Source organism: Hominilimicola fabiformis (genome assembly GCF_020687385.1).
Lineage (GTDB): Bacteria > Bacillota > Clostridia > UBA1381 > UBA1381 > Hominilimicola > Hominilimicola fabiformis.
In genome coordinates, this window is sequence record NZ_JAJEQM010000001.1 from 229,201 (window position 1) to 286,871 (window position 57,671).

Below are 57,671 nucleotides of genomic sequence, written 5' to 3' on the forward strand. Positions count from 1 at the left end.
TGCAATCTGTGATATAATATAGACAATATAATGATTTTGGAGGTAATGATTGTGAATAAGAAGATAATAGCATCTGTATTGGCTGTCGCATCTGTTTTGACTGTATCGGCAGGCGCTTTGGCTGATGATAACATTACGGTTACGGTAAACGGAAATAATGTTTCTTTTGTGGAAATAACACCTTTTATTGAAAATGACCATACACTTGTTCCTATGCGTGAAATATTCGAGGCACTTGGCGCAGACGTACAGTGGGACAACGAAACAAGAACTGTTATATCATATGATTCGGTAAGTGACGTAAGCATTACAATGCAGATTGATTCTGATGTAATGTATGTAAACGGCGACGCGGTTACACTTGAAACACCCGCAAAAATCGTGGGTTCATCAACGGTTGTGCCTGTAAGAGCAATCGCTGAGGGTATGCACAGCGTTGTCGGTTGGGACGAGGCAACAAAGACAGTTACTGTTGAAAAGGAAATCAAAACAGAGCCGTCTTCACAAATTCCAAACCCATGGACAGATTATAACAGTCTTGACGAGCTTAATGCGGCATTGAATAATGCAGAGAGCGTAAAATATCAAGTGGCAGATTTGAATGCAAGCAGTTTTGATGAGGGTAGCAAGTGCGAGGCACAAAGCTACAGATACCTTGCCGACAGTAATTTGGCGGAAATCAAATACACTTACAATACAAATGTATTAGACATTACAGTTCGTACACAACCGGGTGACGCAGACATTTCGGGTATATCGGGCGGTACTAAGGTTGAGGACTACAAAGTAGCCGATTCGGCAGTTGAAATTTACACATACAATAAAACAACATACGCAATATGGTCATGCGAGGACGCGGGTACAGTAATGAGTCATAGCGTTGCCGTAACGGAAAATGAAACTGTTACAGACGTGAATGCTCTTGTAAAAACACTTGTAGACGACGTTGAAACAAATCACCCAAGAGGTTAATTTGACTGAAATAAAATATAAAAAACCGCTTTAATGAGCGGTTTTTTTGGTGTGAAAATACAGTTGAGAAAAATGCAGTGATATGGTATAATTTAAGATATGAAAAATGAAAGAGGTATTAAAATGGTTATTTTATATGAAGTACACGATAATTTATACGTAAATATGACAAACAAATGTCCGTGCGCGTGCACATTCTGTCTAAGACAAACGAGGGACGAAATGAATCATTCGGGCAGTCTTTGGCTTGAAAGAGAACCGAGCGTTGAAGAAGTTAAAAACGAATTTTCAAAATTTGATATGAATAAGTATAAAGAGGTTGTTTTCTGCGGTTTCGGTGAGCCGACCGAAAGACTTGACGATGTGCTTGAAGTCTGTCGGTTTATAAAGGATAAGTATAACAAAACTATCCGTATAAACACAAACGGTCTTGCTGACCTTATTCACAAAAAGAACACTGCACCTATGTTTGACGGACTTATCGATATTGTTTCGATCAGCCTTAATACGCCGAACAAAGAACGTTATCTTGAACTTACACGCAGTAAATTCGGTATCGAATCGTTTGACGCAATGATTAAGTTTGCCGAAAATGTAAAGCATTATGTAAAGGAAGTTGTGCTTTCGACTGTTTCGACAACGCTTACAGAGGAAGAAGAAAAGGAATGTGCCGATATTTGTAAAAAAATCGGCGTGACATACAGAATAAGACCGTTCGAGGATTGATAATTATGAACACTGTTGCAACAGAAATGATAAAGTATTATGCAGGTGACAAGAAACGCATAAACCATTTTATAAAAGTACACGGCTATGCCAAAGCGATAGGCGAAGCGGAGGAGCTTGATGAAAGGACTATGCTTATTCTTGAAACTGCCGCATATGTGCATGATATAGGAATAAAGATAAGCGAAGAAAAATATAATTCTTCTGCGGGCAAATATCAGGAAATCGAAGGTCCGTCGATTTCGGAGGAAATGCTTACGAAATTGGGATATGACAAAGACGTTATCGAACGTGTGTCATACCTTGTCGGTCATCATCACACATATTCAAATATCGACGGTATCGACTATCAAATACTTGTTGAGGCGGACTTCCTTGTCAATATAGATGAGGACGAAATGACAAAAGAAACGGCTAAAAACGTTCGTGAGAAGATATTTAAGACAAAATCCGGTACACAAATGCTGGATAATTTATTTTTAACGGAGCTGATAAAATAATGTGGATAGGACTCGTATGCCTTTACGGAGTTTTAAAGGGTGTAAGAGATATAATAAAGAAAAAGGCAATGGAGAAAAACAGTGCTATGGAGGTGCTGTTTTTCTACACGTTTATAAGCTTTTTATTCGTGACGCCGAGCGTGAAAAACGCATTGTCGATAGATTTTCATTATATCGGATTTGTAATGATAAAATCAGCTATAATTTTTATAGCTTGGATATGCAGTTTTAAGGCGATAAAGAAACTGCCGATTGGATTTTACGGAATTATGGATATGTCGCGCGTAATATTTGCGACAGTGCTGGGAGTAACGGTGCTGGGAGAAGTTATGACGGGACATAAGATTGCCGGTATGGCACTTGTGCTTGTCGGATTGCTTTTCGTAAATGCCAAAGGCAAGGGATTGGGCGAAGAAAAAACAAAGCCGATATACATTGTACTTGTGCTTATATCGTGTCTTTGCAACGCTGTTTCGGAACTGCTTGATAAAATGCTTATGCAAAGTATGAACAGCGGTCAACTTCAATTTTGGTATATGTTCTTTATGGTAATATTGTATTTGGGCTATATGATTGTAACCAAAACAAAAATAGATTTTAGAACGATATACAAAAATTATTGGATACTTATTTTGAGCGTGTTGTTTGTAATCGGCGATAAGGCACTGTTTATCGCGTGCAGTAAGCAGGAAAGCACAGTTGTCGCAATGACTCTTATAAAACAATGTTCGGTTATGATTACGATTATAGGCGGACGAATTGTGTTCAAAGAAAAACGCACGCTTTATAAAATGGTGTGCGCGGCGGTTATAATCGCCGGAATAGTTTTTGCCGTTATGTAAAAAATTAAATTTGTTATTGTAAAAAAATGGTTGATATGATAGAATGATTTATATATAATCTATAATGGCATTAAGGGTATATGAAGGGAGTCGGATTATGCTGGATATATATAATGTATTAGATGCAATATCGGAAATTGTATATGTATCTGACGCAGAAACTCATGAGATTTTGTACATAAATGAGGCGGGAAAGAAAATTCTCGGCGATTGTTTGGGTGAAACGTGTTATAAACTTTTTCACGGCAAAAGTGAGGAATGTACGAATTGTCCTTGCTCGAACGGTGAGGGGCTTTCTGAGTATATTCGTGAAAATGTAATGCCGGAAAAAGCATATATTATTAAGCATAAGGATACTGTGTGGGACGGTAAAAAGGCATATTTGGATATTGCATTTGACATTACCAACACTGAAGAAATTCAGAAAAGACTTGAACAACGTCTTGATATGGAGCATATTTTGGTAAGCTGTATGGTTGAAATGCACAAGAATAAACCGTTTGAAGAAAGCTTTACAAATTTGCTTGGAATAATAGGCAAGTATTTTGAAGCGGATAAAATTTTTGTGTTCAGTTATGATGAAAATAAACTGAGCAATGTATTTGAATGGAATAACAATGGCGTCAATCCGAGAGCGGAAGAACTTAAAAGCTTGGATTCAAATATCGTTGATAAGTGGCTGCCGACCTATGACAGCAATGAAAATGTTATTTTAAATAATGTCGAAGATTTGAAAGAAATTTCTGTTGAGGCATATCATCAGGCGGTAAAAAGCGGTGTGCAAAGGCTTGTTGCGTCACCGATTGCCGATAACGGTAAGATAATCGGTTTTATCGGCGCAAGTAATTTGCCGGAAGAAAAATTTTCTCAAATTGTGACATTCTTTGACGCACTTGATTATTTTGTTGCGTCAATGATTATTCGCGAAAAGAGTGCGCGAAAACTCAGAGAGCTGAGCTACGTCGATTCGCTTACGGGCCTATATAACAGAAATAAGTTTACAGAAGATACCGAAAGAATTATGAGAGGTCGTAATTGCGGCTTGGGCGTACTTTATATGGACCTTAACGGTTTGAAAGAGATTAACGATAAAAGCGGTCATTGCGGCGGTGATTGTGCGCTGAAAGATATAGCGAGCGTGATTATTGAGTCGTTTGGCAAGGAGTGTTCATACAGAGTCGGCGGAGATGAATTTGTCGTGCTTTGCTATGATACGAATGATAAGGAGTTTACAGCTAAGGTTACTGCGTTCAGAAATTTGATTTCTGAAATTAAGTATAAAGTGTCGATTGGTTTTCATTATTCTAAAGATTCGTCGGATATTGATGAAGTAATAAAGATTGCCGATGAAAAAATGTATCAGGATAAGAAATATTATTACAGAAATAACGGTCAGTCGGCAAGATACAGATTTTATAATGATACGTTTGTGTCATTCTCAACACAGGAAAAGTTGAAAAAGCTTATACAAGAAGAAAGATTTGTTATATGGTTCCAACCGAGATTTTCCGCAATCAACGGAGAATTTTGCGGCAGTGAGGCGCTTATCAGATATTTTGATGAGGACGATACGATTGTTTCGCCTATGGATTTCATTCCTGCAATGGAATATAACGAAACGGTGCATATGATAGACCTTTATGTGTTCAGACACGTCTGTGAATATATTTCCGGCTGGATTGAGGCGGGTAAAAATATTAAGCCTGTGTCGGTTAATATATCGCATTGCACGATTGTCAGACCTAATTTTATGGAAAATCTTATGGATATTTGGTTTGATTATAATATCCCGAAAGATTCGATTGTGATTGAAGTGTCGGAAGATAAGGTTAAGGGCGGTCTTAGCGATGTGCTTGACAAAATTGTGGAACTTAAAAATAACGGTTTCCATATTGCGATTGATAATTACGGTGCGAAATATGCGGACTTGTTCTTGTTCTCGGAAGTTAAATTTGATACATTGAAACTTGACCGTGAACTTGTTCATAAGCTTGAAACAGATGAAAAGACTTGTATGATTTCAAAGTCGGTTATAGATATTTGTAAAAATTATAATATTTCCGTTGTCGCCGAGGGCGTCGAAAATGAAAAGGAATATGATATTTTGAAAGAAATGGGCTGCGATGAGGCACAGGGATATTTGTTCGATAAACCGATGTCGTGGAATAGATTTGAAGAAAAATATTTGTAATTTAAAAGGCGGTACATATGTACCGCCTTAAATATAATAAAGTTATTTTTTTAGTTAATATATCTTTGCATGGCTTTGTATGCATTCGATGTGGCAGAGTCGGCTTCGTTAAAATTGCTTGTGTATGAAGATAGACTGCCTGTTGGGCTTATAACTAAATTAGTTAGCTCCAAATAAGAATCATAAAAATCTTGTAATTTTTCATATGCCTCTTTATATTCCTCAGGTGGATTGACTAAATCTTTCATTATGTAATCTGTTGAATCTTGATTGTCTTTGATTGACTCAATATCTTTTTTAAAATCATCATCGCTCATTAATGCAGTCAAAGAAGTGTTAAAGTCTTCATTGAATGAATGATTTGTTTTAGTATATTTGTCCGTCTTGCTATCACTTTCTTTATAAATGGTATTATACCATACATCATGAATTAAGTTGCCTGAATCTTCTGCTTTTATTGCACCCATAATCATTGAGGAAGTGGCAGCTGATAAGTTTTCTTTATAGATTGTTTTTGTGTGCTGCCTTATAAAAAATATTCCTGCTATGGCAACAATTATTAATATAACAAGTAAAACAATAGACACAATTAATGTAGTTTTTTTCTGCTTGCTTATTTTTGGAATCTTGATACTTGCTACCTCTACTTTTTGTAATTGTTCTAAATTTTCATGTTCTTTGTTAATAGGACAACCACAGACAGAACATACTGTGTCATTTTCGGATAATTTGTTTCCACATTCAATACAAAAATTTTGTATTTTTTTTTCTTGTGCTTGATTTTCGTAACCGCATGCAGGACAACACAGAGCTTTATCACTCATTTGATTCCCACAATTAGGACATTTAATTAATGCCATATTTAATCCCCCTTTTTATGTATATGTATTATTATATCATATTTTAGGATATTTTGAAAGTGACAAAATATATAAAACATAGGATGTAATTATGTTATGTTTTAACACATAAAAGGACTTGTCCATTCGTGAACAAGTCCTTAATCGTTAAATATTTTAACCGAAGTATCTCTTTAACATACCTTCAAAGCCTTTTCCGTGTCTTGCCTCGTCTTTTGCCATTTCGTGAACTGTGCGACGCTTAACAGCGCCGCAAAAGGGGATATTTTCTATAATCATGGAAACATATTCCGTACAAGTCTTGTACTTCTTTTAAATAACTTTTTAACATCTTTCGTACCATTTTAGTACAAGTTTAAGAGGTGTTAAACATGACAAAAAGAAACAATGCAGGAGTTTATCAAAAATCAAATGGCTTTTGGGAATATCGTTTTACCATAGTTGTGGACGGTCAACAAATATCCAGAAAGAAAAGTACGGACGAATTTGGAAACAAACTCAAAACCAAAAGTGAAGCTATCAGGGCAAGAGAAGCCGCAATTTTCAAGGCTCGGACAGATAGAGAACGTCAAAGGGAAATTAAACGGAAAAAGGTAAAAGAAGTTTTTCAGGAGTATTGCGAAAAAGGCAGAAACGGCAAAGCCTACAATACAATTTTAAAACAAGACAGCCTTTGGAAAAATCATATTAAAGAGCGGTTTGGAGATAGATTTATTGATGAAATCAGTGTTGCGGAAATTGATGATTATTTATCGGAATTATATTATATAGACGGTCTTTCATTCAGTTATGTAGAAAGTTTTTTAAAAATGTTTTACTTGATTTTTGGTCAGGCATATTCAAGAAATTATCTTGATGTTGATACTTACAATAAACTTTGTCTTAATAAGGGTACAAAAATATCAATGCCGAAACTAAAAACAGAAGATGATACGGATATTGTTGCTTTCAGTCGTGAAGAATTGGCACTACTGGACGAATATTTTAAAGGTACAAACGCGGAAACGGCGTATTTACTCGGTAGATATTGCGGCTTGCGTATCAATGAAACTTTTGGTTTAAAATGGAATAATGTAAATATTGAAAACGGCACTATCACAATAGACCGACAAATGCAGTATCAAGAGGGACTTATAAAACTTGTTGCGCCAAAAACGAAAAATGCCAACAGAACGATTTACATGAACGAAAAATTAAAAAGATACTTTATAGAATTATCGGCGAGGCGGCGGCAAGATGAAATCCAGTTTGCCGCTTTACGCGAACAAAACCAACGATTTATTGAAGATGTGGACGGTCAAAAAATATATTCAACGGAATTAGTGAATTGTTTGCCAAATGGCAAAATTCAAACAAATAATTCTTTTAAATATCCGACAAGGGAAATAAAAAGTCGCTTGAATATACAGTTTAAATATCATTATCTGCGTCATACCTATGGCACGCTAATGGCTGAAATGAACACGCCTGCGCACTTATTATGCAATCAAATGGGGCATGGTAATATTAATGTTACACAACGGTATTATCTGGCTGTTTCTAAAACAGGAATTGATATTTTAAAGAGAAATCTAAATCAAATATAATAGCGCGGCGGCGGTGTAATTCCGCCGCTTTTTGATTATTTTTCATAATATTTAAGGGCGAATAATATTCCTAATGCTTTTTGTTGTTTCTCATTATCTAATTCTTTGAATATATCTAATAATTCAATTTCATTAGAGGTCAATCCATCCTTTAAAAATTTTTCAACAGGTGTTCGTATATCGGTATTTCCTATAATATAATCAACAGAAACACCAAAAATATTTGACATCTGAATTAAGGTATCAATACCGGGCTGATGTCTGCCTGTTTCGTATGCGCTTACCATATATTGAGATATGTTTAATTTCATTGCAAGCCCTATTTGGTTTAAATGCTTTTCTTTTCGTAATTCAGCAATTCTATTCATAACTACCCTCCATAATTATTGTTTATACAAATAATTATATTGGGAATGCTTGACTTTGCGATAGGTTTATACTATAATAATATTGGAATTAGCAATATTGCGAGGAGTGAAATTTAAATTATGACAAAAGTATCTCAAATGCAGGGAATATCAGCACATTTAGAATTTTTACCAACGGATAATAAGCGCAGATACCCTTCAAAATGTATTTATGTAGAGGGGAAACGTGGAAGTTACATATGTAAATGTTCCAAAAGCTGTAATTATAAAACAGAATGTAGTACCCAAAAATGTGAACATTATAACGAAAAAAATTAAATTACATAGAAAGGAACCCACCAAAATGAAAAAGAAATTTTTAAGTATTATTTTTATTTTAACGGCATTATTTATTATGCCACTTATCGCAAATGCAGAATCAGAAGAATATGACTATCGAGGAATGCTGTTATATACAATAAATGACAGTAAAACAGCGATTACAATTACAAACAGCGATTTTTATTCAACTGCAATAGCAATACCCGAAAAAATAAATGGTATTCCTGTAACAACTATTGCGCAAGGAGCATTCAGCGGACGCACGAATTTGAAGCAAGTTTCAATACCTGATAGTGTAACATCTATTGATTCAAGTGCGTTTGAGTATTGTAAAAATATTTCAAGGATTGTATTGCCTAAAAATTTACAAACCATAGGATGCTTTGCATTTGAAGGCTGTACTAATTTGGAATATATAAATATACCGAATAATGTAACATTAATAGACGCATACGCTTTTTCATATTGTTCCAATCTATCATATATTACTATTCCTGATAGCGTAATGACTGTTGGTTTTGGAGCATTTGACTATTGTACTAATTTAAAAAATGTAAGCATAGGAAAAGGAGTTAAAAAATTTGGTGTTTCTCCTTTTGATGATACTAATGTTATTCCTGACGGTGTATTCTTTAACTGTAACAATTTATCGTATATAAGCGTTGACGCAGAAAATAAAGTTTATTGCTCCCTTGAAGGTAATTTGTTTAACAAAAATAAGACAGAATTATTACAGTATGCAAGAGGAAGATTAAATACAGAATATTCAATTCCTGCAAGTGTAATAAAAATTCATAGCAGTGCATTCAATAATTCGACAAATTTAAGGAATATTACTATTCCTAATGGCGTAAAAGCTATTGGCAGTTTTTCAGGGTGTGTAAATTTGGAAAGCATTGATATTCCAGACAGCGTTACAAGCGTAAATTCAAATTTGGCACAGTCATTTTATAATTGCAAAAATTTAACAGATATAAAAATAGGTAATGGTATTAAAGAGATTTCTTATCAGATGTTTAAAAGCTGTAGCAACTTGAAAAATATCACAATAGGTAATGGTGTTAAAAAAATAGGATATGAGGCTTTTTCAGGTTGCTCAAATCTTGATAAGGTAACTGTTGCTGATATAAATTCATACTTAAATATAGATTTTGAAACTCAGAATTCAAACGGAATATATGATTACACATCATGCCCTATGTATTATGCGTCTAAATTATATGAAAATAATAAAAGAGTAATATCAATAGATATTTCAAACAAAATAACTGAAATACCTCCTTATGCGTTTAACGGATGCGATAGTATAAAAACAATATACATACCTGATTCCGTAAAAAAATCAATTGCAATGCGTTTGAAAATTGTACAAACTTGTCAGCAGTCAATATTCCGAGTAATACAGAAAGTATTGATACATCTGCTTTTAAGAATTGTCTAAATATAAAAGATATAAATATTCCAGATAGTACTGTACAAATAGGAAATCAAGCATTTTACAACTGTAGTAATTTAGAAAATTTAACAGTTGGCAACAATATTCAGGATTTTGGAACAGATGTATTCACAGGCTGTCAAAACTTGGCGCTAATAAACTATAATTCTTCAAAAATACCTGACAGTTTATTTAGTAATTGCGGAAATTTACAAACTTTAATATTAGGAAATAAAGTTGAAAATATTTTAGAAAATGCTTTTTCTGATTGCTATAAACTTAACAAGGTATTTATTTCCAAAAGCATAGTAGAAATAGAAAACGGAGCATTTAAAAATTGTTCGTCAATAGCAACAACTGAATATGAAGGAAGTGAAACAGATTTAGAAGAAGTTTATATCGGAACAGACAATGAAAATTTAATAAACGCTATTAATTATAATTCGCCATTATTTGCGCCTGAAGATATAACGATTACAAACCCGACAATAACAAAGAAAGAAACAGAAAACCAATGGAATTTTACAATAGATGTTGAACAACCATATATAGGCTGTAATGTTTATGTAGCCATATATGATAATAGTGGTATTTTACTGAATGCAAATAAAGTGCCATTAGAATTATATAATAATACAGTGATTTCAGTAGACAAAAACAGCAATGCACAATATGCAAAGATATTTGTATGGATAAACGATATGCAACCGATTACTAATTCGGAAGAAATATCGCTTATCAATTAACTAAATCAATATATAAAATTTAGGAGGTAATTTTAAATGAAAAAGAGATTTTTAAGCATAGTATTAATTTTATCAATTATTTTATCATTTAATACTATAATTTCATTCGCAGGTACATTAGAGGAAGATGATGTTATAAATGAAAATAATATTGAATTATATTTGAGGGGTGATGATACAGGAGAAAAAGTTAGCCGTCTTATAGTAAGAGTAAAAAACAAAACAGGAAAAGAAATAATAGTAGGTAATATGGTATGTGAAAATCATTCTTGGTATGCTTCGGACGGTTCAAAACAATATACTGTAGCCGCTAATGAAGAAAAAAATCTTGTTTTTTATAGCTCTGATGAGGGATTTTTATCAACAAGAAAATATAGTGTTTTAAATGGTGCAACAGCCGGCATAAATATACAATATGTTGAGCCAGTAGAAGGACATCCAGTAACGCTTATACATAGATGTTTATTTGACTATCATGGCATAAAAAGTTTTTATGATAGCAATAACAATGTAAAAGAAAAAGACATCAAAGTAAAACTTGACGGTAACATATTATCTTTTGATGTGCCGCCGCAAATTATAAATGACAGAACAATGGTTCCTCTGCGTGCTATATTTGAAGCTCTCGGCGCAAGTGTAGAGTGGAATCAAGAAACAAAAACCGTTACATCAACAAAAGGTGATACAACCATTAAACTTACTATTGATAGTAATACAATGTATGTAAATGATAACGCTGTTACACTTGATTCTCCTGCTTGTGTTGTAAACGATAGAACGCTTGTACCTGTCAGAGCAATTTCAGAAGCGTATAAAACAAAAGTAGATTGGAATGGAGATACAAGGACTGTTACCATTTCTTCCGATAATATAGTGTCGACACCTGTTTCTGATATAGTTACATCTGAAAATGCTTTTAATAAAGTAAAAAATTATATACTAACAAATGGTACACAAAATGTAAAAACTGAGGACGAAGAATATTATGTTTTTATAGATAACGGCGATCTTTTGCTAAAACAGAATTTAATAATAAAATTAAGCTATAATGTAGATACTAATACAATAAATATGTATTTAGGACAGTCCTCTAATGATACTTATGATGAGGGCATAGCTACTATAAACATTGATATAAAGGAAAATACCGAACCGACACTCAAATTTTATGCTGGTGAAATGGTTAAAAATAGTTTAAGTGAATTTGAAATTTATGGATATTTTGATAAGAATACTAATAAGTTTGTAGAAACTGAAACGAAGAATTTAGGTAAGACTGCAAAATTAGGTAATACAGAACATAATCTTTTTAATTCTTACTTAAAATTATTCGGCATGGGATATTTACTTTCCAACACTGGAGCTACTTTAAATGATTTAGGTATTTATATAGACTTATCTGATACAAATGTAAATACGAATACGAATACGACATCTCAATCTACAAGTACAAGCAACAAAACATGGAATGGAATAAAAGGATATGAATATTTAAAAAATAAAATAATTGCCAATGGTACTTATATAGCAGAACGTGATACTTATGCGGTTTTAGAGCAAATAAGCAACAATTCTGATATATTTATAGCTTATATGCCTACACAATCAAACAAAATTAGTATGATGTATACTGTTGATTTTGGAACTTATACAACACATGCAAGTTTAATGCTTGATGAAGATGGACAGCCAACAGGCATAATTACGTTATCGACAAAAACAGGGGAACAATCATTAATAGGCAAGTTTTCTAACACCGACCATAAGTTTTATAAAACAGGAGGAAACGTACCGTCAAATTCAGAACAAAATGCAATTTCTCTTTTAAATTCAGGACTATCCTATATTGATGAGTATTTAAAAATTAATAACTTTGATGTAAAACTTAGTGATTTTGGTGTTGCATATTAATAAATTTCACGAGGCGGCAATATGCCGCCTTTTGTGTTCCAGAAGAAAAAGATATTTGTGGCGGCATAATATCTGCATAGGGGGGCGGCGATAATTCGGGAAAACGAAAACAAATGCGCCTTACAGCTGCCTTGCGCGGTTTATTCCCTCACTAAATCAATAAAAATTTTCGGCAAACTTTTTGGACAAAGTTTTTCAATGATTTTTTAAGGCTCGCGCCACAATCACGCCACAATTTGAGGTTAAAAAAGCAAAGAAAAAGAGCCTGTTCGTGATTGAACAAGCTCTTGTAAAATATCCAATTTTATTAGGTTTTACGCGGCTTTAGAGATTAACCGAAGTATCTCTTTAACATACCTTCAAAGCCTTTTCCATGTCTTGCCTCGTCTTTTGCCATTTCGTGAACTGTGTCGTGAATAGCGTCGTAGCCAAGTTCTTTTGCTCTCTTTGCAAGTTCAAGTTTACCTGCTGTTGCACCACATTCAGCTTCTGCTCTAAGTTCAAGATTTTTCTTTGTTGACGGAGTTACAACTTCGCCAAGAAGTTCGGCAAATTTTGCAGCGTGTTCAGCCTCTTCCAAAGCGGCTCTCATATAAAATTCGCCGATTTCAGGGTAACCCTCGCGGATTGCCTGTCTGCTCATTGCGATATACATACCAACTTCTGTACATTCACCTTCAAAATTAGCCTTTAGACCTTCGTAAACATCAGCTTCAACCTGATCTTTTGCACCTACTCCGATAACGTGTTCACATACAAAGTTTAGTGCAGTACCCTCTTCCATAACAGTGAACTTTGAACCCGGAACACCGCACTGTGGACATTTTTCAGGTGGTTCGTTACCCTCGTGAACATAACCGCATACCGGACATACATACTTTTTCATAATAAATTTCCTCCTTAGAATTAATTATTTTTTTACTACTACAATTTTCGCAGATACCGTAAAATATAAGCGAATAGTCTTCTATATCTGCATTTAATTTTTCCGCCGCTTGATTTTTTATCTCGTCCATACCGTCTAAATCAACATCGTATATTTTGTCACACTTATTACATACGAAATGAAAATGTCGGTGGACAAAACCGTCGAAATGTTCTTTGTTTGCGGAAGTGCTGATTTTTAAAATATCTCCGTTTTCCGCAAGCTGAGCAAGGTTTCTGTATACAGTTCCAAGACTGATGTTTGGAAATTCCTTACGCAGATTTTCGTACAGCCAATCAGCCGACGGGTGGGAGCGTGTACTTCTAAGCAGCGTTAGAAGTGCCTCACGCTGTTTTGAATACTTCATACATTTCACTCCTTCAAAATCAATAATGATAATCATTACTGATTTATGAGTTTATTATAACAGACGTTTTTCGGTTTGTCAATAGTTTTTTGAAATAAATTTAGATTAATTTTGTGTAAATTTGATTTTGGGTGTTGCCACCACTCCTCAGGGAGAGAAAAAAGGCTCCCATTGAGGGGAACTGTCGGCACAGCTGACCGAGGGGTGGTTTCGCACATTGCAAAATACTTTTTTATTCTAAAATTTACGATATTTTTTGATTAGTCTTGATTTTATCGGCGGTTTATAATATAATATAGAAGTAAAATTATGTTTACAGGAAAGGAACTGATAAATATGAAGAAAATGGAACAACTTTACGAAGGAAAAGCAAAGAAGGTTTTTAAAACTGATGACGAAAATCTTTACATCGTTGATTACAAAGATGACGCAACTGCATTTAACGGTCTTAAAAAAGGTCAAATTGCAGGTAAGGGTGTTGTGAACAACAAAATGTCAAACTTCCTTATGCAAATTATGGAAAAGAACGGTATCCCTACTCACTTTGTTGAAGAAATTTCAGACAGAGAAACTGTTGTTAAGAGAGTAGAAATCGTACCTTTGGAAGTAATCATCAGAAATATTGCGGCAGGTAGTTTTTCAAAGCGTTTCGGCGTTGAAGAAGGCAAGAAATTAAACTGCACAACTTTGGAATACTGTCTAAAGAACGACGACCTTGGCGATCCTATGATTAACGATTATCAGATTATCGCTATCGGTGCCGCTACTAAAGAGGATCTTGATACTATTGCTGACCTTACTTTTAAAGTAAATGATGTTCTAAAAGCATATTTTGAAAGTATTAATATAGAACTTGTTGATTTCAAGATTGAGTTCGGTAAAACTCCTGACGGTCAGATTATTCTTGCGGATGAAATCTCACCTGACACTTGCCGTCTATGGGACGCTACAACTCACGAAAAACTTGACAAAGACCGTTTCAGACGTGATATGGGCAATGTTGAAGAGGCATATGCAGAGGTATTTAAACGTCTTGGACTATAATTAAGTGTAGACCGAATTAAATTGCTCGGCTCACCGCTTTTTGCCTAGGACAGTGCATATGTACGGCACCGTCGACTGCAAAGTGGCAATCAAAGCGATTTTCTTCGGTCTTATAAAAAATTTAGAGGAGTAAATGAAATGGCAACAAATACTTACGAAAGTCCGTTAAACTCACGTTACGCGTCAAAGGAAATGCAGTACATTTTTTCTCCGGACAAGAAATTCTCAACTTGGAGAAAACTTTGGATTGCACTTGCAGAAAGTGAAAAAGAACTTGGACTTGATATAACAGACAAACAGATTGCTCAAATGAAAGAGCATATTTACGATATTAATTATGATGTTGCAAAGGCTCGTGAAAAGGAAGTTCGTCACGATGTAATGTCGCACGTTTACGCATACGGCGTACAGTGCCCGGACGCAAAGCCTATTATTCACTTGGGTGCAACAAGTTGTTATGTCGGTGACAACACTGATATTATCATAATGACAGAGGCTATGCAGCTTGTTAAGAAAAAGCTTGTATGTCTTATCGGAGAGCTTGCAAAGTTTGCAAAGGAATATAAGGATTTGCCGACATTGGCATTTACTCATTTTCAGCCGGCACAGCCTACAACAGTAGGTAAGCGTGCGTCATTGTGGCTTGAAGATTTGCTTATGGACCTTGAGGACGTTGATTATCAGCTTTCAAAGGCAAAGCTTTTGGGCTGTAAGGGTACAACGGGTACACAGGCAAGTTTCCTTGAACTTTTTGAGGGTGACCATGAAAAATGTAAAATGCTTGACAAGAAGATTGCCGAAAAAATGGGCTATGAAGAATCATTCCCTGTAAGCGGTCAGACATATCCGAGAAAACTTGACTCTCAAATGCTTAACACATTGAGCCTTATCGCACAGAGTGCGTACAAGTTCTCAAACGACATCAGACTTCTTCAACACTTAAAGCAGATTGAAGAACCGTTTGAAAAGTCGCAAATCGGTTCATCGGCAATGGCTTATAAGAGAAACCCTATGAGAAGTGAAAGAATTGGCTCTCTTGCAAGATATGTAATAGTAGACGCACTTAATCCGGCAATCACTGCATCAACACAATGGTTTGAAAGAACTCTTGATGACAGTGCAAATAAGCGAATTTCAGTTCCTGAGGCTTTTCTTGCAGTAGATGCTATTCTAAGCTTGTACATCAACGTTGTTGACGGACTTGTGGTATATGATAAAGTAATCAATCAGCAGTTTATGCGTGAAATTCCGTTTATGGCTACTGAAAATATTATGATGGACGCCGTTAAAAAAGGCGGTGACAGACAGGATTTACACGAAAAAATCAGAGTATATTCTATGGAGGCGGGAAAGACTGTTAAAATGGAGGGTAAGGAAAACAACCTTGCCGAACTTATCGCCGGTGATCCTGCATTCGGTTTGACTTTGGAAGAAATTAATGCCGTTATGAAACCTGAAAATTTTGTCGGACGTGCTCCGCAGCAGGTTGAAGATTTCTTAAAGGATTACGTTGAGCCTGTTCTTGAAAAGAACAAGGATTTACTTGGTATTGAAGTTGAAATTAACGTCTGATCTATTTAAAATATAAATTTAGAGGTATTTATATGAAGAAAATTATATCTTGCCTTGTTGCGGTTTGTATGGCTGCGATGTCGTTTGTGACCGTACACTGCGAGGATAATATTAAAGTGATACTTGACGGCAAAACGCTTGAATTTGACGTTCAGCCACAAATTATAGACGAACGCACACTTGTGCCTATGCGTGTGATATTCGAGGCATTGGGCGCGGATGTTGAGTGGGAAGAGGAAACTCAGACTATCAACGCAAGACGTTCGGATACTGATGTGTTTTATATCAGTATGCGTGTGGGTGACAAGATAATTCATAAGGAGACGGTTAAGGAGAACTTGCCGACATCAAACGATATTGAACTTGATGTACCGCCGATGATTATAGACGAACGTACGCTTGTTCCTGTTCGTGCGGTTTCGGAGTGCTTTGGCTGTAAGGTAGAGTGGGACGGCGAAAGTCAAACTGTTATTATTGAAAGCAATTCTGACAATAATACAGATACTGACGTGCCGACACCGTCACCGACAGAAACACCTGTCAATTCAGTTAATACAATCGAATATAACGCCGATAATGAGCAGTATGCAAGTTATATGAAAGAATTTAAAATTCTTGACGCGGTAAAAAATTCGGACGGCAACTATGATATAACATACACACTTCAAACATATCTTGAAGGTCGTGGTTTGGTTGTTGTTGAATTTAGGTGCCTTGATGAAAACGGCAGTGAAGTTGACAGATTCGGCGGAGCATTCCAAGGCACAGATTATACATGGAGCGCTCAAGAGGCGAAAACAACAATTTCCGGTAAAACAACACGCATTGAGCTTGTAATTGAAAAATAAGTTATGAAATTAAAAATCAGGCAAACGCTTGGTTAGCATAGGAGGACAAATACATGGTAAAAGCAATAGTTGGTGCAAACTGGGGCGATGAAGGTAAGGGCAAGATTACAGATATGCTTGCTGCTGACAGTGACATCGTAATCAGATTTCAGGGCGGTGCAAACGCAGGTCACACTATTATAAACGAATACGGAAAATTTGCATTGCATCTTCTTCCGTCAGGTTCATTCAATCAGAATGTAACAAATATGATCGGAAACGGTGTTGCACTTGATATTCCTGAACTTATAAAGGAAATTGACGAGGTCGTAAAACGTGGTGTTCCGAAGCCGAACATTGTTGTGTCAGAAAGAACACAGGTTCTTATGCCTTATCACAAGTTGTTTGACCAGTACGAAGAAGAAAGACTTTCAGACCGTCAGTTCGGTTCTACAAAGTCAGGTATAGCACCGTTCTTCTCAGATAAATTTTCAAAAATCGGTTTTCAGGTTTGGGAACTTTTTGAGCCTGAAAGACTAAAGGAAAAGATTAAGAACGTAATCGAAGTAAAAAATCTTATGCTTGAACATATCTATCATAAACCGCTATTGGACGCAGACGAGCTTTTCAATACACTTATGGAATATGCCGATATGATTAAGCCGTATGTGATTGATTCGGTTGCATTTATGCACAACGCAATCAAAGAGGGTAAGAAAATTCTTTTGGAAGGTCAGCTTGGCTCACTGAAAGACCCTGATTTCGGTATTTATCCGATGACAACTTCTTCATCTACTCTTGCCGGTTACGGTGCGGTTGGTGCAGGTATTCCTCCGTATGAAATTACAGACATAATTACAGTTGTAAAAGCATATTCATCAGCAGTTGGTGCAGGTGCATTTGTTTCGGAAATATTCGGCGAAGAGGCAGATGAACTTAGAAGACGCGGCGGTGACGGCGGTGAATTCGGTGCTACAACAGGCAGACCGAGACGTATGGGTTGGTTCGACTGTGTTGCGTCACGTTACGGCTGTCGTGTACAGGGTACAACTCAAGTTGCATTTACTGTACTTGACGTACTTGGTTATCTTGATGAAATTCCTGTATGTGTGGGATATGAAGTTGACGGTGAAGTTATCAGAGATTTCCCTACAACAAACAAGCTTGAAAGAGCAAAGCCTGTTTTGAAAGTTCTTCCTGGTTGGAAAACTGACATCAGAGGAATCAAGAAATATGAAGACTTACCGGAAAATTGCCGTAAGTACATCGAATTTGTTGAAAAAGAACTTGAAGTGCCTATTAAGATTGTTTCTAACGGTCCTTCAAGAGAAGATATTATATTGAAATAATTAAAATGAACCCAAGGGGGAATTTGTTATGGACGCATCTAAAATCAAATTGATTATATGGGACCTTGACGAAACCTTTTGGAACGGTACTATTTCAGAACAAAAGGTCGCACCTGTTAAGCAGGCTTGCGACCTTGTTTTGTTATCCTCAAAAAAGGGAATTGTCAATTCGATTTGTTCCAAAAATGATGAAAAGCCGTGTATCGATAAGCTGAAAGAATGGGGGTTGGATAAGTATTTTGTGTTCAATTCGATTAACTGGGAGCCGAAAGGTCAGAGGATTAAAGATACTGTCGAAAGTATGAATTTAAGACCTTGCAATGTACTTTTTATTGACGATAATAAGCTGAATTTGGAGGAGGCAAAGTTTTTCTGCCCCGATATTCTGACAATGCTGCCCGATAAAATCGGTGAACTTTATGCGGCGGTTTCAATGCTTGATAAGAATGACGAAAAATTATCACGTCTTGAAAGTTACAAGGTGCTTGAAAAGAAAAATAAGATTAAAAAGAGTATCGGTTCAAATGAAGAATTTTTGCGACAGAGCAATATCCACGTTGATTTTCATTCGGATTGTGCGGAACACATTGACAGATTGCATGAGCTTATATTCCGTGCAAATCAGCTTAATTTTACGAAAGTGCGTTCAACGAAAGACGAACTTAAAGCGTTGTTAGAAGATAAAAATGCGAAATGTGAATATATAACGGCGTATGACAAGTACGGTGAATACGGAATTGTCGGCTTTTATGCCGTAAAGGATAATACGCTTGTGCATTTTCTGTTTTCGTGCCGTACGCTCGGTATGGGGATTGAGCAATATACATATGAAAAAATCGGTTGTCCGAAACTTGATATTGTAGGTGACGTGTCGGTCAAAATCGGTAAAAACGAGCCGACTGTAACGTGGATAAATCAAGATAACGTAAAGACGGATAATGAATTTGAGGACATAAAAAATACCGGTTTTAAGGTGCTTATAAAAGGGCCTTGCGACTTAAATCAAATATTTTCGTTCATAAAAAATGAGGATATATTCGATTGTGAGTTCACGTATGTGAGCCGCGAAAAACAGTCGCTCGGTGTTGCGATTGAGGGTATGAACCATACTTCGCAAATTGTAAATGCCTATTCGATTACAGACGAAGAAACAGCCGAAATTTGTAAACTTCCGATATGCGACAGTCAAATGTATTCGGACAGCATTTATAAAAATAAGTACGGAATGATTTTTATAAGTATTTTGACTGACGCTAATCTCGGCGTGTATCGAAATAAAAACAACGGTGCTGTTTTTGCGTTTGGTGAGTATATTTATCCGCTTACCGACAAGGCTATGTGGAAAAAGTATATTAATAAAGAAGTTTATACCGCAAATTGTGATTTTAAAGAAAAGGATTTGCAGAAGATTGCGGAAGAATATGAATTTTTGGGCAGACTTACACCAAAGCAGACGGCGGAAAATCTGCGGTTTATCTATGAGCATATCAAAACCGATACGGAACTTGTTATTTTGCTTGGCTGCGAACGTGAGTACAAGGATAATAAGCTGGAGGCTTGGGTGAACAGGCACAATGACCACAAGGAATATAATTCGGCGGTACGGAAAGAATTTGACGGCTGCAAAAATGTGACGTTGTTTGACGTGAATGAATATATAACGTCGGACGATGATTTTAACGACAGTGTAAACCATTATAAAAAACGTGTGTATTACTTGATGGCACAAAAATTTACCGAAATGATAAATGCTCATGCAAACGCAGATGTAGCAAAGCAAACGTCAAAAGCAAAACTTGCGTATTTAACATTAAAACAAAAAATTAAAAAGATTGTTAAACCAAACGGTTAAATTTTATATTGACAAAACAGTTGCATTAGAATAAAATTAAACTATTGATTAAAATAATTTGGGAGATTATAAATGAGTATACGAAAGGTAACTATATGCTTGGCGGTGATTCTTTTCATATCTGCCACCGTACTTGCATTTACATCTAATAAACGTGCAGAAAAAAAGGCTGAAAAAGAATATACGCCTACCGTACAGACGGTCACAATGACGGCTGTCGGCGACTGTACGTTGGCAACTGACATAAACGCAGACCCAAACGGCAGCTTTAAATCGGTTGCCGAGTCTTTAAACGGCGATTATTCATATTTCTTTAAAAATGTTTCACCGATATTTTCGGAGGACGATTTAACTATCGTAAATTTTGAGGGTACTTTGTCAAATCAAGGAACAAGACAGGATAAGCAGTTTGCTTTCAGGGGTAAGCCTGAATATGTGCAGATACTTACATCGTCAAGCGTTGAGGCGGCAAACCTTGCAAATAACCACAGTGCCGATTACGGTGACGTAAGTCTTTCGGACACGATAAAATATTTGAATGAGGCCGGTATCTCCAATTTTATAGGTACGAATACCGCGATAAGAGATGTAAACGGAATATCGGTCGGACTTGTCGGAATTGACGCACTTGACGAAACAGAGGCGGCAAAACTTGAAAATGTTATCGGTTCGGTTAAAAGTCTTGGTGCACAGCTTGTTATAGTAAGTATTCACTGGGGCGAAGAAAAGGCTACCGCTCCGAACGATACACAAACAGAGCTTGCACACAAGGCGATTGACGCAGGTGCAGACCTTGTTTTGGGAACACACCCTCACGTTTTGCAGGGTATTGAAAAATACAACGGTAAATATATAGCGTACAGCTTAGGTAACTTCTGCTTCGGCGGTAACAATAATCCGGCGGACAAGGACACAGTTATATACAGACAGACATTTACGTTTGTTGACGGGGTTATGCAGGAGGACGATAATATGACGCTTATTCCCGCAACAATTTCGGGTCATGATGAGTATAACGACTATCAGCCGGCAATAGCTGAGGGTGACAGAAAGACTCAAATAGAGAATAAGTTGATTGAATATTCGACACCGCTCGGACTTTCTACGCTTAATTTCAGATAATTTGTTTTTACTATTGACAAATGGCAGTAAAGTTTAGTATAATATAACACAGATTAGATGAGATTAGAACAGACAGAGCATATTTTAATATGATTTTTATGCCTCTTGGACTTATCTGTCTGAGAGGTTTTTCTGTTTTTTCTTGCAAAAAAGAAAGGAAGATGTAAAATGAAAAATTTAAAGAAGATTATTGCAATGGGACTAACAGCCGCACTATGTGCCGTTTCTTTGGCAGGTTGCGGAGGCACACAAAACGGTGGAACTGACGGAGCAACAGACACAAATGCTAAAGATACATACAAAATCGGTGTACTTCAATACGCAGACCACCCGTCGCTTGATAACTGCCGTGAGGGCTTTAAGCAGGGACTTGATTCAGAGGGTATCAAGTATGATATTACAGAATCATCTGCAAAAGGCGACGACTCAACAAATACACAAATCGCACAGCAATTTGTTTCACAAGGTATGGACCTTGTATGCGGTATCGCAACACCGTCTGCACAGGCTTGCTACAATGCGGCTTATGAAGCAAAAATTCCTGTAATCTTTAACGCAGTTTCAGACCCTGTTGCCGCAAAGCTTGCAGAAAGCGATACACAGGCAATGGACGGAATTACAGGTGTAAGCGATATGTTGCCTGTTGACGAACAGTTAAAGCTTATCCGTGAAATGTTGCCTGACGCAAAGAAAATCGGTATACTTTACACAACAAGTGAAGCAAATTCTGTTTCTACAATAGAAACATACAAGCAAAAAGTAGGCGAATACGGTTTTGAACTTGTTGAAAAGGGTATTACAAATGCCGCTGAAATTCCGCAGGCAGTAGACCTTTTGGTAAGTGAAGTTGACTGTATCTCAAATATGACAGACAACACAGTTGTTGAAAACTTGCCTATACTTCTTGAAAAGGCAACTGCTAAAAACATTCCTGTATTCGGCAGTGAAGAAGAACAAGTAGGAAACGGCTGTATAGCGTCAGCCGGTATCGACTACATTGAACTTGGTAAAAAAGCAGGCGTTATGGCTGCAAGAGTGCTAAAGGGTGAGGACGTTAAGAATATCCCTTACGAAACTCTTACAGAAAGTAAAATTACTATCAACACTGACGCCGCAGAAAAAATCGGAGTAACAATACCGCAGTCAATCACAGACAGAGCTGAGGTCAAAAACGCTCCGTCTGAATCATGATTGAAGGACTGATAGTCGGAATACTTGAGCAGGGACTGATATATGGAATAATGGCTATGGGTGTGTATATTACCTATACCATTCTTGATTTCCCCGATTTGTCTGTAGACGGTACGTTCCCTCTCGGAATAGCTATATGCTTTGTGATGATTAATAACGGTCTTAATCCGTGGCTTGCATTGCTTGCGGCATTTGCCGCAGGGTGCATAGCCGGTATGTTTACGGGAATTTTCAACGTAAAACTCAGAATACGCAATCTTCTTTGCGGTATTCTTACTATGACGGCTCTTTATTCGATAAATTACGGAATAGTCGGAAAAGCGTCGGATTTCCTAAGTATGGATACAACGACTATTTTCTCACAGACAGCTTTTCTTTTCGGAAACGGTCACTTTGCATTGTACTCTAAATTTGTTGTTATTCTTGTGATTACGCTTATCGCAAAGTTTGCACTTGATTGGTATATGCGTACCAAGTCGGGATTTCTTTTAAGAAGTGTCGGAGATAATGAGGGGCTTGTAATCACGCTTGCACAAAATCCGGGAACGATTAAAATTATCGGTCTTGCGATTGCAAACGGACTTGTTTCGCTTGCAGGTGCGGTGTACTGCCAATACGGCAAAGCGTTTAACGTTGCGTCTGGTACGGGTACTGTTGTTATGGGTCTTGCCGCCGTTATTATCGGCTCGACTATATTTAAGAAAATTAAATTCCTTAGAATTACAACAGGCGTGCTTTTCGGTATGATTATTTATAAGGCTTGTATTTCAATCGCACTTGCCGCAGGCTTGCGTTCACAGGATACAAACCTTATGATTACGATTTTGTTTATCGCAACACTTTGCGTAGACGAATTTTTGCTTAAAAAAAAGAAAGTTGGGGTGAAGAAAAATGCTTGAACTTTCTCACATTTATAAAACTTTTAATCAAGGAACTATTGATGAAAAGGTACTTTTTTCGGACTTTAACATAACCGTAAACGACGGTGATTTTGTCGGCGTTATCGGTTCAAACGGTTCGGGAAAAACGACTATGTTAAATGTCATTTCGGGCGATATGCCGATTGACAGCGGAAGTGTTTTGCTTGACGGTAAGGAGCTTAATAAGCTGAAAAACTTTAAACGTGCACAGAGAATAGGCAGAGTTTTTCAAAATCCCGCAATGGGAACCTGTCCGTCAATGACTATATGGGAAAACATGTCTATCGCAGATAATAAGGGTAAGAATTTCGGACTTTCGTTTGGACTTAACCGTCAGAGAAAAGACTTTTACCGTTCACAGCTTGAACTTTTGGGTATGGGACTTGAAAACAGACTTTCAACTCTTGCAGGCTCACTTTCGGGCGGTCAAAGACAGGCACTTGCACTTATTATGGCGACTATGATCAGACCTGATTTGTTGCTTTTGGACGAACATACAGCCGCGCTTGACCCTAAATCTTCTGATACGGTTATGATGCTTACGGATAAGATTGTTCATGAAAAGAACATAACAACCATTATGGTAACGCATAATCTTCGTCACGCGGTTGAGCATGGCACAAGAACTGTTATGATGCATAACGGCGAGGCTATTATGGATGTTTCGGGTGCGGAAAAAGATAATAAGACAATAAATGACTATTTGACAGTGTTTAATGAAATAAGTATTGAATGCGGAAATTAGCATAAAAGCTGAATTTGGATATATTCAAATTCAGCTTTTTTAGTATAAAAAATCAGCAAATTTTTCATTCTCCTCTTGAATTTTTATTCATTAAAGTTTATAATGAAAAAAGAGGCTCAAGAGAGATATTAGAGCCATTTGGAGTAAGGGAGAAAAAACTATGTTAAAAAAATTAACCGCATTTTTGACGGCAGCTGTAATGGTTACATCAGTTGCGTCAATACCGGTGTTGACGTCATATGCCGACACAAATTCAACTACTGAAAAACGAGTAATGGAAAAACTTGATCGAGGCACTGTTGCCGTTAAAACAAATGACGGTGTGTATTTGTCGTGGCGACTTTTGGGTACGGAAAGTCTTACAAATCAAGCATTTGATATATACCGTGACAGTGAAAAAATATACACAACAGGCGAACACGATGCAACTTGCTATACCGATTCAAAAGGCACGGCGGATAACAAGTATACAGTTGTGCCGAAAGGTGAGGCAATAGACAAAACAGAGGCGGTTGATGTTTGGACAACAAACACAACATATAAAGGTCGTTCTGTGGCATATAAAGACATTGCGTTTAAAGTTCCTGACGGAGGAAAGACGCCGAAAGATGAAGAATATACATATACCGCAAACGATATGAGTGTGGGCGACCTTGACGGTGACGGAGAATATGAATACATCGTAAAATGGGACCCGTCTAATTCAAAGGATAATTCCGTTAAGGGTTATACGGGCAATGTGTACTTGGACGCATATGAGCTTGACGGCACTCTTCTTTGGAGAATAGATTTGGGAGTTAATATCCGCGCTGGTGCGCACTATACTCAATATATGGTCTATGATTTTGACGGTGACGGTAAGTCGGAAGTCATATTAAAAACAGCACCGGGCTCAAAAGACGGTGAGGGTAATTATGTCTCAAAAGCAGGAAAAAATATAACCAAGGGTGACGATAAAAAAGATTACAGAAATTCATCCGGTTTGCTTATGGGCAAGGATGGCGGACCGGAGTATTTAACTGTATTTAACGGTGAAACAGGCGCGGCAATGCAGACTGTTGATTTTGACCCGCCGAGAAGTATTTTGACATCTTCCGAATGGGGCGACAGCTATGCAAACAGAAGTGAAAGATACCTTGCCGCGGTGGCATATCTTGACGGTGTACATCCAAGCGTTGTTATGACGAGGGGATATTATACATATGTGTATGCGGCGGCATATACTTGGGACGGCACAGACCTTAAAGAACAATGGCTTTCAACTAATACACCGACAGAAGAAAATGGCGGTACAGGTTGTACCGTAAAATATGCAGACGGTACAAGTAAAAATAATACAAACAAAACGCTTTATGCACAAGGTGCACACAGTGTATCGGTAGCTGACGTGGATAATGACGGATATGACGAGATTATTTTCGGCAGTGCGGTTCTTGACCATGACGGAACTGTTTTGACGTATGACGGCCGAGGACACGGTGACGCAGAACACGTTTCGGACTTTGATAACGACGGAAAACAAGAAATATTTATGGCACACGAGGCAGGTAAGCACAATGATAAAATAATTCCATATGCGGTAGATATAAAGAGATATAATGGTGATATTATGCTACAAGCCGCACAGGGAGATATAGGCAGAGGTATTATGGATAATGTCGATGATGAATATGCACTGTCAAGCGGTAATCTTTCGTTGTTCTGGTCGGTAGCGGCTGACGGTATATATAATCAAGCCGGTGAAAAAGTAGGAAATATACCTAATACCAATGGAAGCAATATGGAGAATTTTGCAGTTTATTGGGACGGTGATTTGGGGCGAGAATTGCTTGACGGAAATAAACTTGTAAAATACAGTATAAAAAGCGGTACGGAAAGAATTTATTATGACAGTAAAAATTCAACATTGCCGGGTTCAATAAATAACAGTACAAAGTCAAATGCGTGTCTTACAGCCGACCTTTTCGGTGATTGGCGTGAAGAAATCGTGCTTAGATACGGTGACGGTGTGAGAATTTATTTTTCGACTATTCCGACTGATTACAGACTTACAACGCTTATGCACGACAGTCAATATCGTTGCGCAATAGCATGGCAGAATGTCGGATACAACCAGCCGCCTCATACAAGCTATTATATAGGTTCGGTGGCTTTGGCGAAAGATTCGGGTGGCAACACATTAAACTACCTTGCACCGAATACGTCATTTACTGAGGTGACTTATCCTGACACATCGTCAATTACACCGCGTCCGACAATTAAGACAACGCCTGAACCTGTTTCGGTTTCTGTCACTCCGGACGCAGACACGTATCTTGTTGACGGTACAACAGCACACGGATCTGATGAAGAATTAAAAATTAATCAGGCGACAGATTATTACTCGTCAACATCTCCGGGATTAAAGGATATTAAAGGTTTGGGGTTGATACGTTTTGACCTTTCCAAATATGCCGGTAAAAAATTAACTTCGGCAACATTGAAATTGTACGATAAATTTACTAATACAGATAAGAGAAATTCGGTTTTGCACCTCGATTATTGTTCAAAAAATGATTGGGATGAGGCGACCGTTACTATAAATGATATAAAGACAAGAGGCGAGGATACGCCGTTGTCGTCATTGGGTTTGCAAGTGTCACCTGCATACAATGTCGATTATAAGGAAATATCGTTCGATGTGACGGATGTGATAAAAGAGAAGTGTACAGATAATTTGATTACGTTTACATTGTGGACAGGTACAGGACGTGAACAGGTTATCGCGTCAAAGGAATACAGCGGTACAGACGCACAAGGACCGACACTTGTTTTGGAATTTGAGGGAGAAGAGCCGACACCAACGCCAACGGTAGTGCCAACGGCAACACCAACATTAAAGCCAACGGCAACACCAACATTAAAGCCGACAGCAATTCCGACAGCAATCCCAACGGTGATCCCAACAGCGACACCAAATTTGGCAAACAACAAAATCACAGCTATGATAAATAGCAACAACAAACTTGATGTCACACTTGATTTTGAAAATGTGGATATGAATGATGTTAATGTGTATGTTGCCTTTAAGAATAACGGTAAGCTTGTGGGAATGAAAATGCCACAGGCAAGCGAGTTAAAGGGAATAGATTTGATTGATAAAGAGTATACTGATATAGAGGTTTATGCTTGGGATAATAAGCAGAAACCGTATGCGAATATAGTACGTATCATTAATAATGTACAATAAACAAAAAACTGATGTGGAAACACATCAGTTTTTTTTGTTATCTTATAAAATTAGTTTTTCATAATATTTCATCTCTTATTAACCGATTATACCGCAAACGTCCTCTGCAATTTGCTCAGGAGTAAGACGGTTTGCTTTGACGATTTCTTCAGGGTTATATCTGTCAAGAAATTCTTTCTTTAAACCGTAATTCAATACCTTGATGTCAGAATTGCCGTAAAATCTTGCAATCTTTTCGCCGAAACCGCCGTCTAAAACACCGTCCTCGACTGTTATAACAATGTCATGGTTTTCTTTAAGCTGTTCCAAAAGCTTATCGTCAGTACCTGTAATGTAAATCGGGTTTATAAGTGTAGGTTTTACACCTGTTTTGTTTTCGATAATTTCAGCCGTTTTTGCACCTACCGAATAGAATGAGCCAAGTGCAACGATTGCAATTTTACTGCCGTTTTGAGTAACTTCATATTCATTTAGCTTGCTGAAGTCCTTTGTAACCTTTTTGCCGTCTGATACAACACTGATAGGTACACGGATTGCAACAGGGTGGTCGTTTTGCTCAATACTCCAATCAAGCATTGCAAGGTATTCTTCCTTTGTTGTCGGTGCAAGATAGACAAGATTAGGAATGTTAGACATCATCGGAATATCATATATGCCAAGGTGAGTAACGTCATTCATACCGTAAACAGATGCCCAATATACAAGGATTGTTGCAGCACTGTTGTTGATACATAAATCCTGTGAAAGCTGGTCGTAGGTACGTTGAATAAATGTGCTGTAAACACCGTAAATAGGTTTGCCACCGTTCTTTGCGATACCCGAGGCAAGTGCAACGGCTGTTTCTTCGGCGATACCGACGTCAACAAATTGTGAGCCAGCCTCTTTTCTCTTGTCCTCTGTGAAACCGAAAACAGTAGGTGTGGCAGATGTAATTCCGACAATAGTCTTGTCCTCTTTCATCTTCTTCAAAAGAATGTCGGCGGTCATTGATGAATAGTCTTCTCCGTCTTGCGGCATATCAGATTTACCTGTTTCAAGGTCAAAAGGACCGCAGTAATGCCAAGCCTCTTTATTCTTTTCAGCTATTTCATATCCTTTACCTTTTTGCGTACAAATGTGAACAACAACCGGATAAGTGCTGTCTTTAACTTGCTTGAATGCGGTGATAAGCGAATCAATGTCGTTTCCGTCTTTTACGAACACATAGTCAAGTCCCATTGACTTGAAAAGATTACATTCGGCTTTTCCGTCTGTATCGCGAAGCTTTTTTAGGTTTTTATATAAACCGCCGTGATTTTCAGCGATTGACATATCGTTATCGTTTACAACGATTATAAGATTGCTGTTAAGTTCGCTTGCAAAGTCAAGACCTTCAAGAGCCTCGCCGCCCGAAAGTGAACCGTCGCCGATTACGGCAATGATATTTTCCTTATCGCCCTTTAAGTCACGACCTTTTGCAAGACCGCAGGCAAGTGAAACGGAAGTTGAAGTGTGACCGATTGTAAAGAAATCGTGGTCGCTTTCGTCGGGATTGCTGTAACCCGATACATCATCATACTTGTCCTCGTACAAAAACGCATCTTTTCTGCCTGTAAGCATTTTATGCGGATAGCTTTGGTGAGAAACATCATACACGATTTTGTCTGTCGGTGAGTTAAAGACATAGTGAAGTGCGATTGCCGCCTCTACCATACCGAGATTAGGACCGAAGTGTCCGCCGTGCTTGCTTAGCTTTTGCAAAAGTGCTTGACGCATTTCGTCTGCAAGAATGTGAAGCTGTTCACTGTTTAAATTCTTTACGTCTGTCGGTTGATTGATTTTTTCAATATACATTTAAAATTCCTCCATAAGTTTATTTAATGTTATTTACCTATTTTGTTTTGGATACAATGACTTTAGCAACGTCAATCCCAAGATAATTCGCCTGTTTTCACGGCTGTTTCGTAACGGTCGATTTTGTAGTCCAGTCGCTTTAATGTGACATTCATTTGTTCCATTTGGTCGAGTAGATTTTTTCTTTGCTCAACCAAAAGCTGAAGTCTTGCCGGAATGGTTTCGTCACCCTCTTGACAAAGCTTGACATATTCGATTATAGATTCGACAGGCAGACCGGCACTTCGCATACAAATAACGTGCTCAACCCAACCTAAGTCGCTTTCCTGATAATCACGAATACCGCTTGATGTTCGTGTAACAGGCGGTATCATTCCGATACGTTCATAATATCGCAAAGTGTCCTGCGAAATATCGTATTTTTCGCTTACTTCTTTTATAGTCATTAAAATCACCTCGCATATATTTTTTATTTACAAGTATATTATAATACTTGGAGTTTACTCTAAGTCAATAGTTTTTTGAAAATTTTTTGAAATAAATTAAGTGGAGGAGAGAATTTCGTATAAAAAAACAGGCAAAACCTTTCGGTTTTGCCTGTCTTATTATCATATTCGATAATGAATTAGTTTTCTTCGTTAATCTTAGCTTGAGCAGCTGCAAGTCTTGCGATTGGCACACGGAATGGTGAGCATGAAACATAGTCAAGACCAATCTTGTGGCAGAACTCAACTGATGATGGGTCGCCGCCGTGTTCACCGCAGATACCGATGTGAAGTTTTGGATTAACCGGCTTACCAAGCTTAATAGCTGTTTCCATAAGCTTACCAACACCCTTTTGGTCAATCTTAGCGAACGGATCGTTTTCAAAGATTTTAGCGTCATAGTAAGCGTCAAGGAACTTACCTGCGTCGTCACGAGAGAAACCGAATGTAAGTTGAGTAAGGTCGTTTGTACCGAAACAGAAGAAGTCAGCTTCGTTAGCGATTTCGTCAGCTGTTAGAGCCGCACGAGGGATTTCGATCATTGTACCAACTTCGTACTTAAGTTCGATACCTGCTGCAGCGATTTCAGCGTCAGCTGTTTCTACAACGACTTTCTTAACGTACTTCAATTCCTTGATGTCGCCGATAAGCGGAATCATAATTTCAGGAACGATTGTCCAATCAGCGTGAGCCTTTTGAACGTTGATAGCTGCACGAATAACAGCCTTTGTCTGCATTTTTGCAATTTCAGGATATGTTACTGCAAGACGGCAACCTCTGTGACCCATCATAGGGTTAGCTTCGTGTAAACCGTTGATAATATCCTTAATAGCCTCAACGCTCTTGCCTTGAGCCTTTGCAAGCAATTCAATATCTTCTTCTTCTGTAGGAACGAACTCGTGTAGAGGTGGGTCCAAGAATCTGATTGTTACAGGGTTACCTTCAAGAGCCTCGTAAAGTTGCTCGAAGTCACCTTGTTGCATAGGAAGAATCTTATTAAGAGCTGCTTCTCTTTCTTCAACTGTATCGGCACAAATCATTTCTCTGAATGCGTCAATTCTGTTGCCTTCAAAGAACATATGCTCTGTACGGCAAAGACCGATACCTTCTGCACCAAGCTCCTTAGCTTTCTTAGCGTCAGCAGGAGTATCTGCGTTTGTACGAACTTTTAGTGTTCTGTACTTATCAGCCCATGACATAATTCTGCCGAATTCACCTGCGATTGATGCGTCAACTGTTGGGATAATACCGTCATAGATATTACCTGTTGAACCGTCAAGTGAAATTGTATCACCTTCGTGATATTCTTTACCGTTAAGTGTAAACTTCTTGTTTTCTTCGTCCATTGCGATGTCGCCGCAACCTGATACACAGCATGTACCCATACCACGGGCAACAACGGCTGCGTGAGATGTCATACCGCCGCGAACTGTAAGGATACCTTGAGCGGCTTTCATACCTTCGATATCTTCAGGAGAAGTTTCAAGTCTTACAAGAACAACCTTTTCGCCTCTTGCAGCCCATTCCTTAGCGTCGTCAGCTGAGAATACAATCTTACCTGCTGCGGCACCCGGAGATGCACCAAGAGCCTTACCCATTGGTGTAGCAGCCTTTAGAGCGGCAACGTCGAATTGAGGGTGAAGTAGTGTATCAAGGTTTCTTGGGTCGATCATTGCAACAGCTTCTTTTTCTGTTCTCATACCTTCGTCAACAAGGTCACAAGCAATCTTCAAAGCAGCTTGAGCAGTTCTCTTACCGTTTCTTGTTTGTAGCATATAAAGCTTTTTATTTTCAACAGTGAATTCCATATCCTGCATATCTCTGTAATGGTCTTCAAGAAGTTTGCAAACCTCCTTGAACTGAGCAAATGCCTCAGGGAACTCTTCTTCCATCTTTGCGATTGGCATTGGTGTACGAACGCCGGCAACAACGTCTTCACCTTGAGCGTTTATAAGGAATTCGCCCATAAGCTTCTTTTCGCCTGTAGCAGGGTCACGAGTAAATGCAACACCTGTACCGCAGTCATCACCCATGTTACCGAATGCCATTGACTGTACGTTTACGGCTGTACCCCATGAATAAGGAATGTCGTTATCACGACGGTATACGTTAGCTCTTGGGTTATCCCATGAACGGAATACGGCTTTAACGGCACCCATAAGCTGTTCTTTAGGATCTGATGGGAAGTCTTCGCCAATCTTTTCCTTATATTCAGCCTTAAATTGTGATGCAAGTTCCTTTAGGTCGTCAGCTGTAAGCTCAACGTCAAAAGTAACTCCCTTTTCTTCTTTCATCTTGTCGATAAGTTCTTCAAAATACTTCTTACCGACTTCCATAACTACGTCTGAATACATCTGAATAAATCTTCTGTAACAGTCCCAAGCCCATCTTGCGTTACCTGACTTCTTAGCGATAACTTCAACAACGTCTTCGTTAAGACCAAGGTTCAAGATTGTATCCATCATACCCGGCATTGATGCTCTTGCACCACTACGAACAGAAACAAGAAGTGGGTTTTCCTTATCGCCGAACTTCTTACCTGTGATTTCTTCCATCTTGCCGATGTACTCGTTGATTTCAGCCATAATATCAGGATTGATTGTACGACCGTCTTCGTAATATTGAGTACAAGCCTCAGTTGTAATTGTGAAACCCTGCGGTACCGGAAGACCGATATTTGTCATTTCAGCAAGGTTAGCACCTTTACCGCCAAGCAACTCTCTCATAGTTGCATTACCTTCTGTAAAAAGGTAACAATACTTTTTTGCCATTGGATTCTCCTCCTAAAGTTATAAAAATAGTAGCGACGGCGTCTGCCGCCATATGTCTGTATATTAATTATACCATAAATAAACGAAATGTCTATATTATTTATTCAAATTTTTTATAATTTGTGAAAAATATATCATTGTTTAGATATTTTTTTTATAAATCGACAAAAAAACACCGATGTGTCGGTGTTTTTTAGATTATTTTTTTACGTCTTTCATTTCAAATACGTTAATTTTCGGTGCTTTGTATGACTCAATGTAGTCAAGTGTTTCATCCACGTCATCGAAAACTTTGTAAAGAAGTTTACAGCCCGCTCTCAAAAACTTTTCCTTGACCGCAACTTCAAGCATATCAATCATTGCGTTGTAATATCCGTTTACGTTAAGTATGGCGATAGCTTTGTTATGTCTTTCAAGCTGTTTTAGAGTAAACACTTCAAAAAATTCCTCAAAAGTGCCTATTCCGCCGGGAACAATAACAAAAGCGTCCGCTCTTTCTTCCATTATACGTTTTCTTTCACGCATTGTGTCCGTTCTGATAAGTTCCGTACAGTCTTGGAAAATACGGCCGTCAACACCCATATCTTCATCATCAAAGAAATTCGGTACGACACCGACAATTTCGCCTTTCTTTTCATAAACACCGCGTGCAACCGCACCCATAAGTCCGGATGCACCTGCACCGTAAACAAGTCCGTGACCTCTGTCAGCAATTTTACGTCCGAGTTCTTCGACTTGGCTGACATAAGATTTATCTATTGTGCTGCTTGACGCTCCGAATACACAAATTTTCATAATACATACCCCTTTCTGCTTGTTATTTTTGAGAAAAACTGTTGTAGAAAACAGTTTCGTTTAAATCTTTTCTGCTTGAATGAGCCGCCGAAGGCTCTGCGTCGTCTGACGGATAACCTGTCGGTAAAAATGCAACGGGAACATAATTTTCAGGCAAATTGAATTGCTCTTTTACGTCCTTCGGATTAAATGAGCCTACCCAAGTCGTTCCGAGCCCTATGCTTTTTGCCGCCAACATCATATGCGTTGCAACGATAGCCGCGTCGATTTCGCCCTCGTCATGTCCGTCATTTCCGCGCGTCCAAGATGTTTCTTTGTCGTAACATACAAGGAAATTAAGCGGCGGATTAAATGCAAATTTCGTGCATTTGCTCACCTTTTCAAGTTCTTTTTCGTCGGTAAGTACAAGTATTCTCTGTGGCTGAAAATTTACGGCGGTAGGCGCTGCCTGCATTGCCGCAAGAATATAATCTATCTTTTCTTTCTCTACTTTTTTATCAGAAAATTTTCTGAGCGAAAATCTGTTTTTTGCCAATTCTAAAAAATCCATTTTTAATCACTCCTCATCGTATTCTTTCCTTATTATTGTTATTTTATCATAAATATTATTGTTTGTAAATAAATTAAATTTTAATAATAATTGAATTTTTTATAAGTGTGTGTTATAATATATGCAAATGAGAAAAAGGAGGTTTTCCGATGTATACCGTTGATTTACACAATCACACAAAATTCAGCTATGACGGCTCGAACACACCCGAAGAAATAATTGAAAATGCAATCAGACACGGTGTTGACGTTATCGGTATAACCGACCATCAATTCTCAATCGGTGAAAATCTTCCTATATATTATGAATATATTCAGCATTGTAAAATAAAATATGCCGATCAAATAAAAGTTCTTTGCGGTCTTGAAATCGGTACACGTCCGACACCGCCGGAATCGCTTCCGCGTGCAACGGAAAATTTTGATTATGTACTTTTTGAATGCCTCGACGATACAAGGGCAATAGATTTTTATGAATTTTTGGAATGGCGAAAGCTGTTTAAATGCAAAGCAGGTCTTGCACATACCGATATTTTCAAACTCGGTGAAAGATACGGACTTGATATAATAAAAATTTTACGTGACAACGATATTTTTTGGGAACTGAATACTTCGGGAAATTACATATACTATTATGATTTTCTTACCAACGAAAAGAAACAACAGATAATCAAAGAAAGCGGAATTCCCGTAAGCGTCGGTTCTGATACGCATTACATTGCGGAATATCGTAAAAAACAGATTCGCCGTGCGAATGAATTATTGCAAAAATTAAATATTCCTTTACCATAAAAATGACGATTTTTAATCGCCATTTTTTTATTGTTAAAAATAAAATCGAAAAAGTTTTAAAAATATTGCTTAAAATCGAATATTGTTATATAATATAAATAATTGTGATAAAACAGTTTTGTCTGTAATCTGAATAGGAGTGATATTTTTGAAAATAAAAAGTGTTTCAAAAAAATCCGTCATACTTATGGAGTTTGACTGGGTTTTGTTTATAGCGACAATCTGTTTGTCGGTGTTTGGAATAGTGATGATTTATTCGGCTACGCGAACATTGCAGTCGAATACGAATGTAATAGTGCAGTCTGGTGCAATGGTTTTGGGTTGTGCGGCAATGCTTGTAACGTGTTTTTTCGATTACGAACAGCTTAAAAATCTCGTCAAACCGATTTATATATTCGCCGTCGCGATACTGCTTTTGGTATTGGTGTTTGGTGTCAGTGGCGACTGGGGTGCGAGGAGCTGGATTAGATTCGGTGCAATCGGTATTCAGCCTTCGGAAATCGCAAAAATTTGCTTTATAGTAACTTTTTCGTGTCACTTATCAAAAGTGCATGACGATATAAATAAACCGCTTACGATTTTAGGATTGTTACTTCATATCGGTGTGCTTGTAGGTTTGATTTTGTTACAGCCTGATATGGGCAGTGTGTTGGTATTTTTGTTTATGTTTATATGTCTTATGTTTGTTGCAAAACTTTCATATAAATATATATTGCCGATTGGTGTGGCAGGTGTCGCGTCATTGCCTTTTATATATAAGTATGTACTTTCGGAATATCAGCAGAAACGTATTCAGGTGTTTTTAAATCCAAACCTTGACCCAAGGGGAAGAGGCTATAACGTAATTCAATCTAAAATTGCGGTCGGTTCAGGTCAGCTTTGGGGTAAAGGATATTTGCAGGGAACGCAAAACCAAATGGGTTATTTGCCTACTAAATATACCGACTTTATATTCAGTGTAATAAGTGAGGAATTTGGTTTTATCGGTGCATTGCTTGTTACGGCGGTGCTGTTCTTCATAATTTATAAATGCTTTAAAACCGCTCAAAAAGCCGATAATGCTTTCGGAAGATATATTTGTGTCGGTGTCGGTGCAATGATGTTGTTCCACGCATTTGAAAATATCGGTATGTGTATCGGACTTATGCCTGTTACGGGTATTCCGTTGCCGTTTGTAAGCTACGGCGGTACATCACTTGTTGTGAATATGATTGCAATAGGACTGGTGCTTAGTGTGTCGTATCACAATAAACCGCGAAGTGTGTTTGACGTATATTGATAATTAAGGCTGTCGACAAATTGTCGGCAGTCTTTTTTGTTTACTCACAAACTATCGTCGATTGAATATTATATAGTAAGGAGGCAAGAATTTCTCGCTTGCCTTTTTAAAATATTTGAGGGGAGTGAAATTTATGTATATATTGGTTGGATCGGTCACTACTGCGACAAGACTTAAAAAAGTTGCAGAAAAAATTATCGGTTTTCCGGCATATGTTGTGCATACGCCGTCCGCTTTAAATCAAGGTGGCTGTTCCTATTCCGTGCGTGTTGATGACCGTGCACTTAATGAAATCAGAAAGATAGCCGGCGATAATGAAATTCCGATTAGACGGATTTATATAGAAAGAACAGTAAACGGGGAGCGTGTTTATGATGTTGTATCTTGATAACGCGGCAACGACTTTGAAAAAGCCTTTGTCGGTGTATGCGACGCTTTTTAAGAGTACCTTGTTTTCGGGCGGAAACGCGGGACGGGGAGGGCATAAGATGAGTATGGACGCAGTGCGTGCTATTGTAGATACACAAGATTTGATTGCACAGCTTTTTAATATAAAAAAAGCCGAAAATGTTGTTTTTACGCAAAATGCGACGTACGCTCTGAACACTGCCATTCTCGGCACAATGTCAAACGGAGGACATATTGTCGTTACGGAGATGGATCATAACAGCGTTTTAAGACCTGCTTGTTTGTCGGGGAATTACACCGTTGTAAGAGCGGATAAGAGCGGATATGTACACGCGGAAGATGTTGAAAAGGCTGTGAGGAAGGATACAAAGCTGATTGTTTGTACCCACGCGTCAAACGTGTGCGGAACAATTCAGCCGGTGTATGCAATAGGAAGAATAGCGAAAAAGCATAAAATACCGTTTTTAATGGACGTTGCACAAACGGCAGGGAGCATAAAGATTGATGCGGAAAAAATGAATGCGGATATGATAGCTTTTTCCGGACATAAAGGTCTTATGGGACCGCTTGGAACAGGCGGATTGTATGTGAAAAGTCCGGAAGAACTTGCACCGCTTGTGACGGGCGGAACGGGAAGTAATTCGGAGAGCGTTTCACAGCCGGAATTTATGCCCGATAAGTTTCACAGCGGTACGATGAATACACCTGCAATTAAGGCTTTGGGGGCAGGGGTTAAGTATGTTATGAAATACGGCGTTGATGTAATCGGTAAGCATGAAAAAATGCTTTCCGAAAAATTTAAAGAAAATTTGATGAATATGGATAATGTTACGATATACGGGAATGATAACAGTGTTGCGACTGTCGCGTTTAATGTGGCAAATCTCGGAAGTGAAGAAGTTTTTGAAATGCTTAAGGGCAAAGCGGCGGTAAGAGCGGGTTATCATTGTGCACCGCTCGCACACAGAGCGATAGGTACATCGGATAGGGGAGCGGTCAGAGCGTCGTTCGGAGTTTTTAATTCAAAAAATGATGTGGCGAAAATGACTGATTATGTGTATAAAATCAGTAAAAATGTGTCGGGATAGAGAAATCTGTCCCGGTACATAAAAATGACAAATTTTTTTGAAAAAAGTATTGACAAATGCTTTTTGGTCTGTTATAATTAATCAAGTCAGTTGGTGAGTAGAGAACTCACTGAAAGACAGATTGAATTATGCGGGTGTAGTTCAATGGTAGAATTCCAGCCTTCCAAGCTGGTCGCGTGGGTTCGATTCCCATCACCCGCTCCAATATATGTGTCTGTAGCTCAGTTGGATAGAGCAATTGCCTTCTAAGCAATGGGCCGGGGGTTCGAATCCCTCCAGACACGCCAATTTCTTTTTGGAATTCAAAAAGAGTTTAGTGTGCGTAGATAACTACCGCCATCATATGGTGGGTATAGTTCAGCTGGTTAGAGCGTCAGTTTGTGGCACTGAATGTCGTGGGTTCGAATCCCACTACCCACCCCATTTTAATTTTAATATACAGGGATATAGCCAAGTCGGTAAGGCACCAGATTTTGATTCTGGCATGCGTAGGTTCGAGTCCTGCTATCCCTGCCAGGGCCATTAGCTCAGTCGGCAGAGCACTTGACTTTTAATCAAGTTGTCCGGGGTTCGAATCTCCGATGGCTCACCAAGTGAAACCGCTTAAACGTATGTTTAAGCGGTTTTTTACTGCTTATTATATTTTGAGGCTGTATATTACATGTATATTACCGCTATATTTTGTTTATGGCTCGAATGGATTCGCTTGTGAAAATGTTGTAATTTGTGTTGGAGTGATGATGTTGATGCGATATGATTGAAATAGTTTGTGTAACAGTGAATCACTCTTATCAAACCTTGAATGTTTTTCGGAAAAAGTGTTGGAAAACAAAAAATATAAATAAAAAAGTGTTGAAAACCTTAGGTTTTCAACACTTTTTTATTTGGCAGGGGTACAAGGACTCGAACCTTGGGCACGCGGTTTTGGAGACCGCTGCTCTACCAACTGAGCTACACCCCTATCAGTAAACTGCCTTATTATTCTACTACACAATCGACTATATGTCAATAGTTTTTTATGAATTTACTTTAAATATTTCAAAAATAATCACATTATGTCGATTTGCAATTCTGAAATTATATCAAAACACCGTTACAGTGGTCGATTTCGTGTTGGACGATTTGAGCTGTCCAGCCTTCAAAAGTTTTTGTTCTTATTTTAAAATCAAGTGTCTGATACTGCACGCGTATTTTCTTATACCTTTTAATTTTACGAGGGCCGCCGAGCAGGGAAAGACAACTTTCTTCCGTTTCGTATGGGTCAGACCTTTTAATTATTTCGGGATTTAGCATTATCATATATTTTCCGTCATTATCAAAGCATATAATGCTTTTATTTACGCCTATCATATTTGCCGCCATACCTACGCATACTTCTTTATGTGCGGTTAAGGTTTCAAGCAAGTCTTGGGCGGTTTGTAAATCGGCGGCTGTTGCCGGTTCTGATTTTAATGTCAAAAATATTGGGTCATGTACAAGTTCTTTAATCATTTTAAAACCTCACAATAATATTGATTACATTTGAATTATAACACAATAGTAATATAAGTCAAGTGTAGGGTAATTTTATTTTTACAGTGAAATATATTGACAAAATAATACAATATAGGATAAAATATTTATGAAATAAATAAAATTGGTGATGAAGAAAATTATGAAATTAAATATAGCGATTTGCGATGACAACAAATTAGTATTGGAAAATGAGAAAGCGCTAATTGAAGAAACGTTGAAAGAGATGGGAATACCGTACAAGATGGACAAGTATCAAAATCCCGAAAATCTTATTAAAAATGCTTGGCAATACGATTTAGTATTTTTAGATGTGGAAATGGATGAAGTCAACGGAATTGTGGCGGCGGAAAGTATTCACAATATCAACAAGGAATGTTTGCTGTTTTTCGTAACCAACCACGAGGTTTATATGGACTATGCTATGAACGAGTATGCATTCAGATTTTGGGTAAAGCCTATGTCGAAAGAAAAACTGAAATTTGGGTTAGAGTCGGCGTTGAAACGGTTGGAGAACAACAACAAATGCATAGAATTCAACACCGACAGAAATGTTGTGAATATACCGATAAATAAAATTATTTTTATATGTGCCGAGAACAAAAAAACGACTATTGTTACGGTAGATGAACAATTTGTGGTAGACAGACCGTATAAAGCGGTCAAAGATATGATAAATTCATATTTCTTCTACGAGTCACACGCAAGTTACTATGTGAACTTAAATTATGTGAAAGCATATTCGCCGTCACACGTAAAATGCGGAATAGGAAATCATGAATATGAAATTCATATGTCGCGAAGAAAATATACGAAATTTAATAAATATTTTATAGATTGGATGGGTGAACAAAAATGAGAATAGATGCAGGATTGATAATTGGTGTTGCACTGGAATTTATAATAATGTTGTATTTTGCAAATTCGACGTTACAACCGAAAAAGAATTATTATATAAGCTCTGCGATGTGCTTTGTGGGGTATTTGATTGTATTTGCTTTTTCGCTGTTTAATCAATTATTTGTTAATGTGGGTGTTTTTATAGTAATTAATTTGCTGATTTTTAATTTGGGTTATAGAATAAATTTTAAAACCTCAATATTTCAAACAATAATGTTGTTGGTGTTTATGTTTTTGGGTGAAATAATAGTAGCGTTTACTATGAAAATGGGATTAGACAAGAAAAGCTTTTTAGAAGTCACGCCTCAACAGTCAATGATTATAACGGTGGCGGGAAAATTGATATACTTTTTATCGGTGTTTTTTATGAAAAGAGTAGACAGAAAAAAGGTGATTTCTTCAGAAAAATCTTCTCTGTTGTTAGCGGTAGTTCCTATAATGACTTTTGTGTGTTTAATTATGGTTTATCCGCTGAATATTGACAAGCGTATATTTTCTTCGGTTTGTATTATCGCAATAACCTTAAATGTTGTTACTTTTTCGATAAACGAATTTATGCTTGCAAAAAACAGAAGAATAAGAATACTTGAAGATGAAAATTATAAAAACTGTATTGAATTAGAAGAATACAAGACGTTAAATGAAAAATATGAACACAGCAGAATAATGAATCATGATTTTAGAGAACATCTAAATGTTTTGAAAACTTTAATTTCAGAAGATATTCAAAAAGCACAAGAATATGTAGGAAAGATTGAAAAAGAGTGTGAGGATTCAAAAATAGAAAAATACAGTGACAACAATATTCTTAATATATTACTTATTCGCAAGAAAAAAGAGTGTGAAGAAAACGGAATTAAGTTAAACATAACCTCAACTAACCCGAAACTTGATTTTATAGACGGAATGGACACGGTTGCTATATTTTCTAATTTGATTAACAATGCAATAGAGGCTTGCTCAGACTCGGCAAGAAAAGATATTTTTATTGATTTATATACAGTTAATAACGCATTTAGTGTTATTAAAGTTGAAAATTATGCTGATAAAGAGCCGATAGTTGTAGAAGGTATGTTGAGAAGTGGGAAAGATGACGGTAATTCTCACGGAATCGGTATTAAGAGTATAAATAATTCATTAAGCAAATATGACGGTAAAATGAGTTGGTCGTATGACAAAGCTAAAGGTATGTTTAGAACCGTTATTTCTATAAATAATTCACAAATTAACATTTAAAATTTATATTGACATTGTTGACATTTAATGTTATAATGTGATTGTAGGAATATAGGTAAACGTAAAGATAAGAAAGGATGTTTTATTATGAAAAAGTTCCTAAACAAAGTAGTTCCAACACTAATTAAAATTGTGCCTGTTTGCTCAGCATTGATGCTTGTAATTAACAGTAATTCAACATCAACAATTTGGAATGGACAGCCGGAAGCACCAAAAGGACTTAAGAAGTATCGTAAGTTCTAATTATGTTTCGTAAATTTTCGGAATGGGCTGTGGCATATGCCATTAGGTTAGGTTACATACCTAAGGAAGAACAGGAAGAATATACTTACGGACTTGACCTTGTAATGAGTGTTATTGTCAGTGATTTGACAATGCTTATAATAGGTATAATAATGAAAATGATACCGCAAGTTATCGTTTTCGGATTTATGTACAAGTTTATTCGTAAATATGTGGGCGGATACCATTGTGAATCATCTTTGACGTGTTTAATGTCGTCAAGTACGATGTGCATATGCGTTCTGCTTGCTATTAAATATCTTCCGTATAACCTTGGCGTATACATAGTCGCAACCGTTTTATCTATTGGGGTACTCTTTGCAATTTCGCCAATCGAGGCGATAAACAAACCTTTGGAAGAAATCGAAGTTAAGGTTTTCGGAAAAAGGGCGAGAATTGTACTTTGTATTACACTTGTAATATTTGGTGTGATTTGCGCGTTCGGTTTGACGGAAATGGTAAAAACAATGGCAATAAGCGTCGTTGATATTTTACTTTTTGCGGTTATGGGTAAGATAAAATTGTTGAACTACAAAAGGAAAAAAATTGAACAGAATTAACTCGAAAAATGTGATATTTTTACAAATATCACATTTTTTTGCTACCAAGTTTCCGGATTAAGCTACCACTTAGTCGTAAACTGTTTACTTTTTTTTATTTTTGAGATAATATTACTACATCAGATTCATTAAAATTTTATATATTTCAATCGAAAAAACATCGGTTTTTGCATTTCTCCAAAGCAAACGATGTTTTTTTATTTTTACAGGGATATGTTGGAATAACTCGATTAATTTATTTTAGAATGGATTGACGGTAAAATGACTGTGTGATATAATTTTAGTAGTTTATGAGATTAGAGGAGAAATGAAAATGAGTTATATAAGAAATGTTGAATTATCCGACGCGGAAGTGTTGGTTGAAATATACCGTCCGTATGTCGAAAATACAACAATATCGTTTGAATATGAAACTCCGTCTGTAGACGAGTTTAGAAGTCGTATTGAAAATATTTCAAAAAAGTATCCTTACATTGTTATGGTTGAGGACGATGAAATTGTCGGTTATGCATATGCGGGAACGTTCAAAGGACGTAAGGCGTATGACTGGAGCGTTGAAACGACTATATATGTAAGAGAGGACAAAAAAGGTGGCGGATACGGCAAGAAGTTGTATCTTGAACTTGAAGAAAGATTGAAAAAACAAAACATTCTTAATATGTATGCTTGTATTGCGTATACGGACAATGAAGATGGGCATTTGACAAACAACAGTATGCAGTTCCACGAGCATATGGGTTTCAGACTTATCGGCACATTCAAAAAGTGCGGTTACAAGTTCGACAAGTGGTACGATATGATTTGGATGGAGAAATTTATCGGCGAACATAAGGTTAATCCCGACGCGGTGACAAAACCTGAAATTTAGTTTACAATTTTCGATATGTGTGATAGACTATAGGAACAGTGCATAAAATAGTACATAAGGAGGTTTACATATGGCGAATAAAGTAGAAGATTTAGTCAATGTGATTTTAGACAGCTACAATGAATGTGACATTACAGCGAGAATTGACGAAGAGAATATGCTTAACAAGGATATTCTTATAGAAATTATAGATGAAATAAGAAAAGTGCTTTTTCCGGGCTTTTTTGACAACAACAAGGTCAGAAGTGAATACTTAAAGTTTCTTGTCGGTGAAAGACTGGAATTTATACAGTATCATTTGAAGAAACAGGTATCAAACGCGTTTGCAAATCAAGATGTATGCAGAGAGTGCAGTAAGGCACAGGCAGAGGAAAAAGCGGAAGAAGTTGTTTTTGAATTTTTAAAGAGAATACCGAAAATAAGAGAATACTTAAATACAGACATTCAAGCTGCGTATGACGGTGACCCTGCGGCATACAGCACAGATGAAATAATTTTCTGTTATCCGGGAGTGTTTGCAATCACTGTTTACAGAATTGCTCACGAATTGTGGCTTTTGGGCGTGCCTATGATTCCGAGAATAATGACGGAATATGCTCACAGCACAACAGGTATAGATATTCACCCGGGTGCGACTGTCGGCAAATATTTCTTTATAGACCACGGTACAGGTATTGTTATAGGTGAAACTACCGAAATCGGCGATAATGTAAAAATATATCAAGGCGTTACTTTAGGTGCACTTTCGACAAGAAAAGGTCAGCAGTTAAAGGGTGTTAAACGTCATCCGACTATCAGTGACAACGTTACGATATATTCGGGTACGACTATTCTTGGCGGTGAAACGGTTGTCGGTAAGGGTACGACTATCGGCGGTAATGCGTTTATCGTTAATTCCGTTTCGGAGGGTATGAAAGTCAGCGTGAAAAATCCCGAACTTGAGTACAGTGTCGGAAATGCGTCTATGAAGGACGGTTATTGGGATTGGTGTATATAAAAAATTTGCGAGCCTGTCGACAGCTCCAAAAATCACATCTTGCGATGTAATTTTTGAGTATTTTCAAAGAAAAAATCATAAAGTTCCTCCGAAGTCGAAACTTTAGATTTTAAGTCATTTCTGCCGCACATGTCGCCAGAAATGATTTTTAATGAGGCTGCACCTCAAACTTCCCCAAGAATACAGTAGACAAAACCATAACGGTTTTGTCAGCAATCTGAACATATACAATATGATTTTTGATAATATTTCAGAGGTAAATATCCGCATAAAATCGAAGAATTTTAGCGGATATTTATTTTTTATAAAAAATTTTTCAAAAAGGTATTGACAAATCGGAAAAATGTGCTATAATACAAATCATAGTAATTCCATAGGAAAAGAGAAGAAAGGAAAATGCGATATGATAACACAAAATCTAAAGTATGTACAGAACGGACGAATGTGTTGCTGTTGCTGTAACTAATTTAATAAGAAAGAACAATACACATAAATATAAAAATTGAGAAAGAAAGAGGTACAAAATTATGTCAAATAAGAATTGGAGATTTGAAACAAAGCAATTACACGTTGGTCAGGAACAAGCAGATCCTGTTACAGATTCAAGAGCTGTTCCGATTTATGCATCAACATCATTCGTATTCCACAACTCACAGCACGCAGCTGACCGTTTCGGTTTGAGAGATGCAGGTAACATCTACGGCAGACTTACAAACCCTACAGAAGATATTTTTGAACAGAGAATAGCAGCCCTTGAAGGCGGTGTTGCAGCATTGGCAGTTGCATCGGGTGCGGCAGCTCTTGCTTATACATTCCAAACACTTGCTAAGCAAGGCGATCACATCGTAGCCGCAAAGACAATTTACGGCGGAACATACAACTATCTTGAACATACATTCCCTGAATTCGGTGTTACAACAACATTCGTTGACCCTGAAGTTGACGGTGCATTTGAAGCAGCTATTCAGGATAACACAAAGGCAATCTTCATTGAAACACTTGGTAACCCAAATTCAAACCTAATTGATATTGAAGAAATTGCAAAGATTGCTCACGCACATAACATTCCGCTTGTAGTTGACTCAACATTCGCTACACCTTATCTTGTAAGACCAATCGAATACGGTGCAGACATCGTTGTTCACAGTGCAACTAAGTTTATCGGCGGTCACGGTACTGCAATCGGTGGTGTAATCGTTGACAGCGGTAACTTTGACTGGGCTAAGTCGGGTAAGTTCCCTCACCTTGTAGAGCCTAACGCATCATATCACGGTATCAGCTTTGCAAATGATGTAGGAGCTGCCGCATTCGTAACATATATCAGAGCTATCCTGCTTCGTGACACAGGTGCTACACTTTCACCGTTCCACGCATTCATCTTCTTACAGGGTCTTGAAACTTTGTCACTAAGAGTTGAACGTCACGTTGAAAACGCTCTAAAGATTGTTGATTACCTAAACAAGCATCCAAAGGTAGAGGCTGTTCATCATCCGTCACTACCTACAGAGCCAAGCCACGAACTATACAAGAAGTATCTTCCAAACGGCGGCGGAAGTATCTTTACATTTGAAATCAAGGGCGGAGTTGAAGAGGCTCACAAGTTTATCGATAACCTTGAAATTTTCTCGCTTCTTGCAAATGTTGCAGACTCTAAGTCACTTGTAATTCACCCGGCTACAACTACTCATTCACAGTGCAATGAACAGGAACTTGCAGAACAGGGTATTAAGCCAAATACAATAAGACTATCAATCGGTACAGAAAATATTGATGACCTTATTGCAGCTCTTGACGACGCATTCAACGCCGTTGACTAATTTTAAGTAAATTGTGTTAAAAGTCAGAAAGAAGGAATTAAAATGTCAAAGATATATCAGAAAATTACAGATCTTATCGGTGGTACACCGCTATTGGAACTTGCAAACTATGAAAAGAAGAATAACCTTGAAGCAACCGTTCTTGGTAAGCTTGAATACTTTAACCCTGCCGGTTCGGTAAAAGACAGAATCGCAAAGGCAATGGTTGATGAGGCTGAACAAGAGGGTAAGTTAAAGGAAGGTTCTGTTATCATCGAGCCAACATCAGGTAATACAGGTATCGGTCTTGCGTCGGTTGCAGCCGCAAGAGGTTATAAAATTATAATCACAATGCCTGAAACAATGAGTATTGAAAGACGTAATCTATTAAAAGCATACGGTGCCGAACTTGTTTTGACAGACGGTGCAAAGGGTATGAAGGGTGCTATCGAAAAGGCTAAGGAACTTGCTGAAACAACAGAAAACAGCTTTATCCCAAGCCAGTTCACAAACCCTGCAAACCCTGCTTATCACAGAGCAACAACAGGTCCTGAAATCTGGGCAGATACAGACGGTAAAGTTGATATATTTGTTGCCGGCGTAGGTACAGGCGGTACAGTTACCGGTGTAGGACAGTATCTAAAGTCACAAAACCCTGACGTTAAGGTTGTTGCAGTTGAGCCTGCAGGCTCACCGGTATTGTCACAAGGCAAAGCAGGTGCACACAAAATTCAAGGTATCGGTGCAGGTTTCGTTCCTGAAACTCTTGATACAAAGGTTTATGACGAAATCATTACTGTTGAAAATGAGGACGCATTCAAGACCGGCAGAGATATTGCCCGCAGTGAAGGTGTACTTGTGGGTATTTCATCAGGTGCGGCTGTTTGGGCGGCTACAGAGCTTGCCAAACGCCCTGAAAACAAGGGTAAGACAATCGTAGCTCTTTTGCCTGATACAGGTGAAAGATACTTGTCAACTCCTATGTTCGCTGAATAATTCAGTATTTAAAATTTGTTCACTATACCAAAGATGGCATTTATATGCCATCTTTTTTGTGTACGGTTTTTCGGACATTGTAGTTGTTATAATGTAATCATAATAAAGCTAAATTGTCGCTAAATTGTCAAAGTGAAGTTTGGGTTTTGAGGGTAAAAAAACGAGAAATTTCCTAAAATCACCTTGACAAAAACGGAGGTAAATATTATGGTTATAGTGGGAACAATACTTATAAGTGTAGGAGCGTCAATACTTTTTGTATTAAAGGTTAATTCGGTAAAGGATATATAAGTTTTGGCGTTGTCTGCATATTGTGTGAGGAGATGAGAATATGCAGATAAATGAACTTGTGACATTTGCGGCGGATGTCGGCAGAGGTCTGCTTGAAAGCGGTGCGGAAACGAGTCGTGTCGAAGATACGGTTGAGAGGATAATACGGCACTTTTATGACGGTAAAAGTGAGGTTTTGGTCGTAATGACAGGACTGTTTGTCACTGTCGGCGATGTTACAAAAACGGTCAGAGTTCGCAGACGGACTATAAACCTTGATAAAGTATCGAAAATTAATATGATGTCACGAGATATTGCTGATGATAAAATCGACTTTGAAGAAGCTTTAAAACGCTTTGAATATGTAATGGCACAGAAACCTTATCCGTTATGGGTTAAAACTGTTGCGGTAGCGTTTTGCTGCGGATTTTTTACGTTGTTGTTTGGCGGTAATGCGTTTGACGGACTTAATTCGTTTGTGGTCGGTGCGGTTATCAATGTTTTTATATGGTTTTTGAGAAAACATCACACGGCGGAGTTTATTATAACATTTTCGGGCGGAGTTGTTATTGCGTTGCTGATATTACTCTTTTATGCAATAGGTTTGGGAAAAAATATTAATCCTATGATAACGGGAGCTATTATGCCGCTTGTACCCGGTTTGGCAATAACTAATGCAATTCGTGATATTATTGCCGGAGATTACCTTTCGGGCGGTGCGAGATTGTTTGATGCGATAGTCGTGGCGATTGCACTTGCCACAGGTGCGGGCAGTGTTATGTACATTTTCGGTCATATGACGGGAGGTGTTATGGGATGATTTTTCTTGAAATGTTTGTCGCTTTTGCGGCGACAATGGCTTTTGCAGTGATATTTAACGTGAGCCGAAGTGAATTGATATTTTGCGGAATCGCAGGTTTAGTCGCAGAGGGGGTGTATTTGTTTACACTTAGAATAAGCGACGAAACGGCACTTGCTATATTTGTTGCGTCGATTGCCGTGACGGTATTTTCACGAATTTTGGCGAACGTAAGACGTATGCCCGTTACGGTTTATTTGATTTCGGGAATAATATCGCTTGTACCCGGTGCGGGTATGTATAACACTGTTTATAACATAATATCGTCGGACTATATGAAAGCAATGTACACAGGCGTTGATACAATAAAAGTTGCCGTAGCGATTGCGGTGGGGATTGTACTTGTGTTTGCATTGCCGAATAAAATGTTTTTCAAGAGAAAATAATGCCAATTTAGATTTTTTCTCTGAAAATACTCAAAAAATACATTGCAAGATGTGATTTTATGAGCTATCGACAAAATATCGACAGCTCATATACTTTGGCTTGACAGAAACGATGTTGTATAGTACAATAGGCAAGATAGAAGTAAAAATTATACACCGCATTTTTACGGTGCAGGAGGAAAGGATTTTACGATAGTAATGAAAAAGATAATTGCCGTTATGGCGGTGCTTATAACGCTTTTTTCAATGGGTAATGTGTCGGCAAGTGCGGCGGCAAAGGTTGCGGCACTGATGTATCACAGTGTGACAACTGATTCGTCACGTTGGAATGATTATACAATATCACCCGAGCAGCTTGATGCGGATATACAATACTTTAAAAGCTGCGGATATATACCGATGACCGCGACAGAACTCGCAACGGCGAATATGGCTGATATTGACAACAGAAAAATATTGCTTTTGACATTTGATGACGGATACTCAAACTTCTATACGGAGGTATTTCCGATATTAAAGAAAAATGACGCAAAGGCTACAATGTTTTTGATTGGCTCATACATAGACCGTTACGGTTATTTGACGTCTGATGAAACATATGAAATGGCGAACAGCGGACTTGTCGAAATAGGCAATCACACAAACGGTATTCACAGTATGCCTAAGGAACAGTTAAAGGCGATTTACAACAATACAAACGCTTACGGCGATATACTCGATGATATTCAGAGTAACGGAGAAATTTTGAAAGAAGTTACCGGAAAAGATGTGACAAGTATTTCGTGGCCGTACGGATATTATACGACAACACTCGATAATGCGGTTAAAAGTCAGCTTGGTTATAAGATTTCATTCAGTACGGTGTACGGTGTGAATTTCTTTACCGGCAATACATACAGTCCGTTAAAACGTATGAACAGAGAATACTCTGCCGGAACTCAACAGGTGTTTGACAGGGCAAACGGTAAATTTTATTAATCATCAGCGGTACGGTGAAAAGTACCGCTGTTTTTATAAATGAGGGGTAGTATGATATGAATAGAATAGAGATTAAAGATTTTTCGATAAAAATAGATAAAGATAAAGTATTAAAAACTTTGGGGTGTTTTGAGGGGAGCAGTGTGTATGGAACTGTTTCTTCTTATTTTGACGAGCTTGAAGAAACGGTGATGGATTTACTGTCCCCGCGTGCAGTTGCCGTAACGGAGGGTATGAAAGCATATTGCATACTTACGGTCGGTGAAAAAATTAGCGGAATATCAAAAAGCTTTTTTGACAACGGTGAGGGTATGAAAGGTATACTTGTTGACGCAATGGCGGACGAGTATCTTTTTATGGTGGATGATGTGCTTGCCGAAAATATAAAGCTTTTGTGTGCAAAAAAGTCTTGGGGTGTTAAAAAACGTCTTGATGCACCGAAAGATTTTCCGCTTTCTCAACAATCCGTTATTGTCGTGAAAACAGGCGTTGACGGAATAAAAATGACAAGCGGTTTTATGTTTGAACCCGTAAAAACTTTTGGCTACATACTTGAATTTACGACTGATGAAAAGGTATTTAACGCACAGCACGACTGTTCAAAGTGTTCTAATTTTGACTGCCCGAGAAGAAGTAATATAAAAAACGGCAGATTTGAAGTGCTGTCGAGTTATGAGTATAAACCGAATTTTAAAGATGGTGACAGTGCAGTCTGTATTGATATAGGTACAACTACTGTTGCTTTTGAACTTGTGACGGATAAGGGGACACTAAAAACATACAGAACAATTAATCCTCAAAGACGTTTCGGACTGGATGTTCTTTCAAGAATCGAGTCGGCAAACAGAGGAAGGTTGGACGAGCTTTCGGCTGTTATGCGTTATACGATTATAAGCGGATATAAAAAAGTGACCGAAGAATTTGGGGACACTAAAAAAGTTGTTATCGCGGGCAATACAACAATGGTACATCTGCTTATGGGATATTCTTGCGGTACACTCGGTGAATATCCTTTTAAATCAAAACACTTGGGGACACTAAAAACTACGCTTGATAAAGTTACAAAAAGTAAGGTTTCGCCGATTGAAACAGTTGTATACGGCGGTATATCTGCGTTTGTAGGTGGCGATATAGTGAGCGGACTTTATATGAGTGATTTTGATAAATCGGATAAGGTTAATATGTTTATTGACCTGGGTACAAACGGTGAAATGGCGTTGGGCAATAAGGATAAAATGATTGTTACGTCTACTGCCGCAGGACCTGCTTTTGAGGGCGGAAGAATTTCGTGCGGAATAGGTTCGGTTGACGGTGCGGTATGCGGTGTTGATTTAAAAATGGGGACACTAAAAACTATCGCGGATAAACCGCCTGTCGGTCTTTGCGGAACGGGTATAATTGAGTTGGTTTCGGAATTGCTTGACGAAAAAATAATTGATAAAACGGGTCTTTTGAATGACGACTATTTTATAAACGGTTATAAGGTCGCGGAGGACGTTGTGTTTACGCAAAATGATATTCGTCAGGTGCAAATGGCAAAATCGGCGGTGAGAGCCGGTATTGATGTGCTTGCGAAGTCGTGGGGAACAGAGCTTTCACAAATTGATACGGTGTATCTTGCCGGCGGTTTCGGTTACGGTCTTTCGATTGAAAAGGCTTGCAATATCGGAATATTGCCGCGTGAGTTTTTGGGTAAGACGAAAGTTATCGGTAACAGCTCGCTCGGCGGTTGCGTCAAATATGCCGAAAGGCAGGACGGCGATGAAAGAATCGGTCGTATAAAGGAAATCAGTTCCGAAATTTCACTCGGAAACAGTGAAGATTTTGAAAAATTGTATATCGAATATATGAATTTTTGAAAGAAATAAAAAGTTACGCAAAACTAACAACGGCATAGTTAAGCCATATTCGAAAAACATCAATATTTTTTTGAAAAAAATTCAAATTTTTTGTTGCATAATCATAAAAATAATGCTAAAATATATGTTAGATTGGCACAACAGAGTGAACCATAGCAAACATTGTACACTCTGATGAGAAAAAAATTAATTTTTAGAGGAGGTTTAACTATGTCATACGCACAAGACGTACTAGCAAAGTTAAAAGAGAAAAACGCAAGCGAGCCTGAATTTATACAGGCGGCAACAGAGGTTCTAACATCACTTGAACCTGTATTTGAGAAGCATCCTGAATTCGAGAAGGCTTCATTGCTTGAGAGAATAGTAGAGCCTGAGAGACAGATTATGTTCCGTGTTCCTTGGGTTGACGACAACGGTAAGGTACAGGTAAACAGAGGTTTCAGAGTACAGTTCAACAGTGCTATTGGTCCATACAAGGGCGGTCTAAGACTTCACCCATCAGTAAACCTTGGTATTATCAAGTTCCTTGGTTTTGAACAGATTTTCAAGAACTCACTTACAACACTTCCAATCGGCGGTGGTAAAGGCGGTAGTGACTTCGATCCTAAGGGTAAGTCAGACAGAGAAGTTATGGCATTCTGCCAGAGCTTTATGACAGAGCTTTTCAGACATATCGGTGCTGATACAGACGTTCCTGCCGGTGATATCGGTACAGGTGCAAGAGAAATCGGATTTATGTTCGGTCAATATAAGAGATTAAAGGACGTATATGAAGGCGTTCTTACAGGTAAAGGTTTAACTTGGGGCGGTTCACTTGCAAGAACTCAGGCTACAGGCTACGGTCTTGTATACTACGCTCAGGAAATGCTTAAGGATTTGGGTACTGACTTTAACGGTAAGACAGTTGCTATTTCAGGTGCAGGTAACGTTGCTATTTACGCTTGTGAAAAGGCACAGCAGCTTGGTGCAAAGGTTATCACTGTTTCTGACTCAAACGGTTATGTTGTTGATGAAGAAGGTATCGACCTTGCAGCAGTTAAGGAAATCAAGGAAGTTAAGAGAGGCAGAATTAAGGATTATCTTAACTACAGACCAAATGCTAAGTATGTTGAAGGTGCAGGTCTATGGCAAGCAGTTAAGGTTGATGTTGCTCTTCCATGTGCTACACAAAACGAATTGCTTATTGACGACGCTAAGGCTCTTGTTGCAAACGGTACAATGATCGTTGCAGAAGGTGCTAATATGCCTACAACTCTTGAGGCTACACAATATCTACAAGAAAACGGCGTTTACTTTGCTCCTGGTAAAGCATCAAATGCCGGTGGTGTTGCTACTTCAGCTCTTGAAATGAGCCAGAACTCACAAAGACTTTCATGGACATTTGAAGAAGTTGATGAAAAGCTACATAACATTATGATTACAATTTACAAGAATTCTGTTGCTGCAGCTAAGGAATATAACTGCGAAATCGGCGGAAAGACTAACCTTGTTGCCGGTGCTAATATTGCCGGATTTATGAAGGTTGCTGACGCTATGATGGCTCAGGGCGTTTGCTAATTATAATATTTTGAATTTTAAAAGGTGTTTCCAATCGGAAACACCTTTTTTGTATTGGTTGATGTATTTTATTGTATTATGCCACCCCTCAGTCAACTGCATTGATAGCTCCTCTCAAGGGGAGCCTTTATGAAGTTCATCGGCAATTTTATTCGTAGGATACGGTACCTCGACGTTCCGTATCCCTTACCACCACTCCACCGCAAGCGGTCCCCCTATCCTCAAGGAGAGGCTTTTGAATAACAGCCAATCCAAAGGCTCCCATAGAGGGGAGCTGTCGGCTATGCCGACTGAGGGGGGTTCTTGTTTATTCTCTATTTTAAAATGTGCGGCCAATGATCGCCCCTACATCGTTAATAGGCGACCAATGATCGCCCCTACGTCGTTAATGTGCGACCGATGATCGCCCCTACATCGTTAATGTGCGACCGATGATCGCCTCTACGTTGTTAATGTGCGACCGATGATCATCCCTGCGTCGTTAATGGGGGACCGATGATCGCCTCTACATCGTTCGTAACAACTCATCATTACTGAAACGGGTCATTCTTTGGTGAATCGTCTGTTTTTTTATAAACCGACAATGTATTATTACCGTCGCAAAGTGCGATGAACACATCTTTCACATTGCCGATTTTTTGCTTTTGCAATTCATTTTCAAGCCACTTTTTATTATTGCCGCTGAGTTTTAAATTTTCCTCCATAATATGTCCGTCAAGAACAACTGTAAAGGACAGCTTTTCTTGTTTTGCTGCGATGTTCATATCCTGCACATTAGCAGGGCGTGCCTGTACTTTGGGCAAAAACGATATTTTACCGTTTTGTTCAAGTATTGCGGTATCGACATCATCTAATGTGAAAAAACCGTTTATTCTGCATTGTACAAGGAAATCGTTTATATCTATTTTTGAAGTCTTAAAATTTTTCTGATATATTTTACCGCTTTGCATTAAAACTATTGACCGTCCCGTAAAGAAACGTCTTAGTTTAATATTTTTTTCGGTAAGATATGATATAAACCACATAATGACGGTATAAATTACTATCGCAGTAAGGGGATAGTAAAACTTGCCGTCAAGCGAAGTCGCCATTTCGGCGGCGATAGAGCCGATAGTTATACCGTTTATATAGTCGAACATACTCAATTCCGACATTTGCTTGTTGCCGATTATTTTTGTTGAGAAAAACAATGCGATGATTGAGCCGACTGATGTAAGTATAATTTTTATAAATTCCATAATAATCTCCGTTCTTTTGGATGGTAAATATATTAATAGTATGCACAAAAAAACAGTATTTTAAAAATACTGTTTCAGATTTTCTATATTCATAATAATATTTTTCATTTCGGGATAATCTCTAATAATTCGTTTAATACATCGTCTGCAAAAATCGGCTCTTAAAAAAGCATTGTCGCGCATTTGCTGTTTCATACCCCATGTATGCGTAAACATATTGTCGCCGTTTTTAAAAAGCCTGTTCAAGTCCGAAAATGACATAATGCTCATATTGAGCTTTTTTGCACACATAGGCAACATACGCTGTTCCGCAAACACCATATATGCAAGTCTGTCGTTTTGTTCGCTTGTATGACGCATAAATTCGATTGATTTATCCGTATAATAACGGAGCAGTTTTTCGTTTTTTATTACACAAAATGCGGTGTTACACGCTTTTATGTTCCAATCAAAATCAATGTCAAATTCATAGTTATCCATATGAAAGAAGTCTATTGGGGGATAAACGTCCGGATAGAGATTTTCAAAGTGGATAACCGACACATCGGCGAGTTTTTCTTCGTCGAGTTTCTCCCACACGACAAAATCCGTGTCAATCATTGCAACAGGTGCGTTTTGCTCCTTTAGGGCAAATATTTTGCCAGCCGCCCAAAAAACATTGCTGTTGACATCGACATTGTCAAGAATATTTTCAACACTGTTCCAAATAACGTCAAGACCTGTTTTTTTATAATATTGTGCACCTACGGAATCGGTAACCATTTTTATATTACCGTTTTTTTCACGCCATTTCAATGCGGAAAGAATTGTTGTGAGTATTTCAAAATCTTCGATTTCATAAGGTGCGTTAAATTTGTTTCTGAAAGGCTTTGTCCAATTTATATGTATTGCGTCCATATTGCCACCTATATGAGATTAATTCCGTAACCGTTTATATATATACACCCACTGCCTGTTACAAAGCTTGTGGCAAATGATGATTGTGCCGAGGTGGTGTATGATGATGAATAGCTTGTTATGTATTCGTACTCATATTCATATTGATATGATGTTATATATGACGTTATATAGGAAGAAACCGAAGGTGAATGTTCGCATATCTGTGGTGCAAATTGCGGTACAAATCCGATACAATTTATGTTGTGCTTTTTCATATCGTCTTTTTTGAATTTTGCTTTTGCGGATATTTCGCCTATTGATATGTATGTTACACCGGCTATTTGAGGTAATATAAAGTCGTTATCGCAAAGCCCGATTGACGTACAGCATAAGTTTAACGCATTGTCAAGCTCGTCCTGCGTAAATGCGATTGTGTCAAATGTCATACGTTAACCCCCCTATATAAAATATATTATAATTATATCATAAAAATGATAAAACGGATAGAGTTATTTTTGAAAAAAACCATCCTCAATCATTTTATTTATCTGTGCACCGAACAGGAATATGTTCATACAAAAATAAAGCCAAAGCATTAAAAATACGATTGCGGCAAGTGAACCGTAAACGAATGAATAATTTGAAAAGTGTTCTATATATATTGAATAGAAGAATGAGAACACCATCCAGCCGACCGCCGAAAATGCCGCACCGGGAAGCTGTGCCTTAAAGCGATTGTCCTTTTTAGGCAGAAACTTGTAGAACAGTGCGAATACAAAGGTAAGATAAATCATAAATATAAGTATCTTGCCTCTTAAAAAGAAGTCGAGCAATGTCGAGAAAAACGGCGAATGTGAATTGATAAAGTATTCGAGCTTGCTTCCGAAACCGAAAAACACAATCGTCAAGATAAGTGCCGCAATAAATGCAAGCGTATATAATATAGAAATAAGTCTGCCGATAAAGTAATTTTTGCTGCGTGAACGGTAGACTTTGTTAAGTCCCGTATACAGTGCCATAACGCCCCTTGACGCAAGCCAGAGTGTTGATACGGCGGTTACGGAAATGACTTGCACCGAGCCGCTTTTGGTAAATAAATCGGTTATTGTTTCCGTAAGAAACGTGCTGATTGCCGCAGGGGCAAATGAATTTATTGTGTGCAATATTGAGTTTATGTCTATATTAATGAACAGTTTGATTATTGAAAGTACAAGCATACTGAACGGTATAACCGAAATTATAATAAAAAAAGATGCCTGGGCGGCGTATATGCTCAAATCATCACCGGTAATTTTCAATATAAATTTTATGATTTTTGAAAATATGTCTTTTATCGTTTTCATAAAACTTTCTCCTATCAGTTACTATATTATAATATAACACATATTGAATTTTTAGTCTACTAAATTTAATTAACATTTGCGTTATATTACCTTGACAGTGAGTGAGTATTAGTATATAATATCCACATAAAAGGGGAGCTTTTCGGCTGAGAGGAAGTTTGACTTCGACCCATTGACCGTATGCGGGTAATGCCGTAACGGGATTTTGGAAACAGCTCTCTTTTTGAGAGCATTTTTTTATGCTCAATAAAAAGAAAGAGGAGATATATATGAATTATACAACACAAATGGATGCCGCTAAAAAGGGTATTATAACACCTGAGATGGAAATAGTGGCTAAAAAAGAAAATATAACCGCAGAGGAACTTCGTGAAAGAGTTGCAAGAGGCAGTGTTGCAATTCCTGCAAACAAAATGCACAAGGCTATAAGTCCGGAAGGTGTCGGCGAAGGTCTTAAAACAAAGATAAACGTAAATCTCGGAATTTCAAAGGACTGTACGGATTACAGTATTGAATGGGAAAAGGTTAAGATGGCTGTTGATATGAAAGCTGAGGCTATTATGGACCTTAGCTGTTACGGCAAAACTCACGAATTCCGTCAGAAACTTATTGACGAATGCCCTGCTATGATCGGTACAGTGCCGATGTATGATGCGGTTGGTTATCTTGATAAAGAGCTTGCAGATATTACGGCTGACGAATTTTTGGAGGTTATAGAGGCTCACGCTAAAGAGGGTGTTGACTTTATGACAATTCACGCAGGCATAAATCGCAGAACTGCTCAAATATTTAAAGAATCGGGTGGCCGTCTTACAAATATCGTTTCAAGGGGCGGTTCGTTGATTTTTGCTTGGATGGAAATGACAGGCAATGAAAATCCGTTTTATGAGTATTATGACAAGGTGCTTGACATACTTGCAAAATATGATGTAACAATCAGCCTTGGTGACGCTTGCCGTCCGGGTTCTACACATGATTCGACAGACGCGTCGCAGATTACGGAGCTTATTGAGCTTGGTATTTTGACAAAACGTGCTTGGGAAAAGAATGTACAAGTTATGGTTGAAGGTCCGGGACATATGACGATAGATGAGATTGCGGCAAATATGAAACTTGAAAAACGTCTTTGCCATAATGCACCGTTCTACGTATTAGGTCCTCTTGTAACCGATATTGCACCGGGATACGACCACATCACTTCTGCAATAGGCGGTGCTATTGCAGCGGCAAACGGTGCTGATTTCCTATGCTATGTAACACCTGCGGAACATTTAAGACTTCCTAATGCCGATGACGTTAAAGAGGGTATTGTGGCTGCTAAAATCGCCGCTCATGCCGCTGATATGGCTAAGGGTGTGCCGGGTGCAAGAGATATTGACAACAAGATGAGTGACGCAAGAAGACGTGTGTGCTGGGACGAAATGTTCCAATATGCTATTGAACCTGAAAAACCACAGAGATATTATAACGAATTGCCGCCGGAAGAAAAACATACTTGCTCAATGTGCGGTAAGATGTGCGCTGCAAGAACTATGAATAAAATTCTCGCCGGTG

The 57,671-nt window shown here is 37.9% G+C and carries 51 protein-coding genes, 6 tRNA genes and 1 pseudogene (1 of these 58 running past the window's edge); 42 read left to right on the forward strand and 16 right to left on the reverse strand.

Annotation, left to right across the window (positions count from 1 at the left end):
• Nucleotides 1–51: 51 nt before the first annotated feature.
• The 5 genes from LKE05_RS01140 (at nt 52) to LKE05_RS01160 (ending at nt 5,231) form a co-directional block, all read left to right on the forward strand.
• The gene (locus LKE05_RS01140; protein WP_308455670.1) at nt 52–972 is read left to right on the forward strand and encodes a copper amine oxidase N-terminal domain-containing protein; all 921 of its coding nucleotides are present in this window, start codon (nt 52–54) and stop codon (nt 970–972) included.
• A gap of 99 nt (nt 973–1,071) precedes the next feature.
• Complete coding sequence (locus LKE05_RS01145) at nt 1,072–1,698, forward strand: TIGR04100 family radical SAM protein (protein WP_308455671.1); 627 nt, start codon at nt 1,072–1,074, stop codon at nt 1,696–1,698.
• A gap of 5 nt (nt 1,699–1,703) precedes the next feature.
• Nucleotides 1,704–2,198 (forward strand): HD domain-containing protein, encoded by a 495-nt coding sequence (locus tag LKE05_RS01150; protein ID WP_022229704.1) that lies wholly within the window; start codon nt 1,704–1,706, stop codon nt 2,196–2,198.
• The gene (locus tag LKE05_RS01155; protein WP_022229705.1) at nt 2,198–3,040 is read left to right on the forward strand and encodes a DMT family transporter; all 843 of its coding nucleotides are present in this window, start codon (nt 2,198–2,200) and stop codon (nt 3,038–3,040) included. Before LKE05_RS01150 ends, LKE05_RS01155 begins: the two co-directional genes overlap by 1 nt.
• Nucleotides 3,041–3,137: 97 nt before the next feature.
• Nucleotides 3,138–5,231: an EAL domain-containing protein gene (locus LKE05_RS01160; RefSeq protein ID WP_308455672.1), complete on the forward strand. Its 2,094-nt coding sequence runs from the start codon at nt 3,138–3,140 to the stop codon at nt 5,229–5,231.
• Between the two features lie 50 nt (nt 5,232–5,281).
• On the opposite strand, the gene LKE05_RS01165 is transcribed toward LKE05_RS01160, so the two are convergent.
• Both LKE05_RS01165 and LKE05_RS01170 read right to left on the reverse strand, forming a co-directional pair.
• Nucleotides 5,282–6,091 carry a zinc ribbon domain-containing protein gene (locus LKE05_RS01165; RefSeq protein ID WP_117968304.1) on the reverse strand — a complete coding sequence of 270 codons (810 nt, stop codon included), beginning with the start codon at nt 6,089–6,091 and terminating at the stop codon, nt 5,282–5,284.
• A 156-nt stretch (nt 6,092–6,247) separates the two neighbouring features.
• Nucleotides 6,248–6,325: pseudogene (locus tag LKE05_RS01170) on the reverse strand (NADH peroxidase); the annotation flags it as partial.
• A 137-nt stretch (nt 6,326–6,462) separates the two neighbouring features.
• On the opposite strand from LKE05_RS01170, the gene LKE05_RS01175 reads away from it, so the two are divergent.
• Nucleotides 6,463–7,677 carry a tyrosine-type recombinase/integrase gene (locus tag LKE05_RS01175; RefSeq protein ID WP_308455673.1) on the forward strand — a complete coding sequence of 405 codons (1,215 nt, stop codon included), beginning with the start codon at nt 6,463–6,465 and terminating at the stop codon, nt 7,675–7,677.
• A gap of 35 nt (nt 7,678–7,712) precedes the next feature.
• Here the strand turns inward: LKE05_RS01175 and LKE05_RS01180 are convergent, their stop codons facing one another.
• Complete coding sequence (locus LKE05_RS01180) at nt 7,713–8,045, reverse strand: helix-turn-helix domain-containing protein (RefSeq protein WP_147513956.1); 333 nt, start codon at nt 8,043–8,045, stop codon at nt 7,713–7,715.
• A 226-nt stretch (nt 8,046–8,271) separates the two neighbouring features.
• Between LKE05_RS01180 and LKE05_RS01185 the strand changes: the two genes are divergently transcribed.
• The 3 genes from LKE05_RS01185 to LKE05_RS01195 are packed head-to-tail and all read left to right on the forward strand — an operon-like array spanning nt 8,272 to nt 12,458.
• Nucleotides 8,272–9,807, forward strand: coding sequence for a leucine-rich repeat domain-containing protein (locus tag LKE05_RS01185; protein WP_308455674.1), 1,536 nt, complete (start codon nt 8,272–8,274; stop codon nt 9,805–9,807).
• On the forward strand, nt 9,741–10,547 hold the full coding sequence (locus tag LKE05_RS01190) for a leucine-rich repeat domain-containing protein (RefSeq protein WP_308455675.1): 807 nt from the start codon (nt 9,741–9,743) through the stop codon (nt 10,545–10,547). Before LKE05_RS01185 ends, LKE05_RS01190 begins: the two co-directional genes overlap by 67 nt.
• Before the next feature lie 36 nt (nt 10,548–10,583).
• Nucleotides 10,584–12,458, forward strand: coding sequence for a copper amine oxidase N-terminal domain-containing protein (locus LKE05_RS01195; RefSeq protein ID WP_308455676.1), 1,875 nt, complete (start codon nt 10,584–10,586; stop codon nt 12,456–12,458).
• Nucleotides 12,459–12,789: 331 nt separating this feature from the next.
• On the opposite strand, the gene LKE05_RS01200 is transcribed toward LKE05_RS01195, so the two are convergent.
• The gene (locus LKE05_RS01200) at nt 12,790–13,344 is read right to left on the reverse strand and encodes an NADH peroxidase (RefSeq protein WP_117966122.1); all 555 of its coding nucleotides are present in this window, start codon (nt 13,342–13,344) and stop codon (nt 12,790–12,792) included.
• Nucleotides 13,298–13,750, reverse strand: a complete 453-nt coding sequence (locus LKE05_RS01205; RefSeq protein ID WP_308455677.1) for a Fur family transcriptional regulator — start codon at nt 13,748–13,750, stop codon at nt 13,298–13,300. The genes LKE05_RS01200 and LKE05_RS01205 overlap by 47 nt, the downstream gene beginning before the upstream one ends.
• A gap of 336 nt (nt 13,751–14,086) precedes the next feature.
• On the opposite strand from LKE05_RS01205, the gene purC reads away from it, so the two are divergent.
• From purC to LKE05_RS01255, 10 genes are all read left to right on the forward strand, one after another.
• Entirely contained in the window at nt 14,087–14,794 is a 708-nt protein-coding gene (gene purC / locus LKE05_RS01210) for a phosphoribosylaminoimidazolesuccinocarboxamide synthase (RefSeq protein WP_022229713.1), read from the forward strand.
• Nucleotides 14,795–14,932: 138 nt separating this feature from the next.
• Nucleotides 14,933–16,366, forward strand: coding sequence for an adenylosuccinate lyase (gene purB / locus LKE05_RS01215; protein ID WP_022229714.1), 1,434 nt, complete (start codon nt 14,933–14,935; stop codon nt 16,364–16,366).
• A gap of 32 nt (nt 16,367–16,398) precedes the next feature.
• Nucleotides 16,399–17,214, forward strand: coding sequence for a copper amine oxidase N-terminal domain-containing protein (locus LKE05_RS01220; protein ID WP_308455678.1), 816 nt, complete (start codon nt 16,399–16,401; stop codon nt 17,212–17,214).
• A 53-nt stretch (nt 17,215–17,267) separates the two neighbouring features.
• Nucleotides 17,268–18,542, forward strand: a complete 1,275-nt coding sequence (locus LKE05_RS01225; protein WP_022229716.1) for an adenylosuccinate synthase — start codon at nt 17,268–17,270, stop codon at nt 18,540–18,542.
• Nucleotides 18,543–18,570: 28 nt separating this feature from the next.
• Entirely contained in the window at nt 18,571–20,394 is a 1,824-nt protein-coding gene (locus tag LKE05_RS01230) for a hypothetical protein (protein ID WP_308455679.1), read from the forward strand.
• 72 nt (nt 20,395–20,466) lie between these two features.
• Entirely contained in the window at nt 20,467–21,516 is a 1,050-nt protein-coding gene (locus tag LKE05_RS01235; RefSeq protein ID WP_118446578.1) for a CapA family protein, read from the forward strand.
• A gap of 168 nt (nt 21,517–21,684) precedes the next feature.
• Nucleotides 21,685–22,707 carry an ABC transporter substrate-binding protein gene (locus LKE05_RS01240; protein ID WP_308455680.1) on the forward strand — a complete coding sequence of 341 codons (1,023 nt, stop codon included), beginning with the start codon at nt 21,685–21,687 and terminating at the stop codon, nt 22,705–22,707.
• Nucleotides 22,704–23,606 carry an ABC transporter permease gene (locus tag LKE05_RS01245; protein WP_022229720.1) on the forward strand — a complete coding sequence of 301 codons (903 nt, stop codon included), beginning with the start codon at nt 22,704–22,706 and terminating at the stop codon, nt 23,604–23,606. Before LKE05_RS01240 ends, LKE05_RS01245 begins: the two co-directional genes overlap by 4 nt.
• Complete coding sequence (locus LKE05_RS01250; protein ID WP_308455681.1) at nt 23,599–24,372, forward strand: ABC transporter ATP-binding protein; 774 nt, start codon at nt 23,599–23,601, stop codon at nt 24,370–24,372. Before LKE05_RS01245 ends, LKE05_RS01250 begins: the two co-directional genes overlap by 8 nt.
• A gap of 160 nt (nt 24,373–24,532) precedes the next feature.
• Nucleotides 24,533–27,601, forward strand: coding sequence for a rhamnogalacturonan lyase family protein (locus LKE05_RS01255; RefSeq protein ID WP_308455682.1), 3,069 nt, complete (start codon nt 24,533–24,535; stop codon nt 27,599–27,601).
• A 78-nt stretch (nt 27,602–27,679) separates the two neighbouring features.
• Here the strand turns inward: LKE05_RS01255 and LKE05_RS01260 are convergent, their stop codons facing one another.
• The 5 genes from LKE05_RS01260 to LKE05_RS01280 all read right to left on the reverse strand — a co-directional run bounded on the left by LKE05_RS01260 (nt 27,680) and on the right by LKE05_RS01280 (nt 34,035).
• On the reverse strand, nt 27,680–29,434 hold the full coding sequence (locus LKE05_RS01260) for a 1-deoxy-D-xylulose-5-phosphate synthase (protein WP_308455683.1): 1,755 nt from the start codon (nt 29,432–29,434) through the stop codon (nt 27,680–27,682).
• 71 nt (nt 29,435–29,505) lie between these two features.
• A complete protein-coding gene (locus tag LKE05_RS01265; protein WP_022229724.1) occupies nt 29,506–29,880 on the reverse strand; it encodes a MerR family transcriptional regulator in 375 nt (124 codons plus the stop codon).
• Nucleotides 29,881–30,059: 179 nt separating this feature from the next.
• Nucleotides 30,060–32,690 (reverse strand): pyruvate, phosphate dikinase, encoded by a 2,631-nt coding sequence (gene ppdK / locus LKE05_RS01270; RefSeq protein WP_308455684.1) that lies wholly within the window; start codon nt 32,688–32,690, stop codon nt 30,060–30,062.
• 198 nt (nt 32,691–32,888) lie between these two features.
• Nucleotides 32,889–33,485 carry an LOG family protein gene (locus LKE05_RS01275; RefSeq protein WP_117966155.1) on the reverse strand — a complete coding sequence of 199 codons (597 nt, stop codon included), beginning with the start codon at nt 33,483–33,485 and terminating at the stop codon, nt 32,889–32,891.
• Nucleotides 33,486–33,507: 22 nt separating this feature from the next.
• Nucleotides 33,508–34,035 (reverse strand): nitroreductase family protein, encoded by a 528-nt coding sequence (locus LKE05_RS01280; RefSeq protein ID WP_022229727.1) that lies wholly within the window; start codon nt 34,033–34,035, stop codon nt 33,508–33,510.
• Nucleotides 34,036–34,184: 149 nt separating this feature from the next.
• Between LKE05_RS01280 and LKE05_RS01285 the strand changes: the two genes are divergently transcribed.
• The 9 genes from LKE05_RS01285 (at nt 34,185) to LKE05_RS01325 (ending at nt 38,193) form a co-directional block, all read left to right on the forward strand.
• Complete coding sequence (locus tag LKE05_RS01285; RefSeq protein WP_308455685.1) at nt 34,185–34,826, forward strand: PHP domain-containing protein; 642 nt, start codon at nt 34,185–34,187, stop codon at nt 34,824–34,826.
• A 148-nt stretch (nt 34,827–34,974) separates the two neighbouring features.
• Nucleotides 34,975–36,105, forward strand: coding sequence for a rod shape-determining protein RodA (gene rodA / locus LKE05_RS01290; RefSeq protein WP_308455686.1), 1,131 nt, complete (start codon nt 34,975–34,977; stop codon nt 36,103–36,105).
• A 133-nt stretch (nt 36,106–36,238) separates the two neighbouring features.
• Nucleotides 36,239–36,493, forward strand: coding sequence for a putative Se/S carrier-like protein (locus tag LKE05_RS01295; protein ID WP_308455687.1), 255 nt, complete (start codon nt 36,239–36,241; stop codon nt 36,491–36,493).
• Nucleotides 36,477–37,601 (forward strand): aminotransferase class V-fold PLP-dependent enzyme, encoded by a 1,125-nt coding sequence (locus tag LKE05_RS01300; protein ID WP_308455688.1) that lies wholly within the window; start codon nt 36,477–36,479, stop codon nt 37,599–37,601. The genes LKE05_RS01295 and LKE05_RS01300 overlap by 17 nt, the downstream gene beginning before the upstream one ends.
• Before the next feature lie 130 nt (nt 37,602–37,731).
• A tRNA-Gly gene (locus LKE05_RS01305) sits at nt 37,732–37,805 on the forward strand.
• A gap of 6 nt (nt 37,806–37,811) precedes the next feature.
• Nucleotides 37,812–37,888: transfer RNA gene (locus LKE05_RS01310), tRNA-Arg, on the forward strand.
• A gap of 59 nt (nt 37,889–37,947) precedes the next feature.
• Nucleotides 37,948–38,024: transfer RNA gene (locus tag LKE05_RS01315), tRNA-His, on the forward strand.
• Between the two features lie 17 nt (nt 38,025–38,041).
• Nucleotides 38,042–38,117: transfer RNA gene (locus LKE05_RS01320), tRNA-Gln, on the forward strand.
• Nucleotides 38,118–38,193, forward strand: a tRNA-Lys gene (locus LKE05_RS01325).
• A 293-nt stretch (nt 38,194–38,486) separates the two neighbouring features.
• On the opposite strand, the gene LKE05_RS01330 is transcribed toward LKE05_RS01325, so the two are convergent.
• Together LKE05_RS01330 and LKE05_RS01335 are read right to left on the reverse strand one after the other, a co-directional pair.
• A tRNA-Trp gene (locus LKE05_RS01330) sits at nt 38,487–38,562 on the reverse strand.
• A gap of 116 nt (nt 38,563–38,678) precedes the next feature.
• A complete protein-coding gene (locus tag LKE05_RS01335; RefSeq protein ID WP_022229732.1) occupies nt 38,679–39,092 on the reverse strand; it encodes a peptide deformylase in 414 nt (137 codons plus the stop codon).
• Between the two features lie 163 nt (nt 39,093–39,255).
• On the opposite strand from LKE05_RS01335, the gene LKE05_RS01340 reads away from it, so the two are divergent.
• The 13 genes from LKE05_RS01340 (at nt 39,256) to gdhA (ending at nt 52,657) form a co-directional block, all read left to right on the forward strand.
• A complete protein-coding gene (locus LKE05_RS01340; RefSeq protein ID WP_308455689.1) occupies nt 39,256–39,972 on the forward strand; it encodes a LytR/AlgR family response regulator transcription factor in 717 nt (238 codons plus the stop codon).
• A gap of 302 nt (nt 39,973–40,274) precedes the next feature.
• A complete protein-coding gene (locus LKE05_RS01345; protein WP_308455690.1) occupies nt 40,275–41,249 on the forward strand; it encodes a sensor histidine kinase in 975 nt (324 codons plus the stop codon).
• Nucleotides 41,250–41,336: 87 nt separating this feature from the next.
• The gene (locus LKE05_RS01350; protein ID WP_118446488.1) at nt 41,337–41,492 is read left to right on the forward strand and encodes an AgrD family cyclic lactone autoinducer peptide; all 156 of its coding nucleotides are present in this window, start codon (nt 41,337–41,339) and stop codon (nt 41,490–41,492) included.
• Between the two features lie 2 nt (nt 41,493–41,494).
• The gene (locus tag LKE05_RS01355; RefSeq protein WP_118446486.1) at nt 41,495–42,091 is read left to right on the forward strand and encodes an accessory gene regulator B family protein; all 597 of its coding nucleotides are present in this window, start codon (nt 41,495–41,497) and stop codon (nt 42,089–42,091) included.
• 313 nt (nt 42,092–42,404) lie between these two features.
• Entirely contained in the window at nt 42,405–42,959 is a 555-nt protein-coding gene (locus LKE05_RS01360) for a GNAT family N-acetyltransferase (RefSeq protein ID WP_337869742.1), read from the forward strand.
• A 70-nt stretch (nt 42,960–43,029) separates the two neighbouring features.
• Nucleotides 43,030–43,956, forward strand: a complete 927-nt coding sequence (gene epsC, locus LKE05_RS01365) for a serine O-acetyltransferase EpsC (protein WP_308455692.1) — start codon at nt 43,030–43,032, stop codon at nt 43,954–43,956.
• A gap of 527 nt (nt 43,957–44,483) precedes the next feature.
• A complete protein-coding gene (locus tag LKE05_RS01370; RefSeq protein WP_022229739.1) occupies nt 44,484–45,773 on the forward strand; it encodes an O-acetylhomoserine aminocarboxypropyltransferase/cysteine synthase family protein in 1,290 nt (429 codons plus the stop codon).
• 42 nt (nt 45,774–45,815) lie between these two features.
• On the forward strand, nt 45,816–46,748 hold the full coding sequence (gene cysK / locus LKE05_RS01375; protein WP_022229740.1) for a cysteine synthase A: 933 nt from the start codon (nt 45,816–45,818) through the stop codon (nt 46,746–46,748).
• A 331-nt stretch (nt 46,749–47,079) separates the two neighbouring features.
• On the forward strand, nt 47,080–47,838 hold the full coding sequence (locus LKE05_RS01380; RefSeq protein WP_308455693.1) for a threonine/serine exporter family protein: 759 nt from the start codon (nt 47,080–47,082) through the stop codon (nt 47,836–47,838).
• Nucleotides 47,835–48,263, forward strand: a complete 429-nt coding sequence (locus LKE05_RS01385) for a threonine/serine exporter family protein (RefSeq protein WP_308455694.1) — start codon at nt 47,835–47,837, stop codon at nt 48,261–48,263. Before LKE05_RS01380 ends, LKE05_RS01385 begins: the two co-directional genes overlap by 4 nt.
• 198 nt (nt 48,264–48,461) lie before the next feature.
• On the forward strand, nt 48,462–49,241 hold the full coding sequence (locus LKE05_RS01390) for a polysaccharide deacetylase family protein (RefSeq protein ID WP_022229743.1): 780 nt from the start codon (nt 48,462–48,464) through the stop codon (nt 49,239–49,241).
• Nucleotides 49,242–49,297: 56 nt separating this feature from the next.
• Nucleotides 49,298–51,100: an ASKHA domain-containing protein gene (locus LKE05_RS01395; RefSeq protein ID WP_308455695.1), complete on the forward strand. Its 1,803-nt coding sequence runs from the start codon at nt 49,298–49,300 to the stop codon at nt 51,098–51,100.
• A 210-nt stretch (nt 51,101–51,310) separates the two neighbouring features.
• Nucleotides 51,311–52,657, forward strand: a complete 1,347-nt coding sequence (gene gdhA, locus LKE05_RS01400) for an NADP-specific glutamate dehydrogenase (protein WP_022229745.1) — start codon at nt 51,311–51,313, stop codon at nt 52,655–52,657.
• Between the two features lie 530 nt (nt 52,658–53,187).
• On the opposite strand, the gene LKE05_RS01405 is transcribed toward gdhA, so the two are convergent.
• The 4 genes from LKE05_RS01405 to LKE05_RS01420 form a co-directional block, all read right to left on the reverse strand.
• Nucleotides 53,188–53,895 (reverse strand): DUF421 domain-containing protein, encoded by a 708-nt coding sequence (locus LKE05_RS01405; RefSeq protein ID WP_308455696.1) that lies wholly within the window; start codon nt 53,893–53,895, stop codon nt 53,188–53,190.
• Between the two features lie 60 nt (nt 53,896–53,955).
• On the reverse strand, nt 53,956–54,792 hold the full coding sequence (locus LKE05_RS01410) for a DUF6734 family protein (RefSeq protein WP_308455697.1): 837 nt from the start codon (nt 54,790–54,792) through the stop codon (nt 53,956–53,958).
• Nucleotides 54,793–54,800: 8 nt separating this feature from the next.
• Nucleotides 54,801–55,220, reverse strand: coding sequence for a hypothetical protein (locus LKE05_RS01415; protein ID WP_308455698.1), 420 nt, complete (start codon nt 55,218–55,220; stop codon nt 54,801–54,803).
• A 63-nt stretch (nt 55,221–55,283) separates the two neighbouring features.
• The gene (locus tag LKE05_RS01420) at nt 55,284–56,117 is read right to left on the reverse strand and encodes a YihY/virulence factor BrkB family protein (protein ID WP_117967841.1); all 834 of its coding nucleotides are present in this window, start codon (nt 56,115–56,117) and stop codon (nt 55,284–55,286) included.
• A 269-nt stretch (nt 56,118–56,386) separates the two neighbouring features.
• On the opposite strand from LKE05_RS01420, the gene thiC reads away from it, so the two are divergent.
• Nucleotides 56,387–57,671, forward strand: the 5' portion of a protein-coding gene (gene thiC, locus LKE05_RS01425) for a phosphomethylpyrimidine synthase ThiC (protein ID WP_308455699.1). Its footprint extends 20 nt past the window's final position; 1,285 of the gene's 1,305 nt are visible here — the first part of the coding sequence; its start codon is at nt 56,387–56,389; its stop codon lies off the right edge, out of view.

Coding starts and splice junctions, on each gene's coding strand:
- LKE05_RS01265 (WP_022229724.1), bottom strand. CDS start 29,880: ATGACTATAAAAGAAGTAAGCGAAAAATACGATATTTCGCAGGACACT.
- LKE05_RS01195 (WP_308455676.1), top strand. CDS start 10,584: ATGAAAAAGAGATTTTTAAGCATAGTATTAATTTTATCAATTATTTTA.
- LKE05_RS01300 (WP_308455688.1), top strand. CDS start 36,477: ATGATGTTGTATCTTGATAACGCGGCAACGACTTTGAAAAAGCCTTTG.
- LKE05_RS01370 (WP_022229739.1), top strand. CDS start 44,484: ATGTCAAATAAGAATTGGAGATTTGAAACAAAGCAATTACACGTTGGT.
- LKE05_RS01220 (WP_308455678.1), top strand. CDS start 16,399: ATGAAGAAAATTATATCTTGCCTTGTTGCGGTTTGTATGGCTGCGATG.
- LKE05_RS01245 (WP_022229720.1), top strand. CDS start 22,704: ATGATTGAAGGACTGATAGTCGGAATACTTGAGCAGGGACTGATATAT.
- LKE05_RS01295 (WP_308455687.1), top strand. CDS start 36,239: ATGTATATATTGGTTGGATCGGTCACTACTGCGACAAGACTTAAAAAA.
- LKE05_RS01340 (WP_308455689.1), top strand. CDS start 39,256: ATGAAATTAAATATAGCGATTTGCGATGACAACAAATTAGTATTGGAA.
- LKE05_RS01415 (WP_308455698.1), bottom strand. CDS start 55,220: ATGACATTTGACACAATCGCATTTACGCAGGACGAGCTTGACAATGCG.
- LKE05_RS01335 (WP_022229732.1), bottom strand. CDS start 39,092: ATGATTAAAGAACTTGTACATGACCCAATATTTTTGACATTAAAATCA.
- LKE05_RS01285 (WP_308455685.1), top strand. CDS start 34,185: ATGTATACCGTTGATTTACACAATCACACAAAATTCAGCTATGACGGC.
- LKE05_RS01180 (WP_147513956.1), bottom strand. CDS start 8,045: ATGAATAGAATTGCTGAATTACGAAAAGAAAAGCATTTAAACCAAATA.
- purB (WP_022229714.1), top strand. CDS start 14,933: ATGGCAACAAATACTTACGAAAGTCCGTTAAACTCACGTTACGCGTCA.
- LKE05_RS01350 (WP_118446488.1), top strand. CDS start 41,337: ATGAAAAAGTTCCTAAACAAAGTAGTTCCAACACTAATTAAAATTGTG.
- LKE05_RS01405 (WP_308455696.1), bottom strand. CDS start 53,895: ATGGAATTTATAAAAATTATACTTACATCAGTCGGCTCAATCATCGCA.
- LKE05_RS01280 (WP_022229727.1), bottom strand. CDS start 34,035: ATGGATTTTTTAGAATTGGCAAAAAACAGATTTTCGCTCAGAAAATTT.
- cysK (WP_022229740.1), top strand. CDS start 45,816: ATGTCAAAGATATATCAGAAAATTACAGATCTTATCGGTGGTACACCG.
- LKE05_RS01235 (WP_118446578.1), top strand. CDS start 20,467: ATGAGTATACGAAAGGTAACTATATGCTTGGCGGTGATTCTTTTCATA.
- LKE05_RS01275 (WP_117966155.1), bottom strand. CDS start 33,485: ATGAAAATTTGTGTATTCGGAGCGTCAAGCAGCACAATAGATAAATCT.
- LKE05_RS01345 (WP_308455690.1), top strand. CDS start 40,275: ATGAAAATGGGATTAGACAAGAAAAGCTTTTTAGAAGTCACGCCTCAA.
- LKE05_RS01240 (WP_308455680.1), top strand. CDS start 21,685: ATGAAAAATTTAAAGAAGATTATTGCAATGGGACTAACAGCCGCACTA.
- LKE05_RS01260 (WP_308455683.1), bottom strand. CDS start 29,434: ATGTATATTGAAAAAATCAATCAACCGACAGACGTAAAGAATTTAAAC.
- LKE05_RS01390 (WP_022229743.1), top strand. CDS start 48,462: ATGAAAAAGATAATTGCCGTTATGGCGGTGCTTATAACGCTTTTTTCA.
- purC (WP_022229713.1), top strand. CDS start 14,087: ATGAAGAAAATGGAACAACTTTACGAAGGAAAAGCAAAGAAGGTTTTT.
- LKE05_RS01360 (WP_337869742.1), top strand. CDS start 42,405: ATGAGTTATATAAGAAATGTTGAATTATCCGACGCGGAAGTGTTGGTT.
- ppdK (WP_308455684.1), bottom strand. CDS start 32,690: ATGGCAAAAAAGTATTGTTACCTTTTTACAGAAGGTAATGCAACTATG.
- LKE05_RS01200 (WP_117966122.1), bottom strand. CDS start 13,344: ATGAAAAAGTATGTATGTCCGGTATGCGGTTATGTTCACGAGGGTAAC.
- LKE05_RS01165 (WP_117968304.1), bottom strand. CDS start 6,091: ATGGCATTAATTAAATGTCCTAATTGTGGGAATCAAATGAGTGATAAA.
- LKE05_RS01150 (WP_022229704.1), top strand. CDS start 1,704: ATGAACACTGTTGCAACAGAAATGATAAAGTATTATGCAGGTGACAAG.
- LKE05_RS01155 (WP_022229705.1), top strand. CDS start 2,198: ATGTGGATAGGACTCGTATGCCTTTACGGAGTTTTAAAGGGTGTAAGA.
- LKE05_RS01225 (WP_022229716.1), top strand. CDS start 17,268: ATGGTAAAAGCAATAGTTGGTGCAAACTGGGGCGATGAAGGTAAGGGC.
- LKE05_RS01410 (WP_308455697.1), bottom strand. CDS start 54,792: ATGGACGCAATACATATAAATTGGACAAAGCCTTTCAGAAACAAATTT.
- LKE05_RS01175 (WP_308455673.1), top strand. CDS start 6,463: ATGACAAAAAGAAACAATGCAGGAGTTTATCAAAAATCAAATGGCTTT.
- LKE05_RS01420 (WP_117967841.1), bottom strand. CDS start 56,117: ATGAAAACGATAAAAGACATATTTTCAAAAATCATAAAATTTATATTG.
- LKE05_RS01230 (WP_308455679.1), top strand. CDS start 18,571: ATGGACGCATCTAAAATCAAATTGATTATATGGGACCTTGACGAAACC.
- LKE05_RS01160 (WP_308455672.1), top strand. CDS start 3,138: ATGCTGGATATATATAATGTATTAGATGCAATATCGGAAATTGTATAT.
- LKE05_RS01250 (WP_308455681.1), top strand. CDS start 23,599: ATGCTTGAACTTTCTCACATTTATAAAACTTTTAATCAAGGAACTATT.
- LKE05_RS01395 (WP_308455695.1), top strand. CDS start 49,298: ATGAATAGAATAGAGATTAAAGATTTTTCGATAAAAATAGATAAAGAT.
- gdhA (WP_022229745.1), top strand. CDS start 51,311: ATGTCATACGCACAAGACGTACTAGCAAAGTTAAAAGAGAAAAACGCA.
- LKE05_RS01255 (WP_308455682.1), top strand. CDS start 24,533: ATGTTAAAAAAATTAACCGCATTTTTGACGGCAGCTGTAATGGTTACA.
- LKE05_RS01380 (WP_308455693.1), top strand. CDS start 47,080: ATGCAGATAAATGAACTTGTGACATTTGCGGCGGATGTCGGCAGAGGT.
- LKE05_RS01385 (WP_308455694.1), top strand. CDS start 47,835: ATGATTTTTCTTGAAATGTTTGTCGCTTTTGCGGCGACAATGGCTTTT.
- LKE05_RS01205 (WP_308455677.1), bottom strand. CDS start 13,750: ATGAAGTATTCAAAACAGCGTGAGGCACTTCTAACGCTGCTTAGAAGT.
- epsC (WP_308455692.1), top strand. CDS start 43,030: ATGGCGAATAAAGTAGAAGATTTAGTCAATGTGATTTTAGACAGCTAC.
- LKE05_RS01145 (WP_308455671.1), top strand. CDS start 1,072: ATGAAAAATGAAAGAGGTATTAAAATGGTTATTTTATATGAAGTACAC.
- LKE05_RS01355 (WP_118446486.1), top strand. CDS start 41,495: ATGTTTCGTAAATTTTCGGAATGGGCTGTGGCATATGCCATTAGGTTA.